At 68.5% G+C, this 57,671-nt stretch carries 47 protein-coding genes (1 of these 47 running past the window's edge); 9 read left to right on the top strand and 38 right to left on the bottom strand.

Going from position 1 to position 57,671, the window contains the following annotated elements; translation table 11 throughout:
• The 6 genes from AruCF_RS10210 to AruCF_RS10185 all read right to left on the bottom strand — a co-directional run.
• On the bottom strand, positions 1-176 hold the start of the coding sequence (locus AruCF_RS10210; protein WP_049073136.1) for a Bug family tripartite tricarboxylate transporter substrate binding protein. Its footprint begins 814 nt before the window's first position; 176 of the gene's 990 nt are visible here — the first part of the coding sequence; its start codon is at positions 174-176; its stop codon lies off the left edge, out of view.
• Positions 177-189: 13 nt separating this feature from the next.
• On the bottom strand, positions 190-879 hold the full coding sequence (locus tag AruCF_RS10205) for an AroM family protein (RefSeq protein ID WP_049073135.1): 690 nt from the start codon (positions 877-879) through the stop codon (positions 190-192).
• Entirely contained in the window at positions 876-1,805 is a 930-nt protein-coding gene (locus AruCF_RS10200; RefSeq protein ID WP_049073134.1) for a DUF1177 domain-containing protein, read from the bottom strand. The genes AruCF_RS10205 and AruCF_RS10200 overlap by 4 nt, the downstream gene beginning before the upstream one ends.
• Complete coding sequence (gene pepE, locus AruCF_RS10195; RefSeq protein WP_049073133.1) at positions 1,802-2,506, bottom strand: dipeptidase PepE; 705 nt, start codon at positions 2,504-2,506, stop codon at positions 1,802-1,804. The genes AruCF_RS10200 and pepE overlap by 4 nt, the downstream gene beginning before the upstream one ends.
• A gap of 90 nt (positions 2,507-2,596) precedes the next feature.
• Positions 2,597-3,364, bottom strand: coding sequence for an IclR family transcriptional regulator (locus AruCF_RS10190; RefSeq protein ID WP_049073132.1), 768 nt, complete (start codon positions 3,362-3,364; stop codon positions 2,597-2,599).
• A gap of 192 nt (positions 3,365-3,556) precedes the next feature.
• Positions 3,557-4,597 (bottom strand): metal-dependent hydrolase, encoded by a 1,041-nt coding sequence (locus AruCF_RS10185; protein WP_049073131.1) that lies wholly within the window; start codon positions 4,595-4,597, stop codon positions 3,557-3,559.
• Between the two features lie 104 nt (positions 4,598-4,701).
• Between AruCF_RS10185 and AruCF_RS10180 the strand changes: the two genes are divergently transcribed.
• The 3 genes from AruCF_RS10180 (at position 4,702) to AruCF_RS10170 (ending at position 6,645) form a co-directional block, all read left to right on the top strand.
• A complete protein-coding gene (locus tag AruCF_RS10180) occupies positions 4,702-5,340 on the top strand; it encodes a DedA family protein (protein ID WP_049073130.1) in 639 nt (212 codons plus the stop codon).
• Positions 5,341-5,351: 11 nt separating this feature from the next.
• Positions 5,352-5,900, top strand: a complete 549-nt coding sequence (locus AruCF_RS10175) for a hypothetical protein (RefSeq protein WP_049073129.1) — start codon at positions 5,352-5,354, stop codon at positions 5,898-5,900.
• A 118-nt stretch (positions 5,901-6,018) separates the two neighbouring features.
• Positions 6,019-6,645, top strand: coding sequence for a dUTPase (locus AruCF_RS10170; protein ID WP_174655167.1), 627 nt, complete (start codon positions 6,019-6,021; stop codon positions 6,643-6,645).
• 68 nt (positions 6,646-6,713) lie between these two features.
• Here the strand turns inward: AruCF_RS10170 and AruCF_RS10165 are convergent, their stop codons facing one another.
• The 7 genes from AruCF_RS10165 to lhpI form a co-directional block, all read right to left on the bottom strand.
• Entirely contained in the window at positions 6,714-7,826 is a 1,113-nt protein-coding gene (locus tag AruCF_RS10165) for an NADH:flavin oxidoreductase/NADH oxidase (protein ID WP_049073127.1), read from the bottom strand.
• Positions 7,827-7,975: 149 nt separating this feature from the next.
• Positions 7,976-8,746 carry an ectoine/hydroxyectoine ABC transporter ATP-binding protein EhuA gene (ehuA, locus tag AruCF_RS10160; RefSeq protein WP_049073126.1) on the bottom strand — a complete coding sequence of 257 codons (771 nt, stop codon included), beginning with the start codon at positions 8,744-8,746 and terminating at the stop codon, positions 7,976-7,978.
• Positions 8,743-9,414, bottom strand: coding sequence for an ectoine/hydroxyectoine ABC transporter permease subunit EhuD (ehuD, locus tag AruCF_RS10155; RefSeq protein WP_006383962.1), 672 nt, complete (start codon positions 9,412-9,414; stop codon positions 8,743-8,745). Before ehuD ends, ehuA begins: the two co-directional genes overlap by 4 nt.
• Positions 9,411-10,064 (bottom strand): ectoine/hydroxyectoine ABC transporter permease subunit EhuC, encoded by a 654-nt coding sequence (gene ehuC / locus AruCF_RS10150; protein WP_006383963.1) that lies wholly within the window; start codon positions 10,062-10,064, stop codon positions 9,411-9,413. The genes ehuD and ehuC overlap by 4 nt, the downstream gene beginning before the upstream one ends.
• Positions 10,065-10,073: 9 nt before the next feature.
• Positions 10,074-10,985, bottom strand: a complete 912-nt coding sequence (ehuB, locus tag AruCF_RS10145; protein ID WP_049073125.1) for an ectoine/hydroxyectoine ABC transporter substrate-binding protein EhuB — start codon at positions 10,983-10,985, stop codon at positions 10,074-10,076.
• Positions 10,986-11,162: 177 nt separating this feature from the next.
• On the bottom strand, positions 11,163-12,329 hold the full coding sequence (locus AruCF_RS10140; RefSeq protein WP_049073124.1) for an ABC transporter substrate-binding protein: 1,167 nt from the start codon (positions 12,327-12,329) through the stop codon (positions 11,163-11,165).
• Positions 12,330-12,366: 37 nt separating this feature from the next.
• Positions 12,367-13,311 (bottom strand): bifunctional Delta(1)-pyrroline-2-carboxylate/Delta(1)-piperideine-2-carboxylate reductase, encoded by a 945-nt coding sequence (gene lhpI, locus AruCF_RS10135; protein ID WP_049073123.1) that lies wholly within the window; start codon positions 13,309-13,311, stop codon positions 12,367-12,369.
• A 249-nt stretch (positions 13,312-13,560) separates the two neighbouring features.
• Here lhpI and AruCF_RS10130 point away from each other — a divergent pair, with 249 nt between their 5' ends.
• Positions 13,561-13,986, top strand: a complete 426-nt coding sequence (locus AruCF_RS10130; RefSeq protein WP_049073122.1) for an OsmC family protein — start codon at positions 13,561-13,563, stop codon at positions 13,984-13,986.
• Positions 13,987-14,113: 127 nt separating this feature from the next.
• Positions 14,114-15,403: an Nramp family divalent metal transporter gene (locus AruCF_RS10125; protein WP_049073121.1), complete on the top strand. Its 1,290-nt coding sequence runs from the start codon at positions 14,114-14,116 to the stop codon at positions 15,401-15,403.
• On the opposite strand, the gene AruCF_RS10120 is transcribed toward AruCF_RS10125, so the two are convergent.
• From AruCF_RS10120 to AruCF_RS10090, 7 genes are all read right to left on the bottom strand, one after another.
• Positions 15,376-16,854 (bottom strand): efflux transporter outer membrane subunit, encoded by a 1,479-nt coding sequence (locus tag AruCF_RS10120; protein WP_049073120.1) that lies wholly within the window; start codon positions 16,852-16,854, stop codon positions 15,376-15,378. The genes AruCF_RS10125 and AruCF_RS10120 overlap by 28 nt on opposite strands.
• 9 nt (positions 16,855-16,863) lie before the next feature.
• Positions 16,864-17,808, bottom strand: coding sequence for an HlyD family secretion protein (locus tag AruCF_RS10115; RefSeq protein ID WP_083036692.1), 945 nt, complete (start codon positions 17,806-17,808; stop codon positions 16,864-16,866).
• Positions 17,801-17,995, bottom strand: coding sequence for a DUF1656 domain-containing protein (locus tag AruCF_RS10110; RefSeq protein ID WP_049073118.1), 195 nt, complete (start codon positions 17,993-17,995; stop codon positions 17,801-17,803). Before AruCF_RS10110 ends, AruCF_RS10115 begins: the two co-directional genes overlap by 8 nt.
• The gene (locus AruCF_RS10105) at positions 17,985-20,180 is read right to left on the bottom strand and encodes an FUSC family protein (protein WP_235432763.1); all 2,196 of its coding nucleotides are present in this window, start codon (positions 20,178-20,180) and stop codon (positions 17,985-17,987) included. The genes AruCF_RS10110 and AruCF_RS10105 overlap by 11 nt, the downstream gene beginning before the upstream one ends.
• Before the next feature lie 81 nt (positions 20,181-20,261).
• Positions 20,262-21,179, bottom strand: a complete 918-nt coding sequence (locus tag AruCF_RS10100) for a LysR family transcriptional regulator (protein ID WP_049073116.1) — start codon at positions 21,177-21,179, stop codon at positions 20,262-20,264.
• A 112-nt stretch (positions 21,180-21,291) separates the two neighbouring features.
• On the bottom strand, positions 21,292-21,513 hold the full coding sequence (locus AruCF_RS10095; protein ID WP_049073115.1) for a hypothetical protein: 222 nt from the start codon (positions 21,511-21,513) through the stop codon (positions 21,292-21,294).
• A gap of 178 nt (positions 21,514-21,691) precedes the next feature.
• Complete coding sequence (locus AruCF_RS10090) at positions 21,692-22,315, bottom strand: TetR/AcrR family transcriptional regulator (RefSeq protein ID WP_049073114.1); 624 nt, start codon at positions 22,313-22,315, stop codon at positions 21,692-21,694.
• 132 nt (positions 22,316-22,447) lie between these two features.
• On the opposite strand from AruCF_RS10090, the gene AruCF_RS10085 reads away from it, so the two are divergent.
• Together AruCF_RS10085 and AruCF_RS10080 are read left to right on the top strand one after the other, a co-directional pair.
• On the top strand, positions 22,448-23,731 hold the full coding sequence (locus AruCF_RS10085; RefSeq protein WP_049073113.1) for an MFS transporter: 1,284 nt from the start codon (positions 22,448-22,450) through the stop codon (positions 23,729-23,731).
• Between the two features lie 149 nt (positions 23,732-23,880).
• Positions 23,881-24,678 (top strand): alpha/beta fold hydrolase, encoded by a 798-nt coding sequence (locus AruCF_RS10080; protein ID WP_049073112.1) that lies wholly within the window; start codon positions 23,881-23,883, stop codon positions 24,676-24,678.
• Between the two features lie 61 nt (positions 24,679-24,739).
• Here the strand turns inward: AruCF_RS10080 and AruCF_RS10075 are convergent, their stop codons facing one another.
• From AruCF_RS10075 to clpS, 13 genes are all read right to left on the bottom strand, one after another.
• Positions 24,740-25,477 (bottom strand): ABC transporter ATP-binding protein, encoded by a 738-nt coding sequence (locus AruCF_RS10075; protein ID WP_006383976.1) that lies wholly within the window; start codon positions 25,475-25,477, stop codon positions 24,740-24,742.
• Complete coding sequence (locus AruCF_RS10070; RefSeq protein ID WP_006383977.1) at positions 25,474-26,274, bottom strand: ABC transporter ATP-binding protein; 801 nt, start codon at positions 26,272-26,274, stop codon at positions 25,474-25,476. Before AruCF_RS10070 ends, AruCF_RS10075 begins: the two co-directional genes overlap by 4 nt.
• Positions 26,271-27,359 carry an ABC transporter permease subunit gene (locus tag AruCF_RS10065; protein ID WP_049073111.1) on the bottom strand — a complete coding sequence of 363 codons (1,089 nt, stop codon included), beginning with the start codon at positions 27,357-27,359 and terminating at the stop codon, positions 26,271-26,273. Before AruCF_RS10065 ends, AruCF_RS10070 begins: the two co-directional genes overlap by 4 nt.
• Entirely contained in the window at positions 27,356-28,207 is an 852-nt protein-coding gene (locus AruCF_RS10060) for a branched-chain amino acid ABC transporter permease (RefSeq protein ID WP_374700484.1), read from the bottom strand. The genes AruCF_RS10065 and AruCF_RS10060 overlap by 4 nt, the downstream gene beginning before the upstream one ends.
• A 239-nt stretch (positions 28,208-28,446) precedes the next feature.
• Positions 28,447-29,592, bottom strand: a complete 1,146-nt coding sequence (locus AruCF_RS10055; protein ID WP_049073109.1) for a branched-chain amino acid ABC transporter substrate-binding protein — start codon at positions 29,590-29,592, stop codon at positions 28,447-28,449.
• Positions 29,593-29,779: 187 nt separating this feature from the next.
• Positions 29,780-33,601: a trifunctional transcriptional regulator/proline dehydrogenase/L-glutamate gamma-semialdehyde dehydrogenase gene (putA, locus tag AruCF_RS10050; RefSeq protein ID WP_049073108.1), complete on the bottom strand. Its 3,822-nt coding sequence runs from the start codon at positions 33,599-33,601 to the stop codon at positions 29,780-29,782.
• A gap of 167 nt (positions 33,602-33,768) precedes the next feature.
• Positions 33,769-34,461 carry a PqiC family protein gene (locus tag AruCF_RS10045; RefSeq protein WP_083036691.1) on the bottom strand — a complete coding sequence of 231 codons (693 nt, stop codon included), beginning with the start codon at positions 34,459-34,461 and terminating at the stop codon, positions 33,769-33,771.
• Positions 34,462-34,465: 4 nt separating this feature from the next.
• Positions 34,466-36,130 (bottom strand): PqiB family protein, encoded by a 1,665-nt coding sequence (locus tag AruCF_RS10040; RefSeq protein ID WP_049073107.1) that lies wholly within the window; start codon positions 36,128-36,130, stop codon positions 34,466-34,468.
• Between the two features lie 56 nt (positions 36,131-36,186).
• Positions 36,187-37,503: a paraquat-inducible protein A gene (locus AruCF_RS10035; protein WP_049073106.1), complete on the bottom strand. Its 1,317-nt coding sequence runs from the start codon at positions 37,501-37,503 to the stop codon at positions 36,187-36,189.
• Positions 37,504-37,507: 4 nt separating this feature from the next.
• On the bottom strand, positions 37,508-39,817 hold the full coding sequence (clpA, locus tag AruCF_RS10030) for an ATP-dependent Clp protease ATP-binding subunit ClpA (protein WP_049077686.1): 2,310 nt from the start codon (positions 39,815-39,817) through the stop codon (positions 37,508-37,510).
• 55 nt (positions 39,818-39,872) lie between these two features.
• A complete protein-coding gene (gene pbpC, locus AruCF_RS10025; protein WP_144419115.1) occupies positions 39,873-42,095 on the bottom strand; it encodes a penicillin-binding protein 1C in 2,223 nt (740 codons plus the stop codon).
• Positions 42,092-47,320 (bottom strand): alpha-2-macroglobulin family protein, encoded by a 5,229-nt coding sequence (locus AruCF_RS10020; protein ID WP_080977387.1) that lies wholly within the window; start codon positions 47,318-47,320, stop codon positions 42,092-42,094. Before AruCF_RS10020 ends, pbpC begins: the two co-directional genes overlap by 4 nt.
• Positions 47,321-47,469: 149 nt before the next feature.
• On the bottom strand, positions 47,470-47,784 hold the full coding sequence (gene clpS / locus AruCF_RS10015; protein ID WP_049073105.1) for an ATP-dependent Clp protease adapter ClpS: 315 nt from the start codon (positions 47,782-47,784) through the stop codon (positions 47,470-47,472).
• Positions 47,785-48,010: 226 nt separating this feature from the next.
• On the opposite strand from clpS, the gene AruCF_RS10010 reads away from it, so the two are divergent.
• Positions 48,011-48,256, top strand: coding sequence for a cold-shock protein (locus AruCF_RS10010; RefSeq protein ID WP_006220277.1), 246 nt, complete (start codon positions 48,011-48,013; stop codon positions 48,254-48,256).
• 101 nt (positions 48,257-48,357) lie between these two features.
• A complete protein-coding gene (locus tag AruCF_RS10005; RefSeq protein ID WP_100504365.1) occupies positions 48,358-48,870 on the top strand; it encodes a DUF192 domain-containing protein in 513 nt (170 codons plus the stop codon).
• Between the two features lie 103 nt (positions 48,871-48,973).
• Here the strand turns inward: AruCF_RS10005 and pcaF are convergent, their stop codons facing one another.
• From pcaF to AruCF_RS09980, 5 genes are all read right to left on the bottom strand, one after another.
• On the bottom strand, positions 48,974-50,179 hold the full coding sequence (gene pcaF, locus AruCF_RS10000) for a 3-oxoadipyl-CoA thiolase (protein ID WP_049073104.1): 1,206 nt from the start codon (positions 50,177-50,179) through the stop codon (positions 48,974-48,976).
• A 120-nt stretch (positions 50,180-50,299) separates the two neighbouring features.
• A complete protein-coding gene (locus AruCF_RS09995) occupies positions 50,300-51,721 on the bottom strand; it encodes a chloride channel protein (protein ID WP_049073103.1) in 1,422 nt (473 codons plus the stop codon).
• A 93-nt stretch (positions 51,722-51,814) separates the two neighbouring features.
• On the bottom strand, positions 51,815-53,542 hold the full coding sequence (locus AruCF_RS09990; RefSeq protein WP_049073102.1) for a methyl-accepting chemotaxis protein: 1,728 nt from the start codon (positions 53,540-53,542) through the stop codon (positions 51,815-51,817).
• Between the two features lie 284 nt (positions 53,543-53,826).
• Entirely contained in the window at positions 53,827-54,405 is a 579-nt protein-coding gene (sodB, locus tag AruCF_RS09985; RefSeq protein ID WP_049073101.1) for a superoxide dismutase [Fe], read from the bottom strand.
• Positions 54,406-54,535: 130 nt separating this feature from the next.
• Positions 54,536-57,671 (bottom strand): ankyrin repeat domain-containing protein (locus tag AruCF_RS09980; RefSeq protein ID WP_254431186.1); only part of this gene is annotated, 3,136 nt, incomplete at its 5' end.

The following is a 57,671-nucleotide window of genomic DNA, read 5'->3' as shown; positions in this document are numbered from 1 at the left end:
AGCGGCTCGGCCAGCAGGCGCGCCAGCGTGTCGGCGGAGCCGCCGGGCGCGAAGCCCACCAGCAGGCGCACCGGCTTGGTCGGTTTCCAGGCGTCGGCGGCCAGGGCCGGCGCGGCCGCCAGGGCGCTGGCGGCGAACAGTGCGCCCACGGCGCGTTGCAAAGTACGGCTGAACATGAAGTCGATTCCCTTATTCCAATATTTGCGCGAGCGCCTGCGCGACCAGGCGGTTGGACAGCAGGACCGGGCGACCCGATGCCTGTGCCACCGCCTGCCGCATGCGTTCGGCGTAACCCATGCAGTGCATGACGACGAAATCACAGTCGGCCAGATCCTGGCCGGCCTGCGTGAAACGTTCGGCCGCGCGCCCGGCGTCGGCCTCGTAGGGGGAGGCGTGCACCACCGAGGTCGCGCATTCCAGCGGCACGGCCATGTGGAAGGCGTCGACCTGGGCTTCCAGCGGCACCACCAGGCCGACCTTGCGGCAGTGCTGCGCCAGGCCGGCGACCAGGTGGTCGACGACCTGCTGCGGCTCGACCACCAGCGTGCGCATCGGCGCGATCGCAGTGCCCGTGCACAACGGCACCAGCACGTCGTAGCCGGCCGCATCGGCCTCGCGCATCACCTGCGCCAGCCGGGCCTCGGCGGCAGCGGCGTCCAGTTCGATCTGGGCGCCGTCGCGCATGCGCGTGGCGAAGCGATATTCGCCCGGGCGCGGCGCCAGCGCGGCCAGCCCGGCGGCATCCAGGCCGTCGAGCGCGCCGAACTCGTCGATGCGCACGTGTTCACCCAGCAGCGGCGCCATTTCCGGCACCACATCGCTGCGCGGCGACTGGCCAATAGTGAAGAACGCCACGCGGCGCGGGCGAAGCGCGCTCATTGCGCCGCCCCCGGCTCGCGGCCGGTGGTCTGCAGGTGCGCCATGGAGCCATAGCGGCCTTGCAGCGCCGCCCATTCGGCGGCGTCGAAGAATGTCATGGCGCCCTGCCCGAAGAGCTTGGCGATCTCGATGCAGAAACGCATCGCCACGTCGGCGTCGACGGCATTGGTCACGCCCGTGGCGCAACCGGGCACGGTGGTCTGCGCGGTCAGCGCCACGCCCACCACCGGCGCATCGGTGACGATGGCCGGCTGCATCAGCGAATTGACGTGCCACAAGCCATTTTCATAGGGCGTGATGTCCTGCGTGGTCAGCGGCAGCGTCGATGGCAGCTCGCCGCTGACCCAGCCCATCACGTCCAGCATGGTTTCGGGAATGCGCAACAGATAACCCTGTTTGGCAACGGGCGTCAGCGCCACGCCGCGCCGGTTCACCAGGCGGTTGCCCCGGGTCGTATCCACCGACAGGATCGCATCCATGCGCGGGTCGACTTCGTGCGACATCATTTCGCGCATCGGGAACGGCGACCGCATCATCGGCACCGGATGGTGCGGACGGGTGCCGGCGCGCGGGCAGATGTGGGTGCGGATGCGCACGGTGCCGGGCAGCACATCGCCCTGGCGCGCCATGGCCATGATCTTGAGCGCCGAGGCGATGGCGACCACCGCGCCATCGCTGTCGGACACCAGGCCAGTGACGGCCGGGCGCGCGCCGATGCCACCCAGGCGGCCGACGATGCCCAGTTGAGGCGCGGCCGGATCGGCGCCGGGAATGACGATGGACAGGAACTCCGTCGCCGCGCCGTCTCGCGCCAGCGGCGTGACTTCGACCTCGCAATCGCCGGCCGCGCGCAGTACCTGCGCCACCGCTTCGCCCGTGATATGCGCGGAGGACAGCAGTTCGATGGCGTCGATAACCTGCTTCATGCCGGGATCTCCAGCGGGCCGGGCGCGAACACGCGCGGCTCGGCGCTGCCGACGAACAGCGGCGCATCATGCGGGCCGACCAGCGTGATGGCGGCATCACGCACGCGCAGCGCGCTGCCTTCGGGCAGGCCGAGCACCGGGCTGGTCGGATTCAACGTGCAGAACTCGGCCAGGCGTTGTGCGCGGGTTTCGCCGCGATGGCCGGGCGGGTGGGCATTGGTGTAGTGCGGATTGATCTGGAAGGACAGCAGACCGAGCGCGTCGAAGCCGCCGGGATCGGTGATCGGCATGTCGTTGGTGGTGCAGATGCTGGGACACGCCAGGTTCGAGCCCGCGCTCCAGCCCAGGTAGGCCGCGCCCTCGCGCACGCGGCGCGCCATCACGCTCAGCAGCCCCTGACGGCGCAGTTGACCGAGCAGGTTGAAGGTATTGCCGCCGCCGACAATGATGACGGCGGCCTTCTCCAGCGCGGCCGCCGGGTCGGCGGCGCGGTGCAGCGGCTGGATGTCCAGGCCGGTGTCGGCCAGCGCCGTGGTGACCAGCGTGGTGTAGTCATCCCAGTTGCGGGTGACACCCGCGTACGGCACGAACACCGCCGGCGCGCCGGCGGGCAGCGCGGCGATCAGTTCGCGGATATCGGGCAGGGCATGGACCAGGTAGCCGGCGTCGCTGCTGGAATTGCTGAGAAGCAGGAGATTCATGAGTGGGGTTCCGTGAAATCGGGAAAGTCGGAGCGCCGCGCGCAGGCGGCCGGATGGGGCAATAGGGTCAATCGGTGGGAAGCCGGGCCATCAGGCCAGCCAATAGGGATCGTTCAATTCGCGCCCCAGCGCCGCGACCTGTCGCATGAGCGAATCACGCAGCGCGGCCACACGGGCGGCGTCGACCTGGAAGGAAACGAAAGACAGGCACAAGCCGCGCAATTCGCCGCTGTCCGGATCGCGCACCGCCGCCGCCACGGCGCCGATGCCGGGCATGGCCTGGTCGATGGCGACGCCGTAGTGGTCGGCGCGGGTCTGGGCCACGCGCTGCGCCAGTTCGCCCACGGTGGCCGGGCAGTCCTTGCCCTCCACCGGCAGCGGCTGGGCCGGATCGGCGCCGTACAGCGCGTCGAACTCATCCTGGGTCAGGCGCGACAGCAGGGCGCGGCCCATTGCCGTGCCCGAGGCGGCACGGCGCGAACCCGGCGGCGACAGCACCTGCACCGGATGCGAACCGTTCAAGCGCTGCAGCACCACCGTTTCACGCTGATTCAGGGTGGACAGGTACGCAGTCAGCCCGCTGTCGTCGGACAGGCGCGCAAGCACCTTGCGGCAGGCTTCGTCCAGCGGCGTGGCGGCCTGGCTCGCGCGCACCGCTTGTGACAACAAGGCGCCGGCGCGATAACGGCGCGTGGCCGCGTCCTGGTCAAGCAGTCCGTAATGCTGCATCTGGTTCAGCAGGCGCGACGCGGTGCTCTTGGGCATCGCCAGGCGCTGCGCCACGTCGGTGAAGCTCAGTTCCACGGCGCCTTCCGCGTAAAGCGCCAGCACGCGCTGCACGCCATCGAGAATACTCATTTTTGTTCCAATAAACGGAACTACTGTTCCTTAATATCGAACAAGAATAATGCAACGGCGGATTTACGGTCAATACGGGACGGCCCCAGGTCACGCCCCGGCGACGACCGCGCCGCCCCTCGCCCCCCGTGGCTGGACGAAAAAAAGCCCGCCGAAGCGGGCGGGCCTGCCAGACAGCGCCACGCGCCGCGGTCAGCGCGTCGCGGTCTGCGCCCATTGCGCCAGCGGCAGCGGCGGTTGCGCATGCAGGATGCGCGCCAGCACCAGCTTGAATTCGGCCCAGCCGCCCCGGGCGCCCGGCCAGCCCGACGGGGTCACGGGCCGCCAACCGCCGTCGGCGTCGCGCTCGGCCATCTTGAAGCGAAAGTTGTAATGTCCCGCCACGCCCATTCGCAGGTCGGTCACCACCAGCGCGTCGCCCACGGCGTCATAGCGCAGCCAATCATCGGTGAACCAGCGCAGGCGCTGCAGCAGCGGCATGTCCGCCAACGCATGGCCCAGTTGCGGATTGAGCGGCAGGCGCAGCCATTCCGGCGGGTCACGGTCGAACCAGCTGCTGACGGCCTCGTAGTAATGGCCATCGGGCGTCTTGGCGATGACACGCCACAACAGCGTGTTCAGCGGCATGGGCACGGCGCGCAATTCGGTAACGGCGATGCCCTGCGCCTGCATGGCCTCGCGCACCCGATCCTCCGCGGCGATGCGGCCGGCCAGTCCGAAGCCAAGGTAGGTCGTGCTGAAGACCAGCGCGGCGGCCAGCAGGCGGCGAGCGCCCGGCGTCAAACCCGCGATCAGCGCGTAGACCGCCGCCAGTAGCAGCGGCACGGTATACACGGGATCGATGATGAAGATCGCCGACCAGCTTTCCGGAATCGACGGCAATGGCCAGAACAACTGCGTCCCGTAGACCGTGAACGCGTCCAGCACGGGATGCGTCACCAGTACCAGCCACAACGTCAGGAAGAGGCGTCCCGCGCTGTACTGCGCCTGCGGCCAGTACTTGCGGATCAGCCAGGTCAGCAGCGCCGCCAGACCGGTCAGCACGAAGATCGAATGCGAGAAACCGCGGTGGTACGTCATCAGTGAGACGGGGTCGGGGTAGCGCATCAACACATCCAGGTCCGGCACCGTCGCCAGCGCCGCGCCGTAGATCAGCGCCCGCCGGCCCTGCACGCGCCCCAGCAGCGCCCCCTGTATGCCCGCGCCCAGCACGGCTTGTGTAACCGAATCCATAGAACTCCGACGATAGCCTTCGATAGAGCGCATGTTTCACGCGGCTCCACCATGCAGGCGTTAAGATACCCGATTACGTTCAGCTAATTTTCAACTTCCGCCTCATGGACCAATACATCGACAAGATCGGCGTGCTGATCGAAACCAACCAGGCGTGGGCCGGCCCCATCACTTTCCTGCTCACCCTGGGGGAATCGATGGTGTTGCTGGGCCTGTTCATCCCCGCGACCGCGCTGATGCTGCTGACTGGCGGCCTGATCGGCGCGGGCACGCTCGATCCGTGGAGCATCCTGGCCTGGGGCATCGCCGGCGCCATCGTCGGTGACGCCCTGTCGTACGCGCTGGGCCGCTGGGCCGGCCCCAGCGTGCTGCGCCGCTGGCCGCTCAAGCAGCAGCGCACCGCCGTCGCCCGCGCCCGGCTGTTCTTCTACCGCTATGGCTTCGCCTCGGTGCTGATCGGCCGCTTCCTGGGCCCGATCCGCTCGACCATTCCGACCGTGGCGGGCGTCATGGGCATGGCCCATGGCCGCTTCCAGATGGCCAACGTGCTGTCGGCCGTGTTGTGGATGCCACTGATGCTGGCGCCGGGCTACATCACCGCGCGCAGCCTGGGCGCCGCCGAGAACGCGCAGCAGATCGCCATGATGATCGGCGCGGGCTTCTCAGTGCTGCTAGGATGCGGACTTCTGGTCGCGATGATGCGCAAGCGCCGGCAGCCGGCGCGCATCCGTCGCGGCAACTAGCGGAGAACGGCATGGCCATCGACCTGGAGCCCAAAGACGGCGACTTCGCGCGCTACATCGAGAATCTGTCACGCGCGGGCGGGGCCACGCCCGGCCGGGTGCCGGGCAAGGCCGAGGCCAAGCGCCAGGGCGCCGCGCCGGTCGCCACGCCCGCGTCGACGCCCGCGCCCGTGCCGAGCCAGGGCTCCCTGAACGACCTGACCTGGGGCAAGACGGCCCCGCCGCCGCTGCAATCGCGCCGCGCCGACAGCGTGGCGGCCACCGTCGCCCCCGGCCAGACCGACGCCGAGGCGGTCTCGCTGGCCAAGCGCGCGCGCCAGCGCAAGCAAGGCATCTTCCTGACCATCGCCGGCGCGGTGGCCGGCTGGGCCGCGGTCAACATCGCTTTCAAGGCGCTGCACGCGCCGCGCTTCGACCTGGACGACTTCATGCCGGCGGTATTCCTGGGCTTCTTCGCGCTGATGCTGTTCAAGGCGGCCAGCGGCGCCCGCGACCCGCGCAAGCGGCCGCTGGAAAAGCTGCCGCCGCTCAAGACCTCGTCGTACCGCAAGGATGCGTGAGCCGACGCGGCAGCGGCGGCAATGGTGCTAACATTTCCGCCGCTGTCGAACAGACCCCACGAATACCGGAGTGAAAGTGAATAACGTTGTCGGATTGAACCAGGCCCAGGCGGCCACGATGCTGAAGCTGCAAGGCGATCTGAACAGCATGATCAATCCGGACTGGATCAACGGCGGCGCCCGCTTCCTGCGCGCCGCCTTCGTCGAATCGGCCGAGGCCCTGGAGCACTACGGCTGGAAGTGGTGGAAGAAGCAGACCATCGACCTGCCGCAGGTGCAGATGGAACTGGTCGACATCCTGCATTTCTACCTGTCGCACACCATCGTGCAGGCCAAGGGCGACGTCAACGCCGCCGCCGCCGCGCTGGTGGCCGACCTGGCCGGCCCCGCCTCGATCACGCTGGACGGCAAGAGCTACGCGCTGGCCAGCCTGAACGTGCCCGAACTGCTGGAACTGATCGGTGGCCTGGCGGTGTGCGGCCGCGCCAGCTTCAAGCTGCTCGAGCAGAGCATGACCGCCTGCGAGATGAGCTGGAACGATGCCTACACCCAGTACGTTTCCAAGAACGTGCTGAACATCTTCCGCCAGCAGCATGGCTACAAGGAAGGCACCTACATCAAGATCTGGAACGGCGAAGAGGACAACGTGGTGCTGGCGCGCCTGCTGTCGCAGCACGACGCCGCCCGCGCCGACTTCGCGGAGATCCTGCATCGCGAACTGGAAGCGGCGTATTCGCGCCTGTAAGCGCGCACCGTCCGCCCATGAAAAACGCCGCGTCACGCGGCGTTTTTTGCTTGGACGACGGTCGCGCGCTAGCGCTGGCCGAAGCGCGTCTCGCCGAACAGTTCCTTCAGCTCGCGCGGCTGCGACCGCCAGTACTGGCGCGGCGCGGCGACCTGCCCGCCCAGTTGCGCGGCGGCATGCCAGGGCCAGCGCGGGTCGTACAGCATGCCACGCGCCAGCGCCACCATGTCGGCCTGGCCTTGCGCCAGGATGTCCTCGGCCTGTTGCGCCTCGGTGATCAGGCCCACCGTGATGGTGGGCAGGCCGACCGCGCGCTTGAGGGCGTCGGCGAACGGCACCTGGTAGTTCGGCCCCACCGGGATCTTCTGCAGCGGCGACACGCCGCCGCTGGAGACGTCGATGAACTCACAGCCCAATTCCTTGAGCCGCAGCGCGAACGCCTCCGTCTGCGCCGGGTCCCAGCCGCCCTCGACCCAGTCGGTGGCCGACACCCGCACGCCCAGCGCCACCGAGGACGGCGTCACTTCGCGCACCGCGCGGAACACTTCCAGCGGAAAGCGCATGCGGTTCTCCAGCGAACCGCCGTATTCGTCGTCGCGCTGGTTGGCCAGCGGCGACAGGAACTGATGCAGCAGGTAGCCGTGGGCCGCGTGCAGTTCGATGGCATCGAAGCCCAGGCGGATGGCGCGGCGGGCGCTGTCGACGAAGGCGTCGCGCACCCGCGCCAGGCCGGCGGCGTCAAGCGCACGCGGCGCCGGCTCGGAGGCATTGTGCGGCAGCGCCGACGGCGCCCAGCCCTGCCAGCCGCCCTGCTCCGGTGGCACCAGTTGGCCGCCCTCCCAGGGCGCATGGCTGGACGCCTTGCGGCCGGCGTGGCCCAGCTGGATGCCGAGCTTGATGGGCGAATAACGGCGCACTGCCTGCACCACGCGGCCCAGCGCGGCCTCGGTCTCGTCGGACCAGAGGCCCAGGTCACCCGGGGAGATGCGGCCGTCGGCCTCGACCGCGGTGGCTTCGGTGAACAGCAGCGCCGCGCCCGACAGCGCCAGGTGGCCCAGGTGGATCATGTGCCAGTCGGTGGCGCGGCCCTCGTCGGCCGAGTACTCGCACATGGGCGCGATGACGATGCGGTTGGCCAGTTCGACATTGCCGACTGACGTGGGACTGAAAAGATGACTCATGCGTAAGGCTCCGGGCGATGGACGCGGATGCACAGCATAGCGCCGGCATCCGCCCGCGCGGCCAATCCCGACGCCCGCGTGGGGATTTAGGGCGGGACGAGGCCCGCCCTTTAGGCCCGTCCTTTAGGCCCGCCCCTTATTACCGCGGCTTATTGCCCCTCGATCACGCTGTCCAGGAATTGCCGGGTGCGCGCCTCCTTCGGATCGCTGAACAGCGTCTGCGATTCGGCATCCTCGACGATGTTGCCCTGGTCGAAGAACAGCGTGCGGTCCGAGCTGCGCTCGGCGAACTTCATCTGGTGGGTGACGATGATCATGGTCATGCTCTTGCGCGCCGACAGGTCGCGCAGGATCTGCAGGATGCCGCCCACCAGTTCCGGGTCGAGCGCCGAGGTGACCTCGTCGAACAGCATGATCTCCGGGCACATCGCCAGCGCGCGGGCGATGCCGACGCGCTGCTTCTGGCCGCCCGACAGCTGCGCCGGATAGACGTCGAGCTTGTCGCCCAGGCCGACCATTTCCAGGTATTCCACCGCGCGCTCGCGGGCCTGGTCGCGCGACAGCCCCAGCACGTGCACCGGCGCCTCCATGGCGTTGCCCAGCGCGGTCATGTGCGGGAACAGGTTGAAGTGCTGGAACACCATGCCGATCTTGCCGCGCACCTTGCGCAGGTGCTCGGAATTGGGGCCGGCCGGGCGGCCCTGGGCGTCGGTCCACATCGGCTCGCCGTCGATCTCGATCTCGCCGCTGCTGGGCTGGTCCAGCGTCATCAGTACGCGCAGCAGGGTCGATTTGCCGGAGCCGGACGGCCCGATCACGGCCACCGTCTGGCCCGCCGGGATCTCCAGGTTGATGCCTTTGAGCACCTCCAGCTCGCCATAGCGCTTGTGCAGGTTCTTGATGGTGATGCTGGAACTCATCGCTTTCCTCCATATCGTTGCAGGCGGGCCTCCAGGCCGCGCACGCCCCAGGCCGCGATCAGGCTCAACGCCAGGAACAGCACGCCGACCAGCGTCAGGGGCTCGGTGTAGCGGAAGGTGGTGGAGCCGATCATCTTGCTCTGCTGCAGCAACTCGACCACCGTGATCGCCGACAGCAGCGGCGTGTCCTTGAACATAGCCACCAGGTAGTTGCCCAGTGCCGGCACCACCGGCGGGATCGCCTGCGGCAGCACCACGCCCACGGCCGTGCGCCACGGCGACATGTTCAGCGCCCGCGCCGCTTCCAGCTGGCCGCGCGGCACCGCCTCGATGCCGGCGCGGTAGACCTCGGCGCAATAGGTGGCGTAGTGCAGCCCGAGCGCCACGATGCCGGTCGCCAGGGGCGACATCTGCACCCCGGTCAGGGGCAGCACGTAGAACAGAAAATACATCTGCACCAGCAGCGGCGTGCTGCGCACGAACTCGATCACGAACGCCGTGGGCAAGGACAGCAGCGCCAGGCGCGAGCGCCGCAGCAGCGCCAGCGCCAGGCCAAGCGTCACGGCCACCAGCATGCCCAGCACCGTGGCCTGGATGGTGATGACCAGCGCCGAGCCCAGCGTGGGCAGGATCTCCAGCGCGAAGGACCAGTCGAATATCGGTTTCATCGGACGCGGACCCTCCGTTCAAGCAGCCGCACGCCGGCGGTGATCAGCAGCGCCACCGCGAAATACAGCAACAGCATGAGCGTGAAGATCTCGGTGGTGCGCAGGGTTTCGCTGCGCAGCAGTTGGCCGCGGAAGGTCAGGTCGGTGATGGTGATGAGCGACACCAGCGCCGTGTTCTTGAGCAGTTCGATCAGCAGGTTGCCGGCCGGCGGCAGCATGGCCGGAATGGCCTGCGGCACCACGATGCGGCGCATGATCTGGCCGCGCGTCAGGTTCAGGGCCACGCCAGCCTCGCGCTGGCCCGGCGGCACCGCGCGGATCGCGCCGCGCACCACCTCGGCGCCATAGGCGCCGGCATTGAGCGCCAGCACCACGATGCCCACCAGCATGGCCGGCAGTTGCACGCCGAACAGCGGCAGCACGAAATAGAACCAGAACAGTTGCACCAGCGCCGACGTGCCGCGGAACACCTCGACGTAGATGGACGCCAGCCAGCGCACGGGGCGCACGGTCGACAGGCGCCCCACCCCGGCCACTAGCGCCAGCGGCACCGCCAGCACCACGGCGCCCGCCATGATTTCCAGCGTCACCGCCAGGCCTTCCAGCAGTGGCGGCACCAGCTCGGCGATATGTTCGGATATGAGCTGCATCGGCGCCCCCTATTGCCCGGCGCAGAGCTTGGCGGCCGTGACGTCCTTGGGCAGTTCCTCGGGCGTGAAGCCGAACGGCGCCACCAGTTTCTTGTGCTCCTCGGTGCCGATGAACTTGGCCAGTTCGGCATTGAAGGCGTCGGCAAAGGCCTTGTCGTCCGTGCGGAAGGCATAGGCGCCGTAGCCGCGCACGCCCTTGCCGTCGATCACCGGATCGGTGAACGGTTCGGCTTTTTCCAGACCGCTGCCGTCGTTGGTCTTGCCCATCAGGTCGTTGACCGTCAACGCGGTGGCCGCGTAGGCGTCGGCGCGGCCGGCCTGCACGCCGGACAGCGCGCTCACGGCATCCGGGAACACCACGATCTGGCCGGCCGGCACTTTCACCTTGGACGCGTATTCGGCTTCGATGGCGCCCACCACCACGCCCAGCCTGGCGTCCGGGTTCTTGACCACGTCCTCGTAGCTGTGCAGGTTCTTCGGGTTGCCCTGCTTGACCAGGAACGCCTGGCCCACGCCATAGGTCGGGTTCGAGAACGCCACCTGGCCGCAGCGCTCGGGCGTCACGTACATGCCCGCCGCGATGATGTCGAATCGCTTGGCCTGCAGGCCCGGGATCAGCGAGCCGAACTCGGTCAGCACCCCCTCGACCTCGTTGATGCCCATGCGCTTGAGCACCACCCGCGCGATTTCGACCGATTCACCGGTGACCTTGGCTTCCTTGCTGTCCATGAAGGCGAACGGCGCCTCGTTGGCGTAGCCGATGCGGATCTTGCCGGCGGCCTTGGCGGCGGCCAGCGTGTCGCCGCCAGCGGCGGGCGCGCTGGCCCCCTGCGCGGGCTTGTCCGAGCCGGAGTCGGAGCAGGCGGCCAGCAGGCCCAGGCTCAGGGCCAGCAGGACGCGGCGGGTGCGTTGGACGATCATGGTCTTATTTCTCCCGAATTTATTTCTAGGTACATGGCTTCGCTAAAAATGATACGACATTAAATCATTTCACCTCTAATGATATGGACGAAAAAAAGCAGGCCGAAGCCTGCTTTTCCCCGTCCCGCCCTATGGCGGGTGAGCACTCGTTACGAACCGTACGGGACTATGTCGTCCCTATTTTTTCTCCGCCGCGTCCGCATAGGAGAACTTGCCATTGCGCACCACGCCCATCACGCGGGCGCGCTCGTCGAAGCCCTGGTGGTTGTCCTTGGAGATGTTGAGCACGCCGTTGGGCACGATCAGGTCGCGGGTGTTCTCCAGCGCGTCGCGCAGGGCGATGCGGAATTCGGGGGTGCCTGGCTTGGCGCCGGTCTTGAGGGCGCGCGCCACCGCCGAATCCAGCAGCATCCAGGCGCCATAGGCGTCGCCGGCGAACTGCGTCAGGGTGTTGGCGCCATACTGGCGCTCGTACTTGTCGGCGAATTCCACCGCGACCTTCTTGACCGGATTCGAATCCGGCAGCTCGCGCGCCACCACGCCGGGGCCGGTGGGGAACAACGTGCCTTCGACGTCGCGCCCGCCGACCTGCAGGAATTCCAGCGTGCCGATGCCGTGGGTCTGGTAGATGGCGCCGGTGTAGCCGCGCTCGAGCAGCGTCTTCTGCGGCAGCGCCGACGGCGTGCCGGCGCCGGCCACCAGCACCGCGTCCGGCTTGGCGGCGATCACCTTGAGCACTTGGCCCACCACCGACGCGTCGGTGCGCTGGAAGCGTTCCTGCGCCACGATCTTGATGTCATTGCCGGCGGCCGCGGAGAACTCCTTCCACCAACTGTCGCCGTAGGAATCGGCGAAACCGATGAAGGCGACATTCTTGAAGCCCTTCTTCATGTCCTCGACCAGCACGGTCGCCATCAGCGAATCGTTCTGCGGCATCTTGAAGGCCCAGGCGCGCTTGGGATCGGACAGCGGTTCGACGATCACGCTGGAAGCCGCCAGCGCGATCATCGGCGTGCCGGTCTCGGCCAGCACATCCAGCCCGGCCAGGGCGGCGGCGGTGGTGTTGGGGCCGACGATGGCGTCGACCTTGTCTTCCGAGGTCAGCTTGCGCAGGTTCTTGACCGCGCGGCTGACGTCCGTGCCGTCATCCAGCACCACGTAGCGCGCCGGCTCGCCGCCCAGCGTATTGGGCCACAGGCGAATGGCGTTGTTGGTCTGGATACCGATCGCCGCGGCCGGGCCGGTGGTGGAGACATCCACCCCGATCACGATCTCGGCATGGACGGACAGGGCGGGAACGGCCAGCGCGAGCGCGCAGGCGTAGCGGACGAAGAAGCGGGACATGACGACAGCTCGCAAGAAAGAAAAACAGCGGATGGCGTTATTTTGCCTGACCGCCGCAGGCCTCGTAGACCAGCGCGGCCAGCGTCAGGTCCTCCAGCGCGCTGCCGACCGCCTTGAACACGGTCACTTCATCCGCACGGGTGCGGCCCGGCGCCTGGCCGCGCACCAGGTCGGTGAGGTTGCCGCGGATGTCCTCGCGCGCCAGCACGCCGGCCTCGAACGCGGCCAGCAGGTCGCCGGCCTTGGTCGGCGCCTCGTCGGTATCGACGTAGACCGTGGTGCCGTCGAAGCAGGCCGTGTCGGTCTCGATCATGTCGGGCTTGAAGCTGCCGATCAGGTCCAGGTGGGCGCCCGGGCGCAGCCAGTCGCCCCGCACCAGCGGCACCGTCGACAGCGTCGCGCAGCTGACGATGTCGGCCTGGCGCACGGCCCGCTCCAGATCGAGGGTGCTGCTGGCGTCCAAGCCCTGCTCGCGCAGCGCCGCCGCCAGCGCCTCGGCGCCGGCCGGCCGCACGTTCCAGACCCACACCTTGTCGATCGGCCGCACCGTGCGCATGGCCTGCGCGACCAGTCCGGCAATGCGGCCCGACCCCACGATGACCAGCACCCGCGCATCCTCGCGCGCCAGGTAGGACGCGCCCAGCGCCGCCGCGCCGGCGGTGCGGAACACCGTCACCAGGTCGCCGTCCACCTGCGCCAGCGGCACGCCGGTGCGAGCGCTGTACAGGTTGTAGGTGGCGTGCAGGCCCGGCAGCGACTGGCGCGTGTTCTCGGGAAAGATGTTGATGACCTTGACGCCGAAGTAACCCTGCTCGTTCCAGGCCGGCATGATCAGCGTGGTCCCGTGCGCGCCGCCCGATTCGATCGCGTGGACATGGCGCGCGGGCACCTGGGCGCCCTGGCGGAACGCCTCGCGCAAGGCCGGGATCGCCGCGTCGAACGACAATGCGCGGCGGGTTTGTTCGGTGTCGATCACTACCATCTGTATCCAATGCCTGTTCGGATTGAGCCAGGGGCGAAGTGTGACGGCGCCGCGCGGCGCTGGCAAGGCGCCGCAAGCGGCGGTTACATCGGCTTGCCGGATGCGGACGGCCGACAGGCGACGCCCCGCCGCGCCCGCCGTATCATGGTCCATGCCCCTTCCGGCAACGCGCGCCGCCATCGGGCCGGCCGCGCGCTCCCCCAACCGGACGCGTCCGTTTCGGGCGCGTTCCCTCAACAGGAGTCACGCATGAAGAAAACCGCAACCGCCGCCTGGTCGGGCGATCTGAAGACGGGCAAGGGTACGATTTCCACGCAGAGCGGCGCGCTCAAGAACCAGCCCTACGGCTTCAACACGCGCTTCGGCGACACCCCCGGCACCAATCCCGAGGAGCTGCTCGGCGCCGCGCATGCCGGCTGCTTCACCATGGCGCTGTCCAACATCCTGGGCGAAGCCGGACTGACGGCGCAGAGCCTGGACACCAAGGCCGAGGTCACGCTCGACAAGGTCGAGGGCGGCTTCGCCATCACCGCCGTCCACCTGACCGTGGAAGCGGTGATTCCCGGCGCCAGCGCCCAGGCCTTCGAAGACGCCGCGCGCAAGGCCGAAAAGGGCTGCCCGGTCTCCAAGGTGCTGAACGCCAAGATCACCATGGACGCCAAGCTCAAGTCCTGATCCGGCGCGGCAAGCCCGGGCGAGACGGGGCGGCGCCATTGGCCCGCCCTATCCGGGCCTTGCCGAAAATCAATTTGACGGTCGCGCCGGAGCCATGGAAAATGAGAACCATTCTCATGGAGTTGACATGACCCGGTTCATCTACGCGATTTCAGGCGGCAAGGCGGCGTACCCTCAGGACGCCCAGGTCTCGGCCAACCTGCGCCGGGTGGTCGGCTCCGGCATCCTGGTGGCGGTGGGCTATATCGACCCGGGCAACTGGGCCACGGACATCGCCGGGGGCAGCGGCTTCGGCTACGGCCTGTTGCTGGTGGTGATCGCCTCGGCCATCCTGGCGCTGGGCTTCCAGGTGCTGGTGTCGCGCCTGGCACTGGCCACCGGCGAAGACCTGGCCACCCTCACCGCCCGTCACCTGTCGCCGCGCACCGCCAAAGCCGCCTGGCTCGCCGGCGAGGCCGCCATCCTGGCCACCGCGCTGGCCGAACTCATCGGCGGCGCCATCGCGCTGCGCCTGCTGTTCAACCTGCCGCTGCTGGGCGGCGTAGCCGTCACCGGCGTCGGCACCTTCGCCGTGCTGGCCCTGACGCGCGGCAACGCCGACCGCCACGAGCGCGTCATCGCCGTGCTGCTGTCGGTGGTGGCGGCGTCCTTCGTGTTCCTGCTGTTCAAGGCCAACCCCGCCTGGACCGACGTGGCCCATGGCATGACCCAGACCGGCCACGCGCTGCGCGACCCGCAAGGCTTCCTGATCGCGCTGGGCATCCTGGGCGCGACGTTGATGCCGCACAACCTCTACCTGCATTCCGGCTCGCTGGCGCAGCGCGCCCGCGTGCTGCCGGCCGACGCCCGCGACCTGGCCATGCGCGTGGCGCGCAACGACACGGTGGTGTCGCTGGGCGTGGCCATGTTGATCAATTCGGCCATCATGATCGTCGCCGCGGCCTCGTTGTCCGGCTCCGGCATCATCGTCTCCAGCCTGGACGACGCCCATGCCGTGATCGGCCAGACCTTCGGCATCGGCGCGGCCATCGTGTTCGCGGTGGCGCTGTACGCGGCCGGGCAAAGCTCCACCATCACCGGCGTGCTGGCCGGCCGCATGCTGTCGCAAGGCTTCCAGATCAACAGCGGCTGGTCCGATCGCCGCCGCGCGCTGGCCACGCGGCTGATCGCCGGCACCGTGGCCGCCGCGCTGCTAGCCTTCACCGGCGGCCAGGACCCCGACCAGCTGCTGGTGCTGAGCCAGGTCATCCTGAGCCTGGCCCTGCCCTTCGCGCTGGGGCCGCTGGTGGTGCTGGCCTGCCGCAAACCCCTGATGGGCCGCCATGCGCTGCGCGGCGCCTGGGCCTGGGCCGCGGTCATCGCCACCGTCGGCATCATCCTGCTGGACGGCTATCTGCTGGTCGACATGGTGGTGTGATCCGCGGCTTGCGCGGATGGCTCGTCCGGCCAGCCCGCGCCCAGGGACTTGTAGAGCGCGATCACCCCGCGCATTTCCTCCCATTGGCTCAGGGCCAGCGCGTCTCGCGCCTGGTTGACCGTGCGTTGCGCCACGAGGACCGGCAGATAGGCGCTCAGCCCGCGCGCATAGAGCCGGGTGGACTGGTCCAGCGCCTTGCCGCTGTCGGCAACGGCCTCCCGCAGCGAGGCCTGCCGCTGGCGCTCGCTGGTCAACGCCGTCAGGGCGTCTTCCACCTCGCGCAGCGCCACCCGCACGTCGCGCTCATAGACCAGACGCGCCGCGTCGGCATTCGCCTGTGCCGCCGTCACGCCGGCGCGGGCCCGGCCGCCATCGTACAGGCGCTGGCTGGCCTGCGCCCCCACCGCCCAGGCCAGGCTGGCGCTCGAGAACAGGCTGTGAATGAGGCTGGCCGTGGTGTCGATGCCCAAGGGGATGCGGAACGTGGGCAGGCGTTCGGCCTCGGCCACGCCGATGCGCGCAGTCGCGGCCGCCAGGCGCCGTTCGTCCGCCCGCAGATCGGGCCGCTGGCGCAGCACCTCGGATGGCAGTGACAACGGCAGGCGGACCGGCGCGGGCAGGACGGCCGCGGGGTCTGCCAGGGCGGCATGCCAATCGCCGGGAAAGCCCCCCGCCAGGACGCCGATGGCGTGGCTGAATCGGGCAACGTCGGCCTCCAGCAAGGGCGGCTGCGCCTCGGCTGTCTCGCGTTCGGCGCGCGCCTGCATCACCTCCGCCTGGCTGCCCAGGCCCCTGCGCCAAGACTGCTCCGCCAGTCGTTCCGCCTCGCGCAAGGTGCGCAGGTTGTCATGGGCGATGGCCAGGCGCATCTGCGTGGCGCGCAACCCCGCGTAGCGGGACACCAACTCGGCGACCAGGCTCACCCGCAACGCCCGGTGGTCATCGGCCAGCGCCTGGATATCTGCGTCGGCCGCTTCGACCGCCCTGCGCGTGCCGCCAAACAGATCCAGCTCCCAGCTCGCATCGAAGCCGACCTGCCAGGTGCGCGACTCACCGCCGGGCAGCGGACCGAGCGCCTTGCTGCCGCGCCGGGCCTCGCCCGCCGCGCCCACCCCGAGTGCCGGCAAGGACGCGGAGGCGATCTGGATGCGTTCGGCGCGCGCCTGCCGCAGGCGCGCCAGCGCGATATCGAGATCCTGGTTCCGGTCCAGCGCCTGGTCGACCAGGCGGTCGAGCATCGGATCGTCGAACGCGCGCCACCAGGCGCGCAGCCCCTCTGGATCGCGCGGGCTCAGGGCGCCCCCGGCCTCGACCCACTTGGCGGGCACCTCGACGGCGGGCGGGTGATAGTCGGGACCCACGGTCGTGCAGCCGGACGCCGCCATCACCAGCGAGGCCATCAGGGCCGCGCGGCGCAGGCCGGTTCGCGGACGCTTCGATTCTTGCTGCATCGTCGCCCCTCACATCCAGTGGTGCAGCAGCGACAGGAGGCGGCCCTGGGCAGGCGCGTCGCCTCCCCCCGTCGCCACCTCGACACTGGCTGTCATGCCGGCGGCCAGCACCAGGTCCGGCGGCAGCTGCTCGAACGCGACGCGCACCGGAATGCGTTGCGCCAGGCGGACCCAGCTGAAGGTCGGGGCCACGCTGGGCAGGCCCTGGGCATCGGCCTGCTGGTTGGCATCGGCGATGCCGCGCCCGATGCTCACCACCCGGCCGGCAATGATGTCATCGGATCCCATCAGGCGGATGCGCGCCGCCGCGCCGGGCCGGATGCCGCGCAGCTTGGTCTCCTCGAAATAGCCGATGATCCAGAAGCTGTGGGCGTCCACCAGCGCGATATTGGGCTGGCCCGCCACCGCGTAGTCGCCCTGGTTCAGTTTCAGCCGTGTCACATAGCCGTCCACCGGGGCGCGCAGGACGGTGCGCGCCACATCCAGTCTTGCCATGTCCACGGCGACCCGCGCGCCGCGCTGCTCGGCCTCGGCGATGGCCACCGCCTGGATCGCACGCTGGATGTCTTCGGCGGGCACCAGGTTCTCCATGCCCCGCCGGCGTCGCGCGTCCTCGGTTTTCTGCCGCAACGACGCATCAGCCGCCGCCAGCCGCGCCTCGGCCTGCGCCAGCGCCAGCTCGAAGCGGGCCGGATCGATGCGATAGAGCACCTCGCCCCGCTTCACGTACTGGTCATCCGTCACCGGCACTTCCAGGACCGTGCCGGAGACCTCTGGGGCGATGCGGACGCTCTGCGCGCTGACGCGGCCATCGCGCGTCCAGGGCGCCACGACGTAGGCGCGCCAAAGCGCGCCGACCAGCATGACGGCGGCGGCCACGGCGCACAGCGTGAGGCCGACGCGCGCCAGCAGCCTCAAGGACCATAAACGATCGGACAAGGAACGATCAGACATAGAGAATCAACACCGAAACAAGGCAAAGGGAAATGGCGAACTCGAACAGGCCGGGGTGCCAGACCCGGCGCAGCACGCCGCTGCGCGCGAGCGCCAGGCGAACGCCGAGATAGAGCGGCAGCGCCGCGCACGCGTAGACGAAAAATGGCGGCAGGTAGATGCCTGCCACCGCGAACTCACTGAGCATGGGGGGGACTCCCGGGGCGTCGAGAAAAATAATCCGCGTGCGCGTCGAGCAGCGCCGCGATATCCAGCAGCATGGCGCGCGATCGCCCGATGTCGGCGGACGGGAGGCAATCCGCCGTCGGCAACCGCGACAGGGACTGCGCCGCCCGGCGGGCATGCCTGGCGGCCAGCCGGGGATCGCCGGCCCGTCGCCGCATGTGGCGCAACGCCACCGCGAGCAGGCGGCGCGGCCTGGCGTCCGCGGGCATCCGCCGCCATCCCTCGCGCAGGCGCAGCAGCTCCCGGCCGAGATGGATACTGGCCAGGGCATCGGCGATGGCCCGGTCCATCGCGTCGGGCCGCGCCCTGAGCAGCGCGCCGAGTTGCGCTGTGCGATGCTGCTGCCGCCATTGCCACGCGCGCGCGTCGGCGCGGCCGCCCTGCAAGAGGGCCAGCGCGTCGTCGCGAATGGCCAGGCGCAGGCGCGCCATGTCGCGTGACGGATTGCGCGGCAGCACGATCCGGAACCCGAGCAGCGTGAAAAAGGCCACCAGTATCCAGGCCACCGCGCCATTCAGGAACGAGGCGACGTCATAGCGCATGGGGTTGTCCGTCGCCACCAGCGTCGTGAAGGCGACGAGATAGGCGACGCCGGCCAATCCGTAGCGGGGCATGGCGCTGGCATAGACCCCGGGCAACCAGAACAGCGCCAGGGCCGCCAGCAGCAGCGGCAGCCCCGAGACCTCGGGCAAGACCAGAAAGGCGCACAGGAACGCCATCACGACGGCGGCGACGGTGCCCTGGATCAAGGCCACGGCGCCGAGCGCCGGATTCGGCGCGGTGGACAGCAGCCCGCAGGCCGCCGCCAGTCCCGCCAGCATCAGGTTGCCCTGCGACCAGCCGGTCGCGATCCAGAAGGCGCCGCCCAGCGTCACGGTCAACAAGGCGCGCAGGCCGTTCTGCAACGCGGCCCCCGTGTCGCGGTGGAACGGCACCGGGACCGGCGCCGCCGCCGGCAGCCCAGGCTGATGCAGAATCGCGATGCCATCGAGGACCTCGAGGTAATCGTCGAGCTGCTCGATCAGCCGGTCGCCCGCGATCATCAGGATGGCTTGCGCCCGGGGATCGTCAGGCGTTGTCGCCGACAGGGTTTGCGCCAGCTGCGTACGCATTGCGGACAAGGACCGCGCCGCCAGCATCAATCCACCGGGCCCCGGATCGCGCGTCAGCGTCTGGCTGGCTTGCCGCCACGCCTGCTCCCAGGCCGGCTGCAACGCCGCCAGGGCCTGCAGGCTGGCATCGCCCAGCCGCATCGACGCCACGCCGCCGACCAGCGCGGAAAACAAGGACACCATGGCGCGCCGCACCGCGGCGGCGCGTCGCGCCAGGTCGGCGGACTCGGCCTTGCCCAGCGCCAGCAGGTCATCCACGGCGTAAATGTCGACGATGAGGCCGCGCCTGTCCACATCCAGCGCCTTGCCGCCTTGCCGGCCCGCGCCTTGATGCGCCTGGATATCCCGCGCCAGGACACTGGCGGCGGACGCCGCCAACCGGTGCAATTGGGCCATCAGGCGGCCGCGTGCGCCGCGACGGCTGAACAGCGCCGACACCACGCCCAGGCTCGCCACGCCGATCAACACGGACGCGCCCCGCCCCATCACCTGATCGAAGGTCAGCTGCGGATTCTGCATGGCGCCATAGGCCGCCAGCCCCACGGTGTATCCCGCCAGCGTCGCGCCATAGGCCCGGAAATGGCGCAGCAACGTCATGGCGGCCACGCAGGCCCCGAGCCACAGGCCGAACCCCAACAGGAACAACCAGGGCATCTGGCCAAAGGCGCTCATCAGGACGAAGGCGGCCAGCATGCCGACCAGCGTGCCGATCACCCGCCATATGCCTTTGCCGATCACCGCCCCCTGCACCGGATTGATGACGAGAAGCACGCTGGAGGCCGCCGCGTAAGGCGCGTGCAGATCCAGCAGAAAGGCCAGGACGAGCGCCAGCCAGGCCGCCAGGATCGAGCGCATCACGTAGGCGGCTCGGGGCGTGATCAGGTCGAGGTATCGCAGCCCGCGCACCGCCCCTGCCCGGAGCGACTGGAGGCTGGGGTACGGCCGGGCTGACGCCGCGGCGGATACGTTCGTTGAACGCACGATGACACTCTTCAATGGTGATTCGGACGCACCACTGTAGAGACCGCCATGCATGCGGAAAAGTGAATTTATCGCACGGCCACGATTGCGTTCGGCGCACTTATCGACGCGCGCCGCCCGTCACGCAGCGAGACGTCAGCGCCCCTGCCGCGCCTCGCCGCTGCACAGGGCGTGGATCGTCTGCCGCAACCACTGATGCGCGGGGTCGCCTTCCACGCGCGGGTGCCAGGCCTGCGTCAACAACGCGGTTTCCAGGGGCATCGGCAGGTCGAACAGGCGGATGCGCAGGCCCGCGGCGAGCGCGCCCCTGGCAAGGTGGCGGGGCAAGGGCAGCAGCAGATCTGAATCCTGCAGCGCGAACAGCGCCGTGTAGGGGCTCGACACGACCAGGGCCACATGACGGCGCAGGCCGTGCGCCTCCAGGGCGGTGTCGATCGGAGCCGCGGACTTGCCGCGCCGCGACACGTTGATGTGCTCCCAACGGGTCAGGCGCTCGGGCGTGATCTCATCGTCGAAAATCGGGTGATGCTCGCGGGCGACGCCAACAAAAGTGGTGGTGAACAGCGACTGCACGCGGATCTCCGGGCCAAGCTTGCGCGACCCGCTGATGAACAGATCGATGCGGCCGCTGCGCAGCGCCTCGTCATCGACGTCGTCCTCTTCCGGCGAAAAGCGCAGCGTGGCGCGCGGCATCTCGGTCGCCATGGCGTCCAGCAGCTGCCCCAGATGAACGCTGACGAACTCGTCGGTGGCGCGGACGTTGAAACGCCGGTCGAGGGATTTGAGGTCGATCGCGGCGCCGGCCGCGAACACCTGTGTGGCCTGATCGAGCGCCGCGCGCACCTGCTCGCGCAACGCGAGCGCCTTGGGCGTTGGCATGAGCTTTCGGCCCACCTGCACGAACACCGGATCGCCCAGGGCTTCGCGGATGCGGCCCAACGTGCGGCTCATCGCCGGCGGGCTCAGGTTCATGCGGCGCGCCGCGCCAATGACACTGCCCTCATCCAGCAACGCATCCAACGCCAACAGCAGGTTGAGATCCGGACGCGCCATGACGGCTCCCGATGAATGATCAAGACGCAATCATAGGGCAGGATCCCATGATGCCCGCATCAATGAAAAACGCCAGCAATCGCTGGCGTTTTTTCTAGCGCATGGCCCGGGTTCAGCGGCGGGCGGAGATCACCGGATGCTGGCGGCGGCCGGCGTCCATGTCGTGCAGCACCTCGCCGACAGCGCCGCCGAACCGGCGCAGGCGCAGCTTCAGCCGACGCCAGCCCATGCGCGAGAACGGACCGGACAGGGTTTCCGCCTTGATGGCCTCGCGGATCAGGGACCGCTCCAGCGCATCCGACATGCGGGCATTTTTCAACGCGGTATCGCTCATGATTCTCTCCTTGAGAAAGCGCGATGGGGGAACAGCACGAGTCCATCTTAGACCCGCGCATGCTGCGTTGCAATAAAAATGCCTAGCATTATTTTTGGCGTTGCGAAATAAGTACAAACACCACCACAACGGTGCATCCGGCACCACATCTGGCACCAGTATTGTGCAGTGCAAAAACCTATCGCCGCCCCAGATGTGCGTCAATCAGCAGGTCGGCCATGTCGGCCACCCGGGCGGCCGGACCGCCCTCGCCGAACAACTGGCTGGAGACGAAGGCGCCCTCGATCAGCAGCAACAACCCATCCCCCAGCTTGGCGGGATCGGGCGCGCCCATCTCGGCGGCCATGGCGGCCAGGCGCCGGCGCAGCTCCACCTTGTGCTCGACCGCGACCACGCGGGCCGGATGGCCGGCCTCGGGATATTCCACCGCGGCATTGGTCAGGCCGCAGCCGCGATAGCCGTTCTGCACCGCCCGCACGCTCAGGCCCGACAGATAGGCCCGCAACCCCGCCTGGGGATCGCCCGGATGCGCGTCGCAGGCGGCGTTGAAGCGCCCCCAGAACTCGGCGTCGTAGTCGCGCAGGTAGACCGCGGCCAGTTCGTCCTTGGACGAAAAGCTGCGGTACAGGCTGGGCTTGGTGACCCCGGCCTGGTTGACGATGGCGTCCACGCCCACCGCCCGGATGCCGTCGCGGTAGAACATCTCGCGCGCCGTCTTGCGGATGCGATCGGCCGCCAGGAGCGGCTTCGCGGGCGTATCGACGGCGGCGGTCTTGCCACCCGCCGGGGATTTGCTGGCCATGACTGGAACTCCTCACTGAGACCGGCCGGCAAGGCCGGCCGCCCTGAAAACAGGGACGTCAAAAATACCTCTTGACGGTGTTACTAACCGGTACGTACCATTCGCAAACCAATTTACGTACCGGTCAGTAACATGAGTATAGCCCAACCCCCCATCCCCTTCCGCCGCGCCGGCCAGAAGTACGCGTTCGTCGTGGTCGCGGTCGTGTTCCTGGCCCTGCTGGTATCGGCCGGCCTGCGCTCCTCGCCCAGCGTGCTGCTGGTGCCGCTGGAGGAAAGCTTCGGCTGGAACCGCGGCACCACCTCGTTCGCCGCCGCCGTCGGCATCTTCCTGTATGGCCTGGTCGGGCCGTTCGCCGCGGCCGCCATGGAACGCTTCGGCCTGCGCCGCGTGCTGATCGCCGCCCTGTCGCTGATGGCCGCCTCCAGCGCCATCAGCGCCTACATGACCCAGCCGTGGCACCTGCTGATGACCTGGGGCGTGTTTTCGGGCATCGGCTCGGGCGCGGTCGCCGTGGTCATGGGCGCGACCGTGGTCAACCGCTGGTTCAGCAAGCATCGCGGCCTGATGATGGGCCTGCTGACGGCCAGCACCGCCACCGGCACGCTGATCTTCCTGCCGCTGCTGGCGGCGCTGGCGTCGTCGGGCGACTGGACCCGGGTGGTGTGGACCGTGGCCGGCGCCGCCGCCGCGCTGGTGCCGCTGGCCTGGTGGCTGGTGCCCGACCGCCCCGCCAGCGTCGGCCTGGTGCCGTTCGGCAGCGATCCGCATGCGCCGCCCGCGCCCGTCGCGCCGCGCACCGGCATGATCGCCGCCACCTTCGGCGCCCTGGGCCGCGCCGCCAAGACCCGCACCTTCTGGTTCCTGTTCGCCACCTTCTTCATCTGCGGTTTCACCACCAACGGCCTGGTCGGCACGCACCTGATCGCGCTCTGCGGCGACCATGGCATGCCCGAAGTGCAGGCGGCCGGCCTGCTGGCGATCATGGGCATCTTCGACCTGTTCGGCACCACCGCCTCCGGCTGGCTGACCGACCGCTACGATCCGCGCAAGCTGCTGTTCGTCTATTACGGACTGCGCGGCCTGGCGCTGATCTACCTGCCCTACTCCGACTTCTCGTTCTACAGCCTGGCGATCTTCGCGGTATTCTTCGGCCTGGACTGGATCGCCACCGTGCCGCCCACGCTGCGCCTGGCCACCGAAGCCTTTGGCGACCGCGAGGCGCCCATCGTGTTCGGCTGGATCGTCGCCGGCCACCAGCTGGGCGCGGCCAGCGCGGCCTGGATGGCGGGCGTGGTGCGCCAGTCGCAAGGCAGCTACCTGATGGCCTTCGTCGCGGCCGGCGCCACCGGCCTGATCGCCGCCGTCATCGCGCTGCTGATCGGCCGCGAGCGGGCCATACCGCAGCCGGCCTGAGCCGGCCTTCCCGCCAGCGCGCCGGCGGCGACGCCGCCCCGTTGACGCCCGCGCCGCCGATTTGATAGGATGGCGGCACTTTGAAAACGCCCTCCCGGTCCGCCGGGAGGGCGTTTCGTTTTCGTTCCCCTCTCACAAGGAAACCTGGAATGAAGACGTCCCTTGAAATCCATCCCGGCTCGCCGGCCGGTCTCGGCTACGCGCGCCTGGGCCACGGCCCGATCCCCGTGCTGGTCCTGCACGACTGGCTCGGCGACCACGGCAGCTACGATGCCGTCATGCCCTGGCTCGACGGCCAGGCCTTCACCTACGTGTTCGCCGACCTGCGCGGCTACGGCCAATCCATCGCGCTGACCGGCGCCTGCACGGTCGAGGAAATCGCCGCCGACTGCCTCGCGCTCGCCGACCGGCTCGGCTGGCAGCGGTTCCACATCGTCGGCCATTCGATGACCGGCATGATCACGCAACGCCTGGCGGCGGACGCGCCGTCACGCATCGCCAGCGCCATCGCGGTGTGCCCCGTCTCCGCCGCCGGCAACCGCCTGGGGCCGGAGGCCCTGGCGTTCTTCGCCAGCACCACCGAGGACGACGAGGCCTTGCGGCGGCTGTTCCGGCATGTCTCCAGCGGCCTGTCCGACGGCTGGGCCGACGCCAAGGTCCGCCACAACCGCGCGACCGTGGCGCCCGCCTGCCGGCGCAAGTACCTCGACATGCTGGTGACGGCGGACTTCGTCGACGCCGTGCGTGGAATCGAGACACCGTTCCTGGTCGTGGTCGGCGATCGAGACCCGGGAATCGACGCGCAAGCGATGCAAGGCAGCTTCCTGGCCTGGCATCCCAACGCGACGCTGCACGTCATTGCGCATTGCGGCCATTACCCGATGCAGGAATGCCCGCCCGCCTTCGCCGCCCTGATCGAGGGCTTCCTCAAGCGCCAGGCCGGCTGAGTCCGACGCGCATAAAAAGGCCCGGCATGGCCGGGCTTTTTTATGCTGCAGAGGGACAGACCTACGCCTCCTCCACTTCCCCCAGGTACGCGGCGCGCACCTTGGGATCGTGCAGCATGTCGGCGGCGGGACCCGACAGGGTGATCTCGCCGGACTCCATCACGTAGCCGCGATGGCTGTTCTCCAGCGCCAGGCGCGCGTTCTGCTCGATCAAGAGGATCGTCACGCCTTCGCTGGCGATGGTGCGCACCACTTCGAAGACCTTCTCGACCATCAGCGGCGCCAGTCCCATCGAAGGTTCGTCCAGCAACAGCAGCTTCGGACGCGCGATCATCGCGCGGCCCATCGCCACCATCTGCTGCTCGCCGCCCGACAGCGTGCCGGCCGCTTGCTTGCGGCGCTCGGCCAGGCGCGGGAACAGCGTGAACACGCGGTCGGTGTCCTGCCGCACCTGCGCGGCGTCGCGCCGGATGTAGGCGCCCATCGCCAGGTTTTCCTCGATGGTGAGCTGGCCGAAGATGCCGCGGCCCTCGGGCACCATCACCAGGCCCTGGCGCACCAGCTCGTGCGACTTCTGGCCGCCGATGGACTGGCCGCCGTAGACCACTTCGCCGCCGGCCAGCGGCACCAGGCCGCAGATGGCGCGCAGGGTCGTGCTCTTGCCGGCGCCGTTGGCGCCGATCAGGCACACCAGTTCGCCTTCGTCCACGCGCAGGTCGATGCCGCGCACCGCGCGAATGCCGCCGTAGGCGACCTGCAGGCCGCGCAGTTCCAGTAGGGGTTTGCTTGCCGTCGTCATGCCGGGCGCTCCTGATGAATCAGCGGATCCTGGGCGGCGCCCGCGCCCAGATACGCTTCAATGACCTTGGGGTCGCGCTGCACCTGGGCGGGTTTGCCCATGGCCAGCACCTTGCCGTATTCCAGCACCAGCACGCGATCGCACAGGCCCATGACCAGCTTCATGTCATGCTCGATCAGCAGCACCGTGACGCCGTCGTCGCGGATCTTCTCGATCAGCTTGCGCAGCACCACGGTTTCCGAGGCGTTCATGCCGGCGGCCGGCTCGTCCAGCGCCAGCAGCTTGGGATCGGTGGCCAAGGCGCGCGCGATTTCCAGGCGGCGCTGGTCGCCGTAGGGCAGCGAACGCGCCACGTCGTTGGCGCGGTGGCCGATGCCGACGTAGTCCAGCAGTTCCTGGGCGCGGGCCTCGATGGCGGCTTCCTCGGCGCGCGTGCCGCGGGTGCGGAACACGGCGCCCAGCACGCCGGCGCGGGTGCGCATGTGGCGGCCGATCATGACGTTCTCGATCGCGCTCAGGTTGGCGAACAGGCGGATGTTCTGGAAGGTGCGCGCCAGGCCGGCGTGCGCCACCTCGTGCGGCTTCTTGCCCGACATCGAGGCGCCGTTGAAGGTGCAGCTGCCGTCTTCCGGGATGTAGAGGCCCGTGAGCACGTTGAACAGCGTAGTCTTGCCGGCGCCGTTGGGGCCGATCAGGCCGTAGATCTCGCCCTGTTCGATGTCGAAGCTGACGTCCGACAAGGCCTGCAGGCCGCCGAAGCGTTTGCCCAGTCCCTGGGCTTGCAGCAACTTGCTCATGCCGCGCCTCCCTGGGTCTTGGTGGCCAGCTCGCGCTTGCGCACGGCGGACGGCCACAGGCCGGCGGGACGGAACAGCATCACGCACACCATCGCCAGGCCGAACAGCAGCATGCGGATGCCCTCGGGATCCAGCACCACGGCGCCGAACAGCATGTGCTGCACCGGCTCGACCACGGCGCGCAGGAACTCAGGCAGCGCGGCCAGGATCAGCGCGCCCAGGATCACGCCCGGGATGTGGCCCATGCCGCCCAGCACCACCATGCACAGGATCGAGATCGATTCCATCAGCGAGAAGCTCTCGGGACTGACGAAGCCCTGCATCGACGCGAACAGCGCGCCCGCCACGCCGCCGAACGAGGCGCCCATGGCGAAGGCCAGCAGCTTGATGTTGCGGGTGTTGATGCCCATGGCTTTGGCGGCGATCTCGTCTTCACGGATGGCTTCCCAGGCGCGGCCGATGCGCGAGTTCTGCAGCCGCACGCACACCAGGATGATGATCAGCGTCAGCGCCAGCAGCAGGTAGTAGTACTTCTCCGGCCCGGTCACGCGGAGGCCCAGCAGGCTCTCGGTGCGGCCAAAGGCGAACTCGCCCACCTTGAAGGTGTCGATGCGGTTGATGCCCTGCGGGCCGTTGGTGATGTTGACCGGCGCGTTCAGGTTGTTCAGGAAGATGCGGATGATCTCGCCGAAGCCCAGTGTCACGATGGCCAGGTAGTCGCCGCGCAACTTGAGCGTCGGCGCCCCCAGCAGCACCCCGAACAGGCACGCCACCGCCAGCGCGATCGGCAGAATCGCCCAGAACGGCAGATGCAGCCCGAAGTGCGGCGAGGCCAGCAGCGCCCAGGTGTAGGCGCCCACCGCGTAGAACGCGATGTAGCCCAGGTCCAGCAGGCCGGCAAAGCCCACCACGATGTTCAGGCCCAGCGACAGCATCACGTACAGCAGCGCGAAATTCAGGATGCGGACCCAGCTCTGGCCGGCCATGCCGATCACGAACGGCAGCACCGCCAGCACGATGCCGATCAGCGCGATGCCGATCAGGTTGCGGGTCGACAGCCCGCTGTGTTTCAGGGTGGTGCTCATGCGCGGTCCCCCACACGCTCGCCCAGCAGGCCGGACGGACGGAAAATCAGCACCAGCACCAGCACGAAGAACGCGAACACATCCTGGTAGTGGCTGCCCAGGAAGCCGCCGGTCAGGTCGCCGATGTAGCCGGCGCCCAGCGATTCGATGATGCCCAGCAGCAGGCCGCCCGCCATGGCGCCGACCAGGTTGCCGATACCGCCCAGCACCGCGGCCGTGAAGGCCTTCAGGCCCAGCATGAAGCCCATGGTGTACTGCGACACGCCGTAGTAGGTAGCGACCATCATGCCGGCCACGGCGGCCAGCGCCGAGCCGATCAGGAACGCCGCCGAGATCACGGTGTTGATGTTCACGCCCATCAGCCCGGCCACCTCGCGGTTCTGCGCGGTGGCGCGCATGGCGGTGCCCAGGCGCGTCTTGTGCACCACGGCCAGCAGCCCGCCCATGATCAGCGCGGCGATCGCGACGATGGCGATCTGCAGCGTGCTCATGCGCGCGCCGAAGATCTCGAACACCCGCGGCGACAGCACCTGCGGGAAGTTCAGGTAGTTGCGGCCCCAGCCCATCATCGCCACGTTCTGCAGGATGATCGACACGCCGATGGCGGTGATCAGGGCGGCCAGGCGCGGCGCGCGGCGCAGCGGCCGGTAGGCCACGCGCTCGGCGGTCCAGCCCACGGCCATGCACAGCGGCACGGACACCAGCAGGCCCAGGCCCAGCACCATGAAGGCGGAAGCGGACGGGTCGCCGCCGACCAGCGAGATGGCGATCGTGGTGGCCGCCATCGCGCCGATCATGACGACGTCGCCATGCGCGAAGTTGATCAGCCCGATGATGCCGTACACCATGGTGTAGCCAAGGGCGACCAGGGCGTACACGCTGCCGAGCGTGACGCCGTTAATCAGTTGTTGAATGAAGATATCCATAGGGGCCGTGGAAATAAGCCTGGAAAAATCGCGCGAGGATCGGATGCGGCGCGGCCCGGGGGCCGCCTTCGCGCAAATCGCCGCCGCGCCGGGCGGCGCGCGCGGGGTCAATCAAGTTGGCCAGGCGCGGCGGCGCCGCGTCCTGGCCGGGTCAGGCGGCCTTAGTTGGCCTGACTGACCATCGTTTCAACCATCTCCCACTTGCCATTCTTGACTTCGTAGATGGTGACGGAGATTTCCTTCAGGTCGCCGTTCTTGTCGTAGGCGATGTGCTCGCTGGTCGCGCCCTTGCGGTTCAGCTTGGCCAGTTCCGGCAGGTACTTCTCGGGCTTGGCCGAGCCGGCCGCTTCGATCGCCGCGATCATGTTCCAGGCGCCGTCATAGGCGTAAGGCGCATAGACGCCGGGGGCCTTCTTGAAGCGCTCTTGGTAGCGCTTTTCGAAGTCCTTGCCCGCGGCCATCTTGTCCAGCGGTACGCCGGCCAGCGAGGCAAAGGTGCCGTCGGCGGCGTCGCCGGCCAGCTTGATGAAGGTGTCGCTGCGGGTCATTTCGCCCGAAACCAGCGGCGACTTCAGGCCCAACGTGGCCAGCTGGCGCTTCATCGGGCCGGACTGGGCGTCCAGGCCGCCGTAGAAAATGGCGTCGGGCGCCGAACCCTTGATGTTGGTCAGGATGGCCGTGAAGTCGTTGGCCTTGTCGGTCGTGTACTCGCGGCGCACCACCTGGCCGCCAGCGGCCTTGACGGCCTTCTCGACCTCGTCGGCCAGGCCCTGGCCGTAGGCGGTGCGGTCATCGATGATGGCGACCTTCTTGGCCTTCAGGCTCTGCACCATGAACTTGCCGACCGCGGCGCCCTGCTGGGTGTCGCTGGTCATCATGCGGAAGGTGGTTTCGTAGCCCTGCTTGGTGTACTCGGGCGACGTGGCCATGGCGATCTGCGGCAGGCCGGCTTCGTGGTAGACGCGCGAGGCGGGGATCGTGGTGCCGGAGTTGAAGTGGCCCAGGATGCCGACGACGTTCTCGTCGACCAGTTGCTGCGCCACCTGCACGCCGACGCGCGGATCGGCCTGGTCATCGCGCGACACCAGCACGAACTTGGCGGGCTGGCCGTCGACCTTGATGCCCTTCTTGTTGGCTTCTTCCAGGGCCAGGTTCAGGCCGTTCTGCATGTCCTCGCCGTAGTGCGACTGAGGACCGGTCAGGGGCGCGGCAAAGCCGAACTTGACGTCGGCGGCCTGCGCGGCGGCGGCCATGCCGACGGCGGCGATGCTGGCGGCGACAAGCTTCAAAGTGGTGCGAAACTTCATGGGAATCCTCCGGTATGTCGGATGTGGCTTTGTTATACCTGGGCTTTTGGGCCAGGTGATCTATTTGAGTGCGATTGCCGGGTTGCCACAATCGAACTTCAGGTGCGACCGGATTTTGCTTCCAGTGCAACCTCGCGAGATATTGGAGATAACCCTTGGTTTCCCAAGGGTTACCCCTCGGTCACGTTCAACCGATGGTCATGAGGCTGGCATTGCCGCCGGCCGCGGCCGTATTGACGCTGATGGAACGTTCGGTGAGCAGGCGTTCCGGCACATACGCGGCGCCGGCCGCCAAGGCGTCCGAGGTCAGCCCGTGCACCGCCAGGATCGCGCCCGGACGCTGCGCGATGCGCTGGTTCAGGGCGCGCAGCGTGTCGCCGTCGCCCTCGAACAGCACCGCGTGATAGTCGGCCTGGTCGACCTCGGCATCCGCCAGGATGCCCGCCTGGCCCTGCTGCTCGGCATCCAGCGTGGCCAGCAGCGCGTGCGCCGCCGGCGTGTCGGCGAACCAGGCGTGGTTGCCGGTCAGCCGCGCCGCCGACCACTGCGCGCGCGCGCCGGCCTCGGTGGCGGCCACGCAGTAGACCGCGCCGCGCGGCTCGACCATATAAGTGTTGGTCTCACCCGTGGGGCCCGGCAATGCAATGCGCTGCGGCAGCGGCGCGGCCGCGTCCAGCGCCGGCGGCAGGCCCTCTGGGCGCGTGCCCAGCAGGCGGTACATATATAGCGGGCCGCCAGCCTTGGGACCGGTGCCCGACAGGCACTCGCCGCCGAACGGCTGCACGCCGACCACCGCGCCGACGATGTTGCGGTTGACGTAGACATTGCCGGCATGGACCTGTCCCGTCACGTGGGCGATGGTCTCGTCGATGCGGGTATGCACGCCGAAGGTCAGGCCATAGCCGGTGCCGTTGATGGCGTCCAGCAGCCCGTCCAGTTCGTCGCGGGCGTAGCGCACCACGTGCAGCACCGGACCGAACACCTCGCGCGTCAGCTCGCTGATGTGGTCGATCTCGATGATGGTGGGCGCCACGAAGGTGCCGTGGCGGCATTCGCCATTCAGTTCGACCTGGTCCACGCGGTGGCCGGCCGTGCGCATCGCATCGATGTGGCGCTGGATATTGTTGCGCGCCTCCGTATCGATGACCGGGCCGACGTCGACCGACAGGCGGTCGGGATTGCCCACGCTGAGCTCGCGCATGGCGCCGCGCAGCATGGTCAGGACGTGATCGGCATTGTCTTCCTGCACGCACAGCACGCGCAGCGCGGAACAGCGCTGGCCGGCCGAATCGAAGGCCGAGCTGAGCACGTCGAACACCACTTGCTCGGCCAACGCGGACGAGTCGACCACCATGGCGTTCTGGCCGCCAGTCTCGGCGATCAGCGGAATGGTGTGGCCGTCGTCGTCCAGGCGGTCGGCCAGCGTGCGCGCGATGATGCGCGCCACGTCGGTCGAGCCGGTGAACATCACGCCGCGCACGCCAGGGCTGGCCACCAGTTGCGCGCCCACGGTTTCGCCGCGGCCGGGCAGCAGTTGGACGGCGCCAGCCGGCACGCCGGCGGCGCGCAAGATCGCCACCGCCTGCGCCGCGATCAGCGGCGTCTGCTCGGCGGGCTTGGCCAGCACGGTATTGCCGGCCGCCAGCGCGGCCGCGACCTGGCCGGTGAAAATGGCCAGCGGGAAATTCCAGGGGCTGATGCACAGCACCGTCCCGAGCGGACGATGGGTGTCGTTGCTGAATTCGCGGTCGGCCTGGTCGGCGTAGTAGCGCAGGAAGTCCACCGCCTCGCGCACTTCGGCGATGGCGTTGGGCAGCGACTTGCCGGCCTCGCGCACGATCAGGCCCAGCAGGGTCTGCATCTGCTCCTCCAGCAATTGCGCGGCGCGGCGCAGGCATTGCGCGCGCTCGGCCACCGGGGTCGATTGCCAGATGGGCGCGGCATTGGCGGCGGCGCGCAGGGCGGCCTCGGCTTCCTCGCCATTGGCTTCGATGACATGGCCGACCACGTCGCGCAGGTTGGCGGGATTGCGCACCTCGATGGCGCGCGCCGCGTCCCAGGCGCCGTCGCCTTCGCCCAGCATCGGGCCGGCGCGCCAGGGCGTGGCGGCGCTGGTCAGCAGCGCGGCCGACAACGAGCCCAGGCGATGTTCGTTGCTCAGGTCCAGGCCGGCGGAGTTGGCGCGCGCGCCCTGCTGCTCGCTGCCGTACAACTCGCGCGGCAGCGGGATCTTCTCGTGCGGCGCGCCCAGCGGCACGATGCGCGAGGCGGCCTCGACCGGATCGGCCACCAGCGTCTCGACCGGGATGCTCTCGTCGCCGATCAGGTTGACGAACGAGGTGTTGGCGCCGTTTTCCAGCAGGCGGCGCACCAGGTAGGCCAGCAGCGTTTCGTGCGTGCCGACCGGCGCGTAGATGCGGCAGGGGCGGTTCAGCTTGCCCTGCGCCAGCGGTCCGACCACTTCGTCGTACAGCGGCTCGCCCATGCCATGCAGGCACTGGAATTCATACTGGCCCGGGTAGTAGTTCTGGCCGGCCAGTTGGTAAATCGCCGACAGCGTGTAGGCGTTGTGGGTGGCGAACTGCGGGTACACGGCTTCCGGCGCGCCCAGCAGCTTGCGGGCGCAGGCCAGGTAGGCCACGTCGGTGTAGACCTTGCGGGTGTAGACCGGATAGCCCTCCAGGCCGTCGACCTGGGCGCGCTTGATCTCGCTGTCCCAGTAGGCGCCCTTGACCAGGCGCACCATCACGCGGTGGCGGCTGCGGCGGGCCAGGTCGATCACGTAGTCGATCACGAACGGCGCGCGCTTCTGGTAGGCCTGGATGACAAAGCCGATGCCGTTCCAGCCCTCCAGCTCGGGCGTGAAGCACAGCGCCTCCAGCAGATCCAGCGAGATCTCCAGGCGGTCGGCTTCCTCGGCATCGATATTCAGGCCGATGTCGTAGCTGCGCGCCAGGATGGTCAGCGCCTTCACGCGCGGCAGCAGCTCGGCCATGACGCGTTCGCGCTGGGCGCGCGAATAGCGCGGATGCAGCGCCGACAGCTTGATGGAGATGCCGGGGCCTTCATAGATGCCGCGGCCGGCGGCGGCCTTGCCGATGGCGTGGATGGCCTGTTCGTACGAGGCGTAATAGCGGTCGGCGTCCTCGGCCGTGGTAGCCGCTTCGCCCAGCATGTCGTACGAATAGCGGAAGCCGCGGCTTTCCATCTTGCGGTTGTTGGCCAGCGCCTCGGAAATGGTCTGGCCCGACACGAACTGCTCGCCCATCATGCGCATGGCGATGTTCACGCCCTTGCGCACCAGCGGTTCGCCGCCCTTGCCAATCAGGCGCGTCAGCGCCTTGGACAGCGACTGCTCGCTGCTCACGGCCACCAGCTTGCCGGTGATCATCAGGCCCCAGGTGGCGGCGTTGACGAACAACGATTGCGAGCCGCCCATGTGCGACTTCCAGTCGCCGCGCGCGACCTTGTCGCGGATCAGCGCGTCGCGCGTGGCGCGGTCGGGAATACGCAGCAGCGCCTCGGCCAGGCACATCAGCGCCACGCCTTCCTGGCTCGACAACGAGAATTCCTGGATCAGCCCTTCCACCCCGCCGCCGGTGCGCTTGCCGCGCAGCTTCTTGACCAGGTCGGTGGCCATCGCATGCACTTTTTCCAGGTTGGGCATGCGCGCCTGGCCCAGCAGCAGCGGCACGCATTCCGGCTCAGGGCGGCGGTAGGCGGCGGTAATGGCGGCGCGCAGCACCGATTGCGGTTGCACGTCCTGGCCGAATTCGTAGAACGGCGGCGTGGCGGCAGCTTGCTGCTCGCCGCTCTCCTCGTCGCCCCCCTCTTCCCCGCCCAGGTGGGACATTTCGGCGGGCAGGTGGCCGCGCTCGATCTTGTCCAGGTAGGCAAGGATCGCCTGCTTGTGCAGCCAGTGCGGCGTGCAATTGAGTTTTTGCGCGGCGGCCTTCAGGCGGTCGCGTAGCGCGTCATCGACCTTGACGCCGAGGGTGGTGCTGGCCATAAGAGATTGCTTCCTGTCGCATGGCAAAGGTCACACCGGGCCCGCAGGGGGGCCCGGCATCGGTAGGACCGTATGCTAGTCAGGTTGCAACCGGGTTTGTATTAAGGTTAACCCTAGAGTTAACCGATTGAGATCGCGGCAGGTTTTGGCGCCCTGCCCGTCCCTTTTTATGACTTGTCGGCGTCGGGCAGCGGCGAGCAGCCCAGCATCCGCACCGCGCCGCTGCTGTCGGGCGTCTGCCCGCGGATGGCGGACGCCATGGCGCCCGCCAGCGCCGCCACCGCGCGCTGCTGCGCGGCGACCAGCGCGGGGATGCCGGCCTCCGACACGGTTTCGGTGACAACGCTGCGGCACAGCAGGCCGTTGCCCTTGAGATTGACCGGCCGCACCCGCCAGGTGGCGTCCAGTTGCGCCATGCTGCCGGACACCAGGTCAAACCGCTGCACGTCGGTCTGCACCCGCCAGACCGGCGCGGTGGGCGCGGGCTTGACCACCTGCACGTCCAGCGCGCCCAGGTCGTGCTTGAGCGCGTCGGACAGCGCACCGCGGATCTCGTCCCCCAAGGGCGAACTCCAGCGCTCGGAATACATCGCCGCCACGCTGCCGTCGCCGGTGCGGACCATCAATTGCGGCTGGTCGGCCTGGGCCGCCACATTGACGCCCTGCACTTCCAGCAGGAACGGCGCGGCGGCGCGCGGCACGGCCGGGGGCTGGGGCGCCGGCCCTTGCAGCGTGTAGTAATGCACGGGCGGCGACGAGGCGCAAGCGGCCAGCAGCAGCGGCAGCGCCAACAGCGTCAGGCCGCGCGCAAACGGGCCGGGGCGGGAGGTCGGGAAGGGACGGAAATCGAGTCGGGTCATGGGTTCAGTTCCTGACGGGGCCGGCGCCCGGAATCGGGTCCTGGCCGCGGCCGCGCAACAGCGCTTCGGGGTTGGACTGCAGGAAGTCCGCCAACGCGCGCAGCGAGCGGGCGGCGCGGCTCAGTTCCTGCATGGCCTTCTCGGCATTGACCGGCAACGACGAATCCGACGCCACCAGCGCGTTGAGGCTGGCCATGGACTCGCGCGCCTGCTTGAGCACGCCTTGCGCCTCGGGCGCCACCTGCTTGTCCAGGCGGTTCATCAGCTTGGACGTGCTGGCCAGCGTGGTGCGCAGGTCCTCGCCGATCTTGTCGAACGGAATCTTGTCGATCTTGGCGACGATATTGCTGACCTGCTGCTGCAGCTGATCGAGCTGCCCCGGCACGGTCGGGATCATCGCCGGCGTGGTCATCTTGAATTCCACCGGCTTGACGTTGGGGAACTCGTCCAGCACCACGTACAACTGGCCGGTCAACAGGTTGGCGGTGCGCAACTGGGCGCGCAGGCCATGCTTGATCATGATGCCCAGCAGGCGCCCGCCGGCCTCGTCGCCGTCCTTGATGGCGTGTTCTCGCACTTCGTCGTAGACACGGCCCAGGCGTTCCGGATACAGCGTCGCGTCCACCAGCGCGAAGAAGCGCTTGCTGACGGGATCGAAGTCCATGTTGATCTGCGTGACGTTGCCCAGCGTGATGCCCGAGAAGTCGATCGCCGCGCCCACCGCCAGGCCGCGGATCGACTGGTCGAAGCGCATGCGGATAGGGAAGGCTTCGCCGTCGGGGTTGGCCTTGGCGGCCGCTTCGGTGGCATACAGCTCGAAATGCGAATCGGCCGCCGCCGGGGTGTTGGCGTCACGCGCGCTGTAGACCGGCTCGAACGCCACGCCGCCCACGGCCATCGACACCAGCGACTGGGTCCGCACCTTCAGGCCCTCGGCGTTGACGCTGAAATCGACGCCGCTGGCATTCCAGAAACGGGTGCCGTTGGTCACGAACTTGTCGTTGGGCGCGTCGACGAATACCTCGACGTTGACGGCATTGCCGGTCTTGTCCAGTGCGTAACCGATCACGCGGCCGACGTTGATGCGGCGGAAATACACCGGCGACCCGATATCCAGCGACCCCAGGTCCGTGGCCCTCAGCTTGAAGCGTTTTCCGGCGCGGTCGTGCGTCACGGCGGGCGGGGTTTCCAGGCCGACGAAATGCAGCTTGGTCGCCTTCTTGGACGAGTCCTTGCCCTCGACCGCGTCCACGCCGATGTAGGCGCCGGACAACAGGGTGCCCAGGCCGGACACGCCGCTGACGTCCAGGCGCGGGCGCACCACCCAGAAATTGGTGCCCTCGCGTGCCAGATCCGCCACGTCCTTGGACAGCTCGGCCTGCACCACCACCTTGCTGCGGTCGGCGTTAAAGCCGATCGACCTGACCGTGCCAACGTTCACGTCCTTGTAGCGCAGCTGGGTCTTGCCGACCTCCAGCCCCTCGGCCGTGTTGAACTCGATCGACAAGTCAGGGCCGGCCTGCATCCAGGTGCGCACCACCAGCGACAGGCCCATCAGCGCCGCGACGACCGGCACCAGCCAGATCCATGAAATCCGGCTCTTGCGCTTGCGCGAGATCGTCGGTGACCCGTACTTCTCTTCACCAGATCCAGGTGCTTGGTCGGACATCGATTTTTCCTTTTCTTCTTGAACAACGCCTGGTGGCTGCCGCTGCGGCGCCGGACTCAGCCCGCTTCCACGCCGGCGGACGCCGGGCGCCGGCGCCGCGGCGGTTCCGGTTCGTCCAATTCACTTTCCGTTTCCAGGTCCCAGCTGCGACGCAGGTCGAAGCTCATGGCCGACAGCATGGTCAGGATGACGACCACGCCGAACGCCGCCGCGCCCGCGCCGGCGCTGATTTCCATCAGGCCCTTGAAATCGGCCAGGGCGGCCAGCAGGATCACCACGAACACATCCAGCATCGACCACTGGCCGATGAACTCGACCATCTGGTACAGCCGGGTACGCGGGCGCAGGTTGGTGGTGCTGCGCCACTGTTCGGTCAACAATAACAGGATCAGCGCCAGCAATTTGGTCAGCGGCACCGCCACGCTGGCAATGAAGACGATCAGCGCGATGTCCCAGGACCCCATGTCCCACAGCTCCACCACGCCGCCCAGGATGGTGTGGGCGCTGTCGCCCAGCACCGAATTGACTTTCATCACCGGCAGCACGTTGGCGGGAATATAGAACACCACGGCGGCCAGCAACAGCGCCCAGGTGCGGTTCAGGTGATCGGGCTTGCGGTAATGGACCACCGCGTGGCAACGCACGCAATGGTGATCTTCCTCGGGATCGGCGGCGCGCGACACCGCCTGCACCTGGCCGCAGACATGGCACCCCGTCAACACCTCGTCGGGACCGGCCTCGGGCACGTGCACCGGCACCACGCCGTCGCTTTCGGCATAGCGCCACAGCACGTGCGGCGTCAGGCGGCCGAGCATGGTCAGGAAAATCGTGAGGACGCCAAAGGCGAACAGGCCGATGCCGGGCGATACCGCCGCCATGCCGGCCAGCTTGACCACCGCCACCAGCACGCCCAGCAGGAACACCGGCACCATGCACCACGGGCGCAACAGGCCCAGCAGTCGCATCGCGCCGCGAAAACCCGCGGGCTCGGCGCCGCGCGACAGGGGCCCCAGCACCCACAACAGCACCGCCAGCTGGAACAGCGGCAGCACGAAACCCGCCAGCCCGGTCATGACGGCGACGGTGTAATGCCCCTGGCGCCAGGTGATGCCGATGGCATCCAGCAGCGAAGCCTGCTGCACCATGCCCTGCACCGACATCGAGGCGACCGGATAGGCGTTGGCCACGCCGAAGATGATCAGGGCGGAAATGGCGAGCGCCAGCCAATTGGACAAAGTAAGCCCGCTGTAGCGCCAGAGTATGGTGCCGCAGCGGGCGCAATTGGCGGTCTCGCCAGGTTCGAGCGGATGTCGGCGATAGATGCTTGCGCAGTGTTCGCACTCGATCAGCGGCTGGCTCTCCGCGCTACTCATGGGCCTATTCGACGAGCTCGACTTCCTGCTTGTCGGGCGCGGCCGACGGCGGCTTGCCGTGGTCGTCGAAGTCCAGCGTGACCTTGCCGGCCTCGTCCAGGTCCACCGTGACGGTGCCGCCATCGACCAGCTTGCCGAACAGCAGCTCGTCGGCCAGCGCGCGCCGGATGGTGTCCTGGATCAGGCGCTGCATCGGCCGCGCGCCCATCAGCGGATCGAAGCCTTCCTTGGCCAGGTGCTCGCGCAGGGCCGTGGTGAACACGGCTTCGACGCGGCGCTCGTGCAACTGGTCTTCGAGCTGCATCAGGAACTTGTCGACCACGCGCAGGATGATCTCGCGGTCCAGCGGCGCGAACGGGATGATCGCGTCCAGCCGGTTGCGGAACTCGGGCGTGAACATGCGGCGGATTTCCGCCATTTCGTCGCCCACCACGCGCGAATTGGCAAAACCGATGGACGGACGGTTCAAGGTTTCGGCGCCCGCGTTGGTCGTCATGATGAGGATGACGTTGCGGAAGTCCGCCTTGCGGCCGTTGTTGTCCGTCAGCGTGCCGTGGTCCATGACCTGCAGCAGGATGTTGAAGACGTCCGGGTGGGCCTTTTCGATTTCATCGAGCAGCAGCACGCAGTGCGGCTGCTTGGTGATGGCCTCGGTCAGCAGGCCGCCCTGGTCGAAGCCGACGTATCCCGGCGGCGCGCCGATCAGGCGCGAAACGGCGTGGCGTTCCATGTACTCGGACATGTCGAAGCGCAGCAGCTCCACGCCCAGCGTGAAGGCCAGCTGGCGCGCGACTTCGGTCTTGCCGACGCCGGTGGGGCCGGAGAACAGGAAGGCGCCGATCGGCTTTTCCGGCTTGCCCAGGCCCGAGCGCGCCATCTTGATGGCGGCGGACAAGGCCTCGATGGCGTTGTCCTGGCCGAACACCACGGTCTTGAGGTCGCGGTCCAGCGTGGCGAGCTTGCTGCGGTCGTCGTTGGAGACGGACTGCGGCGGAATGCGCGCGATCTTGGAAACGATGTTCTCGATGTCGACCTTGCCGATCACCTTCTTCTGGCGCGAACGCGGCAGCAGACGCTGGGCGGCGCCGGCCTCGTCGATCACGTCGATGGCCTTGTCCGGCAGGTGACGGTCGTTGATGAAGCGCGCCGACAGTTCCGCGGCGGCCGACAGCGCGGCGGCGGAGTAACGGACGTTGTGGTGTTCCTCGAAGCGGCTCTTCAGGCCGCGCAGGATCTGCACGGTCTGCTCGACGCTGGGTTCGGGCACGTCGATCTTCTGGAAGCGGCGCGACAGCGCGTGGTCTTTCTCGAAGACGCCACGGTATTCCGTATACGTGGTCGCGCCGATGCACTTGAGCTGGCCCGAGGACAGGGCCGGCTTGAGCAGGTTGGACGCGTCCAGCGTGCCGCCCGAGGCCGAACCGGCGCCGATCAGCGTGTGGATTTCGTCGATGAACAGGATCGCGTCGGAATTGCCGCGGATCTGCTTGAGCACGCCCTTCAGGCGCTGCTCGAAATCGCCACGGTATTTGGTGCCCGCCAGCAGCGCGCCCATGTCCAGCGCGAACACTTGCGCGGCCTGCAGGATCTCGGGCACTTCGCCGCGCGTGATGCGCCAGGCCAGGCCCTCGGCGATGGCGGTCTTGCCCACGCCGGCCTCGCCGACCAGCAGCGGGTTGTTCTTGCGGCGGCGGCACAGCACCTGGATCACGCGTTCGACTTCGTGCTCGCGGCCGATCAGCGGATCGATGCGGCCGGCCAACGCCGCGGCGTTCAGGTCGGTCGCATACTGGTCCAGCGGCGACTGGCGCGATTCGCCCTGTTCTTCACCATTGGTTTGCTGCTCTTTCTGCACGGCGGCGGACTCCACCTGTGGCTGTTTGGTAATGCCATGCGACAGGAAATTCACCACGTCCAGCCGCGTGACGCCCTGCTGTTGCAGGTAGTACACGGCGTGCGAATCCTTTTCGCCGAAAATGGCCACGAGCACGTTCGCGCCGGTGACCGGCTTCTTGCCGGTGCCGCCCGCGGACACGTGCATGATCGCGCGCTGGATGACGCGCTGGAAACCCAGCGTGGGCTGGGTGTCCACTTCCGCGCCGCTGGGGATCACCGGCGTGTTTTCCGAAACGAACTGACGCAGGTTGCGGCGCAGGTCATCCAGATTGGCGGCGCAGGCGCGCAACACTTCAACCGCGGAAGCGTTATCGAGCAGCGCGAGCAGCAGGTGCTCGACGGTAATAAATTCGTGCCGGGCCGAACGGGCCTCGACAAAAGCCATATGCAGGCTGACTTCAAGCTCTTGGGAAATCACGCTTCCTCCGTAACGCATCGAAGCGGGCAAATACACGATTCATATTCTATGCCGATCAGGGCGTAACGCCAGCGATTTCAAAAACCACGCTGTCATGACGGCCTTGCGCGTCCATGACGGTAAGCGTATACCGTCCGTCCCGCGTCAGCACCAGATTAAACGGACGACCCGACGCGGCATGACCCACCACGCGACCATCGAGCATCCACCAAACTTCGCCTTCGGCGCCCTGCACATCCACATCCACCGCCACCTGCGCACTGCCAGGCACGGGCCGCAATACCGATCCGGTGGCCACACCCCCCAGGCGCAACGGCCCCTGTCTGGCATCGGCATAACCGGCAAACGACGGCGGCACCGTGTCATTCAGGGCCCAGGCCGCGCGCTGCTCGGGACACTCTCCCGACGGCACGCTGCCCAGGCGGTAGCCCAGCGGCCAGCAGGTCACGACCGGCTGCACCGTGGCGGGCCGCACGCGCACGTGCTGGGCGCCTTCCGGCAGGGCCGCGACGATATCCTGCAGTAGCGGCGCCGCCACATTCGCCCCGAAAAACCCGGGGTTGGGCGTGCCGTCCGGCCGGCCCACCCACACGCCGATCGTCCAGCTGTCGGTCACCCCCACCGCCCAGGCGTCCCGGAACCCGAAACTCGTCCCGGTTTTCCAGGCCAGTTGCCTGGCCGGGCTGCCCGACTGGTAAAAGGGCCGATCCGGGTGGCCGCCGCCCTCCAGGATGTCGCGGACAATCCAGGCCGCGCCAGCACTCATCATACGGGACTCGACCCGGGGCTGCTCCGGCCGCAGGCGCGGACGCCCGGAAATCCCCCCACGGGCCAGGGCTCGATATGCCCCCACCAGTTCTTCCAATGTGGTGCCGCCCCCGCCCAAAATCAAGCTCAGATTCGGCTCGGCGCCGGCGGGCATGCGCAACCAGACCCCGCCCGTCAGCATAACCGAGGCGAAACGGCTGGGTCCGACCCGGTCCAGCAGGTCCACCGCCGGCACGTTGAGCGAGCGCTGCAGCGCCTGCGCCACACTGACCGGCCCCGAGAACGACGCCTGGAAATTGCCCGGGGCGTAGCCGCCGAACGACAGCGGCGCGTCGATCAGCAGGCTTTCCGAGTGGATCAGGCCATCGTCCAGCGCCTGGGCGTACAGGAACGGCTTCAGCGTCGAGCCCGGCGAACGCACGCCCCGCACCATATCCACGTGGGCGTAGCGGGAATCATCGGAGAAATCGGCGGAACCGGCGTAGGCCTTGACCTCCAGCGTATCGTTGTCCATCACCAGCACCGCCATCGAGACCTTGGGCGGCAGGTTGTCGACCCGGTCCAGCAGCATGCGCTCGACCGCCGCCTGCATGTCGGCGTCCAGGGTCGAGGTCAACAGGGGGGGACGGCTGCCGGGGCGGCGCGTCCCCGCCTGCGGCCGGCCCGCCTCCTGCAGCAGCCGCTGCGCGGCCAGCGGCGCCAGCCAGCGGGCTCGCAACGGCGGCGCCACCACCTGCTCGATCTTGGCGTCGGCCACCTCGGCGGGGGTCCAGCGGCCCAGTTCCACCATGCGGTCCAGCACCTTGTCGCGCGCGGCCTGCGCGGCCTCGGGATGGCGGTCCGGCCGCAGGCGCGACGGGGCCTGCGGCAAGGCGGTCAGCATGGCGGACTCGGCCGGACTGAGATCGCGCGCCGGCTTGCCCAGCCACAGGCGCGAGCCCATTTCAACCCCCTCGACGATGCCGCCCATGGGCGCGTGGGTCAGGTACAGCGACAGGATCTCGTCCTTGCTGTAATGCATTTCCAGCTGCACCGCGCGCCAGGCCTGGCGCAGCTTGGCGCTCATCGAGCGCGACGGCTTGCCGGCCAGCTGCGGGTCGATCAGGCGGGCCACCTGCATGGTCAGGGTCGAACCGCCCGAGACAATGCGACGGTTGGTGGCCCATTGCCAGCCGGCGCGCGCCAGCGACACCGGATTGACGCCAGGGTGCCAATAGAACCAGCGGTCCTCGTAGGTCAGCAGCGTATCGAGATAGTGCGGCGAGACCTGGTCGGGCTTGACCGGGTAGCGCCAGATGCCGTCGCGGCTGGGATAGTTGCGCAGCGGCGTGCCGTCCGCGGCGACCACCACGGCCGCGCCGCCGGAATCGATGGGAGGCAGGGGATAGAGGCGGTCGAACACGAATAACAACGCGGCCAGCGCGAGTAGCACGCTGGCCGCGAAGAGTCCGCGCCGCCGCCAGCGGCGGGCGCGCAAGGCGCCCGCCGGCGGGGTGGCGGCGGTGTTCAAGGACGCTGCTTGGCGCTGCGATCGCGGATTTCGACCGTGCTCCATTGCTCGCCTACGCCACGGATCTCGGGCCGGTACATGTCTTCGGCCACCGTCGACGGCACCGAATAACGGCCCGGCGTCACGACCCGCACCAGGTAGAACACGTCCACCTTGCCGCGACCCAGCGAAACCGCCGCAACATACCGGTCATCGCGGAATTCGCGGTGCTTGATGTTGGGGTCGGCCATCGCGTCGGCCACGCGGCGCCCGCCAATGCTCCAGTCCTGCATTTCGGGGCTTTGCGACAGGTTCAGGTTCTCCACCTCGAAACCGGCCGGGACGCGGTCCACCAGCAGGCCATCCGGAATGTTCTGGTTGGCGCTGGCCTGGACCCACACCACCAGCATGTCGCCGGTCTGCAACGAACCGCCGTCCCAGGGCCGGCCGTCCGGACGATACCAGCCGCGCTTGAGCTGGATCACATCGTTGCGCGGCGCGGGCACCGTGGTCGGGCTGCCCTGGATGTCGTACTCGAGGAACAGCGACTGGCTGCCGGTGTTGGTCAGCTGGGTGCCGGCCAGTTCGGCCGCGCTCAGCGACACGGTACGGTCGGACCTGCCGCCTTCCAGTTCCTTGCGCACGCCATTGACGGTCAGCGCGGCCTGCCACGGGGTCGACTTGTCGCCGCCGGCGGCGCGCGCGGCCATCAGCAGGGCCATCTGTTCCTGGGTCGACAGGTACGAACGGTTGCCCATGCGCGCGGCCAGTTGCGTCATCAGATTCTCGACGCGGTCGTGGCGCAGCTCGTACTGGTTGGCCAGCGCATAGGACAACGCATAGTCGCGCACCGCGCTGCCGTAGTCGCCGAGCCAGTCGTCGTAGTAGCTGTTGGCGCGGCGGGTAATGCCGTATTCGCGCGTCATGGCCAGGTCGAGCGCGCTCTTCATGCGCCCTTCATCGCCCATCAGCTTGAACGCGGCGGCCAGCTGGATCAGGGGCAGCGGCGAACGCGCGCGGTCCTGATAGTTGTCGAACAGCTGGCGCACCGTGGACAGCGGCGCCTTCTTGTCGCGCGCCAGCGCCAGGGCGGCCGTGGCCAGGCCGGCAAAGCGGCGGTGGTCCTCGCGCAGCACGTTCAGCCCGCTGCTGTCCAGGCGGCCCGACTCGAAGTCGCGCTTCAGGTTGGCCGACCACGTGCCGAACGAGCCGCTGCTCTGCTGCACCTGCTCCAGCAGCCACTGGCGCGAACGGTCCAGCGAGGCCTCGGGGATCGTGAAGCCCTTGTCGCGCGCATCCTGCAGGAAGCCCACGGCATAGGCCGTCAGCCACACGTCGCGCGCCGACGAGCTGCTCCACAGGTTGTAGGAGCCGACCGCGTTGCGCATGCCGGACAGGCGGCCGATGGCGCCCGCGACCTTGGCTTCACGCTCGGCCTGGGTGCGCGGCTTGAGGCCGAACTGCTTGGCCGCTTCTTCGTCGATCAGCACCCACGGCAGGGTCGCGCTGATGGTCTGCTCGGTGCAACCATAGGGGTAGTTGAGCAGGCCTTCGACCACGCGGTTGACGTTGATCGGCGGACGGTTCGAGATCGTCATGCTGACCGTGGTCGAATCCGGGTAATACGAGGCCACCCACGATGCCTGCGGCGTGTTGGACTCGCCCGGATTCAGGCGCAGGCGGCGCACCTGGCGCTCGGCCGCGTAGGCGGGCTGCACCTGCAGCACCGATTCGCGCACGATATGGATCGGCTTGGGACCGCCCTGCCCGTCCACGGTCAGGCGCATCAGGCCCAGGCCATACGAACCGGTGGTGCCGGCGGTGAAGCGCAGCGTGGTGCGTTGCTTGTCCTTGAGCGTCACCGTGCGGGTGCCGTCGACGATGCCGACCGGATCCAGCGCTTCCAGCTTGACCGTCACCTTCTGGTCGGAACCGCTCAGGTTGGTCACGTCCAGCGCGATGGCGGCCTGGTCGCCCGGGGTGATGAAGCGCGGCGTGTTCAGCTCGGCCACGATCGGCGCCGCCACCACCATTTCGGCGTCGGTGCTGCCGAAGTTGTCGGCGGTGAACGCGACGGCCATCAGGCGCAGCGTGCCATTGAAGTCGGGCAGGTCCAGGGAAATGTCGGCCTCGCCCTTGTCGTTGAGCTTGACCGGACCCGAGAACAGGTCGACCAGCTTGACCTTCTTGGGCAGGCTCTTGCTGTCGCCGCGCATGGCGGCGTCGCCGCCCCACTTCAGCTTGCCCTTGGTGCCGTCCATCTTCTCGATCAGCTTGCCGTACATGTCCAGCAGTTCGGGCGCGTAGCGGTGCTTGCCGAAGAAGAAGTCGAGCGGATCGGGCGTGCGGTACTGGTTGATGTTGAGGATGCCGACGTCGACCGCCGACAGCGTCACCATGGCCTGCTTGCCCTGGGCGCCGTCGACCTTGACGCGGACCGTGGTCTTGGTCTCGGGTTCGGTCTTGGCGGCGGCCGTCAGCTTGACGTCGAGCTTGCGGTCGGCGCTGGCGATCGGCAGGAACGTCAGGCCCAGCGCGCGCGCCGGCGTCACGCGGTCGCCTTCGCTGCCGGGGCGGAACACCGCCGCGGCTACGTACAGGTCATGGCGCTTCCAGCTCTTGTCGATCGGGATTTCCACCTGCGTGCCGGTCGCCTTCACGGCCACCCAGGTCGACCACAGCATGCGGTCGCCTTCGACGGTGATCAGCGCCTGGCCGTCGTGCGGCGGCGTCAGGGTCAGCTTGACGCTGTCGCCCGGCTTGGCCGGCACGCCTTCCAGCTTCATCTGCACACGGTCGGGGCGGTTGCCCATGGCGTCGGCGTCCTGGGCGTCCCAGCCCGCATAGAAGCGGTAGCGCAGGGTTTCGCCGGTCTCGGGATCGGCGATTTCCAGGCGGTAGCGGCCCCACTTGACCGGCACCGTGAACTGGCTGCGGTCCGTCAGCGCGATCGCGCGCGAGTCGAGCAGTTCCTCGGTTTCGGTGTAGCCACTGTTCCAGCCGCGCTGGTCGTCAAAGCGCCAGTAGTACTGGCGTTCCTCGCGGTACAGGCGCATCTGCGCCTGCGCCAGCGGCGCGATCTTGCCCTGCGCGTCCACGCGCAGCACTTCGAACGATGCCGGCGCGCCTTCGCGGGCGACATCATTGTCGAACTGCGGACGCACGGCGATCAGCTTGTCGGCGGGCCAGACGCTGCGCTCGATCGAACGCACCACCGGGCGGCCGCCCGATTCCAGCAGGCTGGCCGAGACCCGCACCTTCATCGGCGAATGGGTGCCTTCGGTGCGCGGTTCGACTTCCAGTTGCGCGGCGCCGGTCGAATCCAGCGCGGCCTCCGGCAATTCCTCGAAATGGCGGCGCGAATCGTCGTCCACGTCGCCGAAGATGAAGCCGGGCCATTGCTGCGGCAGCGCATAGCGGTCGCGCTTGACCTGGAAGCTGGACAGCAGGCGGTTGCCGGCGGCGGGCGCGCCATACAGATAGTCGCCCTGCACGTCCACGGTCAGGGTGTCGTCCGGCGACAACACATCCTGGTCGGAGGTCAGCGCCATCTTCATGCGTTCGGGCAGGAATTCCTCGACCTGGAACTTCCAGGATGCGTCCGGCGCGCGCGAAGCGGGATCGACGCGCAGCTCCAGCATCCAGGCGCCGGTCTGGGCATCGGGCGGCAGATCGATGGCGCGCTCGACGTAGCCCTGCAGGTCCTTGGCGGGCTGCCACAGGTTGGTCGAGACCACGCGGCCGTCGGGGCGCTTGAGCGTGGCGGTCAGCGGCGCAGGCGGCATGACACGGCCGTCGAGGTCGCGCGGCAGCACCGACACGTGGAAGGTTTCGCCGGGGCGGTAGAGGTTGCGGCCGGCGTACACGAACAGGTTGTTGGGGCGGGAGATATGGCCGCCGGTATCGAATTCGGACAGGTCCAGCGCCGGCTCGGCCAGCGCCAGCACGGTCATTTCCTTGTCGCGCGAGGCCCGGATCACGCGGGCGTTGGTGAAGCTGCCATCAAAACGCACGTGGCCCTGGCCGTCAGCCTGGGCCTTGGCCAGCACCTTGCCGGCGCCGTCCACCAGTTCGAACAGCGCGCCGGAGATCGCCTGGCCGCTCTTGAGCGACACCGAATAGGCCTCGATGCGGTCGCTGTAGCGGCGCGCATGCAGGCCGATGTCGCTGACGTAGAAATAGGTGACCTGGTATTCATAGCGGAAACGGCCGGGCTGGCTCATCACCGCGACATAGATGCCGGGCTCCTGCAGTTCCTTGATGCCTTCGACCGGCAGGAAGGTGACGTGGCGACGATTCGGCTTGTCATCCGTCAGGAAACGGCCCTGGTAGACGCTGGTGGTCAGCGTGTTCAGGCGGTCCAGGTCCCAGTTGCTGACCGAACCCTTCAGGCTGCGGTTGCCCGAGTAGCGCCAGCCGTCTTCGTCGTCGTAGCCGCCGGATTCGTCATCGTCCGACGCGGTGGTGTTGCGGCCGATGCCCAGCACCGATTCGAACAGTTCCGGCACGCGCTCGGGCGCGACGCGCAGGAATTGCACGTCGACCTCGGGCATGTTGACGGTCGCCACCGGGAGGCCGCCATTCTGGCCGGCGGGCAGCACCACGCCGCGGCTGGCGAAATAGAACGAAGGCGGCATGGCGTCGGTCACCACGTCGCAGTGCGAGGCGCTGGCCAGGGCGACCTTGTCGCCCGCGCCCGGCAAGCCCGCGCGCACGCTCACGGAATACGAGCGTTGCGGCTGCACGTAGGGGAAATACACCATGCGCGGATTGGAGCCGACCACCCAGTTGCCCTGGACGATCTTGCCCTTGGGCGCGGCGTCGCCCGGCTGGACCGAAGCCGGCTGCTGGCCGTTGGCGCTGCGCTCGGTGTCCTGGTCGGCCTTGCCCGAAGCGGCGCCGGTGTCGGTGACCTGCAGGAATTTGGTCAGGTCGGCCTTGGCTTCGACCGGCTGCGTGAAGGTGACCGCCAGCGCCAGCGTATCGTTGTACTGGCGCGGCTGGCAATTGAGGACCGCGAACGGATCGGCGGTACCGATGGTGGCGGCGGCCGGCAAGGCCTCTGGCTTGGCGCCGCCGCCCGCCACAACGGGCGGCGGCGAGGACGTCGCCGGCGTGGCCGTCTGCGGCGTCGCGGGCGCTGACGGTTGTCCGCCCTTGCCCATCCACCAGCCCACGCCGATGGCGCCGGCCACCACGATCGCGCCGGCTACCGCCAGCCAGGTCTTGCTGTTCTTTCCACTCACGGCAAACCTCCCCGCCTACTCGAATGCGATGCTCCTTTGCGGCGGAGCTACCGACCTGATAGTGCCGCGCGCTTCTCGGTGCGCGGTTCCTGCTTTGCAACGCTGACAGTAGAACGCCGCCTGTCGCGGCGGCGCTTTTTCTTATGAGTTCAAACCGGTTCCATCACGCACTGCAACGGATGTTGTCGCGCCCGCGCGTACTGCGCCACCTGGGCAATCCGGGTGGCGGCGAGATCGCGCGGATAGACGCCGCAGACCCCGCGGCCCTCGTGATGCACCTGCAACATGATGCGCGTGGCCTCTTCGTGGTTCTTGTTGAAGAACTTCTGCAGCACCTTCACGACGAACTCCATCGGGGTGTAGTCGTCATTGAGCAACAGGACCTGGTACATCGGCGGCGGCGCAACGCGGGCCGGCGCCTTTTCGACGACCAAATCATGCTGGGTATCCAAGGTAGAACTCATAGGGCGGCTATTCTATTTAATCAGGGGACGGCTTGCATGTAACTTACGCAAAATTACACGTAGAAATGCGTAGTTTCCATACTTGACTCCGCAAAGAAAAGCGGCGCATTATCCACGCATTCTGGGGTTTTCAACTCATCGAAAACCTGCCAGGAGGCCGGAGGGGGGACAGGGGTCTAGGCCGCGATGCCCTTCTGTCAACATACGATTCAATGAGGCAGTCCGCATGTCTGATACGACCGCAACCGCCGTCCAAGGGGACAATCCCAAATCGACGGGTACCGTCAAATGGTTCAACGATGCAAAGGGTTTCGGCTTCATTACGCCCGATGACGGCGGTGAAGATCTGTTCGCCCACTTCTCGTCCATCCAGATGAATGGTTTTAAAACCCTGAAGGAAGGCCAGAAAGTGGCTTTCGAGATTATCCAGGGGCCCAAAGGCAAACAGGCGCTCAATATCACGGCTGCCTGAGTTACCCTTTACAGCGCAACGGTAAGGTTGCGCCATTATCAGGCGGGGCTTTCGGGCCCCGCCTTGTTATTTTCTTATTACTGCGATTATTGCGTCTGGTTATGCTGAAGAATGCTGCGTTGTTTCAGGTAGGTCGTACGTTGTTCAAGACAGCGTTCATTCAGGCGACAGCGCGCGCAACGGCAACCGCGCTGCTGGGCGCCGCCGCGCTGGCCCTGCCGCTGGCGGCCGGCGCGCAAAGCGGCCCGCAGGCGCCCCTGCCGACCACGCAACTGGCGGCCGGTATCCATATTATCCGCGCAGAAGTCGCCAATACGGAAGCCACCCGCCGCGACGGGCTCATGTTCCGCAAGGAACTGGCCGGCAACGACGGCATGCTGTTCGTCTTCGAACAACCCGACGTGCAGTGTTTCTGGATGCGCAATACGCTGCTGCCGCTGTCGATCGCCTTTATCGCCGACGACGGCACGATCGTCAACATCGAGGACATGGCGCCGCAGACCGACGACGCGCACTGCTCCAAGAAGCCCGTGCGCTACGCGCTGGAAATGGCGCAGGGGTGGTACGAAAGCCACGGCATGAAGGCCGGCCGCAAGATCGACGGCCTGCCCTGAGCCGACACCCGCCTGGCCGTGACGGCATGAGAAAGGGAGCCCGCGGGCTCCCTTTTGCGTGGCCGTCCGGCTTGGCGATGCGCGGCCCGGGCCGCGCATGAGATCAGACGCGCTCGATGATCAGGGCGATGCCCTGGCCCACGCCGATGCACATGGTGCACAGCGCGTAGCGGCCGCCGGTGCGGTGCAACTGGTTGATCGCGGTGGTGGCCAGGCGGGCGCCGCTGGCGCCCAGCGGGTGGCCCAGGGCGATGGCGCCGCCGTTGGGATTGACGCGCGGATCGTTGTCGGCGATGCCCAACTGGCGCAGCACGGCCAGGCCCTGGGCGGCGAACGCCTCGTTCAGTTCGATCACGTCCATCTGGTCCAGCGTCAGGCCGGTCTGGGCCAGCACCTTGCGGGTGGCCGGCGCCGGGCCGATACCCATGATGCGCGGCGCGACACCGGCGGTGGCCATGCCGACCACGCGGGCGCGCGGGGTCAGGCCGTGGCGGGCGGCGCCCTTTTCGTCAGCCAGCAACAGCGCGGCGGCGCCGTCGTTCACGCCCGAGGCGTTGCCGGCCGTGACCGTGCCGCCTTCGCGCACCACGCCCTTGAGCTTGGCCAGGGCCTCGATGCTGGTTTCACGCGGATGCTCGTCCTTGGCCACGATGATCGGGTCGCCCTTCTTCTGCGCGATCGAGACCGGCACGATCTCGGCGTCGAAGAAGCCTTCCTGTTGGGCGCGTGCCGTCTTCTGCTGGCTCGCCAGCGCGAACAGGTCCTGGTCTTCGCGGTTGATCTTGAAATCGTCGGCGACGTTCTCGGCGGTTTCGGGCATCGAGTCGACGCCGTACTGGGCCTTCATCAGCTTGTTGATGAAGCGCCAGCCGATGGTGGTGTCGTAGATGGCGGCGCTGCGCGAGAAGGCGCTGTCGGCCTTGCCCATGACGAACGGCGCGCGGCTCATGCTTTCGACGCCGCCAGCCAGCATCAGGCCGGCTTCGCCGGCGCGGATGGCGCGCGCGGCGCTGCCGATGGCGTCCAGGCCCGAGCCGCACAGGCGGTTGACGGTGGCGCCGGGCACTTCGACCGGCAGGCCCGCCAGCAGCGTGGCCATGCGCGCGACGTTGCGGTTGTCTTCGCCGGCCTGGTTGGCGCAACCCATGATGGCGTCGTCCAGTTCCTCCCAGCGCACGCCGGGGTTGCGCGCCACCAGCGCCTTGATGGCGACGGCCGCGAGGTCGTCGGGGCGCACGGAAGCCAGCGCGCCGCCATAGCGGCCGAAGGGGGTGCGGATCGCGTCACAGATAAAGGCATGCACGGTCATGGGATGCTCGGATTGAAGTGGTGAAATGGAATGCGGTCGATCTTAACGCAGCGGTTTTCGCGCCAAGTTGGTGCATTCCCGGGATGTCCGCTGCACGGACGGTGTCCAACAGCTGTTCACTCACCGTACGGCGGACGCGCCCGTTGACGCCCCGGACCGCGCCGCGCGCCCGGCCTCGACAATGGCCTGGCGCCGGAAGCGGCCGGCGGCCAGATGGTAGAACGGCTGCGGGCAGAACTGGCGCGACACGCCCGAAGCCAGCAGCGATCCGACCAGCAACCAGAACAGCATGGGCTGGCTGCCGGTCATTTCCATCACCACCACGCTGGCCGTGAGCGGCGCCTGGGTGGCCGCCGCCAGGAACGCGGCCATCGACACCAGCACCAGCACCCGCTGATCCACGCCCTCGCCCGCCAATGCCCAGATGTGATGGCCGATGCCGGCGCCGGTGGTGAGCGCGGGCGTGAAGATGCCGCCGGGGATGCCGGCCCAGTACGAGGCCACGGTGGCGGCCAGCTTGGCCAGGCCGAAGCCGGCCGGCAGCGCGTGCTGGGTTTCGCCCGACAGCAGGTCGGCCGCCGCGCCGTAGCCGGTGCCGTAGACGCTGCCGGCGGTGGCCAGGCCGATCAGCGCCAGCGCCACGCCCATGGCGAAGGCGGTCCAGATGGGGTGCGCCCGGATCCAGGCGCGCCACGAGGCCGGCGCCATCGCCGCCGGCCCCTTGCCCAGCAGGCGCGCGAAGATGCCGCCCAGCGCGCCGTTGAGCGCCGCGCAGATCAGCACCCACCACAACATGCCGTGGGCCAGCGGCGCGCCGGCGAAGGTGCCGAAGTATGGGTTGTTGCCCTGCACCGCGACCACCAGGAAGCCCGCCGCCAGCACGCCGATCAGCACCAGCCGCTGCCAGCGCAGCACGGTGCCGCGGCCGAGTTCCTCGATGGCGAAGATGACGCCGGCCAGCGGCGCGTTGAAGGCCGCGGCCAGGCCGCCCGCCGCGCCCGCGGCAAGCAGCTCGTTGGCATGGAAGCCGCGCAGTTGGAGGCCGCGGCGCTTCCAGAAATCGCCCCAGGCCAGCATGACGGCGGCGCCGACCTGCACCGACGGCCCTTCGCGTCCGATCGAGGCGCCGGCCAGCATGCCGAAGAAGGCCAGCGGGATCTTCCACAGCACTTGCGCCAGCGACACCAGGCTGCGCTGGCTGGGGCCCGGCGGCAGCGACAGGGCGCCGATGACCTGTGGAATGCCGCTACCCGCGGCGTTGGGCGCGAACCGCAGGGTGGCCCAGCGCAAGGCGGCCAGCGCGCAGGGCAGCACCAGCAGCGCCAGCCAGCCGGCGCGGCCGACCCATTCGCGGTTCCATTCCAGCGCCAGGTCCGCCAGATAGGCGAATCCCAGCGACACCAATGCCACCAGCGCCGCGCCGCCCAGCAGCAAGGCCATCGGCAGGCTCTTGCGCGACAGGCGATTGGTTTGGCGCAGCTTGCGGCGCAGCAGGTGGCGCGAGCGGGTGGCGACACCGCGCAATGGAGTAAGCAAGGGCATGAGCGAGGCCGCGCGACGAGGCGCGGGGGGAACCAGACGTGGCTACACCTTACCATCGCCGCCTGACGGCCAGCCCACAACGGGCCGCTTGCTTCAGAATGACGACCAGTCGTCCTCGTCAGCCGCGTGATTGAGAACCGGGCGGGCCACGGCGGGTTCCTGGCGCGGCGCCGCGATCGGCGGATGCGGCGTGGCGCGTCCGGCCTGGATCAGGCGCGCCTGCGGGCCGGCGCCCAGCGACACCGCGCCGGCATCGAGCTTGAAGCGGCGCACCTGCTGCGACAGGCGGCTGGCCTGGTCCTGCATGCTGCCCGCCGCGGCGGCGGCCTGTTCCACCAGCGCGGCGTTCTGCTGGGTCACCGTGTCCATCTGCGCCACGGCCTGGTTGACCTGGCCGATGCCGGTGGACTGCTCAGCCGAGGCGCTGGCGATTTCATGCACTAGGACCGCGGCCTGGCGCACGCTGTCGACCACCTCGCGCATGGTGCTGCCGGCTTCGTCCGCCTGGCGCGTGCCGCCTTCGACGCGATGGACGGATTCGTCGATCAGCGCCTTGATTTCCTTGGCCGCGACCGCCGAGCGTTGCGCCAGGGTGCGGACCTCGCCCGCCACCACGGCGAAGCCACGGCCCTGTTCGCCGGCGCGCGCGGCCTCGACCGCCGCGTTCAGCGCCAGGATGTTGGTCTGGAACGCAATGCCGTCGATCACGCTGGTGATATCGGCGATGCGACGCGAGCTTTCGGAGATCGCGCTCATGGTCTGCACCACGACATTGACGACCTCGCCGCCGCGGGCCGCCACGGCCGAGGCCTGGGTGACGAGCTTTTCGGCTTCGCCGGCATTGCTGGCGTTCTGCTGCACCGTGCTGGTGAGCTGCTCCATCGACGCCGCGGTCTGTTCCAGCGACGCGGCCTGCTCTTCGGTGCGCTGCGACAGGTCGGCGTTGCCCTGCGCGATCTGCGACGAGGCCGAGGCGATGCTTTCGCAGCCATCGCGCACGTCGCGCACGATGCGCGACAGGTTCTCGTTCATGGCCTTGAGCGCGGCCATCAGGTCGCCGGTTTCGTCGCGCGAGGTGACCTGGATGTTGCCGCTGAGGTCGCCGTTGGCGACGCGGCGCGCAGCCTCCACCGCTTGCCCGAGGGGCCGCACGATGCCGCGCGTCACCCACCAGCCCAGCAGCAGGCCGATGACCACGCCGGCCACCGACAGCAGGATCACCAGCAGGCGAGTGCTGCGGTAAAGCTCGGTGACTTCCCGCACCGCCTCGTCGGCGGCCTGCTCCTTGACCTGCGCCAGTTCGGACATCAGGTGTTCGGCTTTGTCCGAGGTATCGGCGGCGCGCTTGTTGATGCCGGCGATGGCGGGATCGAGCTGCGCCAGCGGCTGGCGCGCCGCTTCGTCGAAGAAGGCGGCGGCCTCCCGTTTCCAGGCCGTTTCGGCCTCGCCGAAGGCCGCCAGCAGGCGCTGGCCATTATCACGCGTGAAGTTCTGCGCGGCCTGGGCCCGCAGGCGTTCGAGGTTCTGGACATCCCGGTCGAATTCGCGCCGCAGCGCCGCGCGCTCTTCGTCGGTAGCGGCCAGCAGGAAGCTCTTGCGCGCCCTGCCCGCGGCGATCAGGCTGATGTTGGCTTCCTTGATGTCGGACAGCCCGCGAAACTCGATCTGGGCGATCTGGTCGTTCATGTCGTTGATGCGGGCCAGTCCCCACACCCCGAACGCGCCGATGGTGCCACCCAGCAGCGCCACCAACAGGAACGCGCCCGACAGGCGCACGCCAATGCGCGCACCGATATGCAACCTCGAAAAAAACCGCAACATGCTTCCCTTCCCGTCAGACACCACGGTACCGGGCGGCCATGCCGCGGTCGTTGGCCCCGTGGCTCAGCCGCAGACTGCGTCAACAATAGCGGCAGCCCTGCCCCGGGTTAGCCCGGAGGAAGGGGAGAATCATTCTCATTTTCGACAAAATGGATTCGACAATATACAAAATTTGACCATGCAATACAGCATTGCATGACGCTCGACCGCACCGCGCAAAACAAAAGGCCCCTCGCGACGCGAGGGGCCTCTGGCTTGCGTTGCGCGCCGGGCGCGCCGCGGAATCAGGCGAAATTCTTGGCCGCGAAGTCCCAGTTCACCAGGGCCCAGAAGTTTTCCAGGTACTTGGGACGGGCATTGCGGTAGTCGATGTAGTACGCGTGTTCCCAGACATCACAGGTCAGCAGCGGCTTGTCGGCCGTGGTCAGCGGGGTCGCGGCGTTGCTGGTGTTGACGATGTCGACGGAACCGTCGGCCTTCTTGACCAGCCAGGTCCAGCCCGAACCGAAGTTGCCGGCGGCCGACTTGTTGAAGGCTTCCTTGAAGGCGTCGAAGCTACCCCACTTGGCGTTGATGGCGTCGGCCAGCTTGCCGCTCGGCGCGCCGCCGGCCTTGGGAGCCAGGCTGTTCCAGTAGAAGGTGTGGTTCCAGATCTGCGCGGCGTTGTTGAAGATGCCACCCGAGGACTTCTTGACGATGTCTTCCAGCGACAGGTTCTCGAACTCGGTGCCGGGGATCAGGTTGTTCAGGTTCGTGACGTAGGTCTGGTGGTGCTTGCCGTAGTGGTACTCCAGCGTCTCTTTCGAGATGTGCGGAGCCAGCGCGTCCAGTTCGTAAGGCAGGGGGGGAAGAGTATGTGCCATGTGTCGGTTCCTTCTGTTGAGTGCACGATCAAGCCGTTCAATTGTATCGGCAACTCTGCGAGGATACCGCGTTAACCCCGCGGCGGCGCGGGGTTAACGGGCATGTGTTTATGCCCTGCGCGCGTAAACGCTACTCTTTCTCATAGCGCAGCTCGCGCCCGCCCTGCGTGGCCACCAGCGCGCCGTCCGCTTGCAATGCCAATGTCATATGCAACGGTGTGCGACCGGCGGATTCCGGCAGCTCCAGATCAATGCGCAGGGCGCGCGCCGTAATATCGGACTTGCTCACATCCACGCTGTGCCAGCGCGCGCCGGAAGGCAGCGGCACGAACACGGCCAGCGCCTTGAGCTCACCCGGCGCGATCGGCGCGCTGACGCCATCCGCCCCTTCCGATTGCTTCGGCGTGCCGGCGTAATCGGCGCTGGCCGACGACATGGCCACGTCGACCTTCACCGGCCGGCCCTGGTAATACACACGCACCGTCAGCAGGTCGCCCTCGGCCGCGCGCGTATCCGCGCCGACCTTGCCGATGGCCGAGAACGGCTGGATCGGCGGCGTGTCCAGGATCACCTGCTTGCCATCGCTGCGCCATGCGCCGCTGGCCTGGATGTCCGTGGCGCCGTAGCTCATCAGATAATCGAAGCGGCCATCGGCCGACAGCAGCAGCTCGCTGCCCACTTCGCGCACGCCGCGCAGGTAGTAATGGCCGGCGAGGCGCGTGGCCGCCTTGGCGGCCGTCTTGCCGGCGGCCGGCGCGCGCGGGCAGGCCTGCTTGAGCGTGACACCGGCCGCCTGCAATGCGGCCGCGAAATCCGGCGACGCCTGGCAGGCCAGCGTCTGGCCGAAGGACTGGCCCGACGGCGCGGCCGCGCCGTCAAAGCGCGCCTGGTGCCGCGCCAGCAGCGCCAGCATGTCGGGCTGGCCGCTGGCCAGCGCCACCCAGGCGGGGCTGCGGCCCTGGGCATCGGCCGCGTCCGGCTTGGCGCCGGCGGCCAGCATGGCATCGGCCAGGTCGGCGCGGCCAAGCTCGATGGCCGTGCCCAGCGGCGTGGCGCCGCTTTCGCCCTGCGGCGCGTCCAGGTCGGCGCCCATGTCCTTCACCCGCCGCAGCACATCGACCACGGTGTCGCGACGCGCGACCGCCAGTTGCCGGTCGCGCAGCAATGCCGACAGCAGGCGCCGCGGCAAGGCCTCTTCCTGGCGCGCGCAATCGGCGTGCGCGCCGCGATAGCCGGCCGCCTGCAATTGCGCGAAATAACCCGGCTTGTCGAGCAGGACGTACTCGCCGCCCGGCGGCAGGCAGGCGGCCTCAGGCGTTTGCCCGCTGCCCTGCGCCACGCGGGCGACCCGCGCCATGTCGCCCGAGGCCAGCGCCGCGTTCAACAATGCATAGGGGGCCGGCGCGCGCGGCAGGCGCGGGTCGTCCAGCCTGGCGCCGGCGCGCAACAGGCGCTCCAGCATGGCATCATCGCCGGCGCCGATGGCCCAATACAAGGTACTGCGGCCGTCCGGCGCCAGGCCGAGCGGGTCGGCGCCCCTGGCCAGCAAAGCGTCGACCATCGCGGCCTGCTCCGAGGTCACCGCCACCAGCAGCGGCGGCACGCCCTTGCGGTCGAACGCGTCGTCCGACGCGGCGGCGGGCGCCGGATTGACCGGCACGCCCGCGTCGATCAGATACGTAGCCATCGCCGTGTCGCGGTTGTCCAGCGCCTGGCGGATGGCATCGGCATCGAGGGTCTTCAAGTCCAGGCCGGCATCGGCCAATTGCCGCAGCATGGCCGCGCCCTGCTTGCCGGGCTGGCGCAGGGCCAGCGCCAGCGGCGAATGCGCGGGATCGGCCAGCAGCGCCTGCAGGGCCGTGGGCGCAGTGGCGGCGAGCAACTCGCGCAGCAGCGCCGCGTCATCCGCCTCCACCGCGCGCTCGATCGCCGACTTGCGGTCGTACCCCTGGCGCACCGCGGCCGGGTTGGCGCCCCCGGCGATCAACGCGCGCGCGGCGTCGGCCTGGCGCGCCCGTACCGCGTCCGCCAGCGGCGTGTCGCCATATTGGTCGTTGGCATCGCCGTCCACGGGCGCGCCCAACGCCAGCAGGCGCCGCAGCGTTGCCGTGTCGCCCTTGGCGGCGGCCAGGTTCAGGATGGGCCGTTCCTCGGCCTCCATCCGGACGAACACCGCGGGATCGGTGCCGGTGCGCGGGCCGCGCTGGTTGAACGGCATGCCGGCCCGCAGCAGCGGCGCGGCGATGTCACCGTGTCCGGCCACCACCGCGGCCTGGGCCGCGTCCAGCCACAGATCGAGGTCGCCGGCGGCGCCGTAGGCCTTGTCCGGCGTGGTGCGCGGTCCCAGTTCGGCCAGCGCCGACGCCGCGCCGGCGTTGCCGGTGTAGGCGGCCAGCGCCAGCGGACTGGCGCCGTCGTCGTAGGCGGGCCGGGTGCCGGTGGCGGCCAGGGCGCGCACGACCTCGGCCCCTTCGGTCAGCTCGACCAGCGGCCCCCAGGCAAGATAGTCCGCGGCCTTGCGCGGCTGGCCCTGGGCGTCCTTGAAGGCCTGGCGCGTGGCATCGTCGGCATGCTCGTCGATATAGGCGAAGGGCCGCGCGGCGCCGGCCTTGAGCAGCGCCAGCACCATGCGGGTGGTTTCCTGGCGGTCGGGCAGCCGGGGCAGATAGGTCATGCGCACCGCGAATTCGAAATCGCGGTTGAGCAGGAATTCCAACGGGGTCTTGTTCTCGTCGCCGCGCTGGTCGGGCCGTGCGCCCGCGGCCAGCAGCATATCCATCATCTCGGGCGAGCCATACAGCAGCGCCAGCTGCAACGAGGGGCGGCGCGACTCGTAGGTGATGTCATCGAGCGCCGGCTTGGTGGCCAGCAGGGACGCCAGCATGCGGGTGCGCGCCGGCAACGCGGCGCGATACGCCTGGCGCAAGCGCGCGGCCTCGTCCGCCGGCATGTCCCAATACACGTGCTTGCCGCGTTGCCCGGCCGGCATCAGCAGCGCATGCAGCAGCGGCACGCCTTCAAGCGCGTAGTCACCCGGCCGCGACACTTTGGCCAGGGCCGCGCTGAACGCGGCTTCGTCGCCGGCCTCCACCGCGCTGAACAGCGCGCGGGTGTCGGGCGTGTCGGCCGCCAGGTAATCGCGATAGGGCGAGGCGCAATCGCAATCGGCATTGGCGCCGGGCTTGGCGGCGGGCGGCGCCGGCGGCTCGGCCGGCGTATCGGCCGGCGCCGCCTGCGCGGCGGCGGGCGCCTCGGCCCGGCTCTTG

Source organism: Achromobacter ruhlandii (assembly GCF_002082135.1).
Classification (GTDB): Bacteria; Pseudomonadota; Gammaproteobacteria; order Burkholderiales; family Burkholderiaceae_B; genus Achromobacter; species Achromobacter ruhlandii.
The sequence above is the reverse complement of the archived record's forward strand: the minus strand, read 5'-3'. Positions and strand labels throughout refer to the sequence as shown.

Bases quoted from the DNA above. Each gene is read 5' to 3' on its own strand.
- AruCF_RS10045 (WP_083036691.1), bottom strand. From the start codon at position 34,461: ATGACCCGACTCGATTTCCGTCCCTTCCCGACCTCCCGCCCCGGCCCG.
- ehuA (WP_049073126.1), bottom strand. From the start codon at position 8,746: ATGAGTTCCAGCATCACCATCAAGAACCTGCACAAGCGCTATGGCGAG.
- AruCF_RS10080 (WP_049073112.1), top strand. From the start codon at position 23,881: ATGAAGACGTCCCTTGAAATCCATCCCGGCTCGCCGGCCGGTCTCGGC.
- AruCF_RS10185 (WP_049073131.1), bottom strand. From the start codon at position 4,597: ATGGATTCGGTTACACAAGCCGTGCTGGGCGCGGGCATACAGGGGGCG.
- AruCF_RS09990 (WP_049073102.1), bottom strand. From the start codon at position 53,542: ATGTTGCGGTTTTTTTCGAGGTTGCATATCGGTGCGCGCATTGGCGTG.
- pcaF (WP_049073104.1), bottom strand. From the start codon at position 50,179: ATGACCGTGCATGCCTTTATCTGTGACGCGATCCGCACCCCCTTCGGC.
- AruCF_RS10055 (WP_049073109.1), bottom strand. From the start codon at position 29,592: ATGAAGTTTCGCACCACTTTGAAGCTTGTCGCCGCCAGCATCGCCGCC.
- AruCF_RS10125 (WP_049073121.1), top strand. From the start codon at position 14,114: ATGACCCGGTTCATCTACGCGATTTCAGGCGGCAAGGCGGCGTACCCT.
- AruCF_RS10200 (WP_049073134.1), bottom strand. From the start codon at position 1,805: ATGAAGCAGGTTATCGACGCCATCGAACTGCTGTCCTCCGCGCATATC.
- lhpI (WP_049073123.1), bottom strand. From the start codon at position 13,311: ATGGTAGTGATCGACACCGAACAAACCCGCCGCGCATTGTCGTTCGAC.
- AruCF_RS10105 (WP_235432763.1), bottom strand. From the start codon at position 20,180: ATGCATGGCGGTCTCTACAGTGGTGCGTCCGAATCACCATTGAAGAGT.
- putA (WP_049073108.1), bottom strand. From the start codon at position 33,601: ATGGCCAGCACCACCCTCGGCGTCAAGGTCGATGACGCGCTACGCGAC.
- AruCF_RS10070 (WP_006383977.1), bottom strand. From the start codon at position 26,274: ATGAGCAAGTTGCTGCAAGCCCAGGGACTGGGCAAACGCTTCGGCGGC.
- AruCF_RS10090 (WP_049073114.1), bottom strand. From the start codon at position 22,315: ATGGCCAGCAAATCCCCGGCGGGTGGCAAGACCGCCGCCGTCGATACG.
- AruCF_RS10085 (WP_049073113.1), top strand. From the start codon at position 22,448: ATGAGTATAGCCCAACCCCCCATCCCCTTCCGCCGCGCCGGCCAGAAG.
- AruCF_RS10075 (WP_006383976.1), bottom strand. From the start codon at position 25,477: ATGACGACGGCAAGCAAACCCCTACTGGAACTGCGCGGCCTGCAGGTC.
- AruCF_RS10205 (WP_049073135.1), bottom strand. From the start codon at position 879: ATGAGCGCGCTTCGCCCGCGCCGCGTGGCGTTCTTCACTATTGGCCAG.
- AruCF_RS10115 (WP_083036692.1), bottom strand. From the start codon at position 17,808: ATGTCTGATCGTTCCTTGTCCGATCGTTTATGGTCCTTGAGGCTGCTG.
- AruCF_RS10100 (WP_049073116.1), bottom strand. From the start codon at position 21,179: ATGGCGCGTCCGGATCTCAACCTGCTGTTGGCGTTGGATGCGTTGCTG.
- AruCF_RS10190 (WP_049073132.1), bottom strand. From the start codon at position 3,364: ATGAGTATTCTCGATGGCGTGCAGCGCGTGCTGGCGCTTTACGCGGAA.
- AruCF_RS10180 (WP_049073130.1), top strand. From the start codon at position 4,702: ATGGACCAATACATCGACAAGATCGGCGTGCTGATCGAAACCAACCAG.
- AruCF_RS10170 (WP_174655167.1), top strand. From the start codon at position 6,019: ATGCTGAAGCTGCAAGGCGATCTGAACAGCATGATCAATCCGGACTGG.
- AruCF_RS10165 (WP_049073127.1), bottom strand. From the start codon at position 7,826: ATGAGTCATCTTTTCAGTCCCACGTCAGTCGGCAATGTCGAACTGGCC.
- AruCF_RS10095 (WP_049073115.1), bottom strand. From the start codon at position 21,513: ATGAGCGATACCGCGTTGAAAAATGCCCGCATGTCGGATGCGCTGGAG.
- AruCF_RS10010 (WP_006220277.1), top strand. From the start codon at position 48,011: ATGTCTGATACGACCGCAACCGCCGTCCAAGGGGACAATCCCAAATCG.
- sodB (WP_049073101.1), bottom strand. From the start codon at position 54,405: ATGGCACATACTCTTCCCCCCCTGCCTTACGAACTGGACGCGCTGGCT.
- AruCF_RS10060 (WP_374700484.1), bottom strand. From the start codon at position 28,207: ATGGTGTACGGCATCATCGGGCTGATCAACTTCGCGCATGGCGACGTC.
- AruCF_RS10065 (WP_049073111.1), bottom strand. From the start codon at position 27,359: ATGAGCACCACCCTGAAACACAGCGGGCTGTCGACCCGCAACCTGATC.
- AruCF_RS10035 (WP_049073106.1), bottom strand. From the start codon at position 37,503: ATGAGTAGCGCGGAGAGCCAGCCGCTGATCGAGTGCGAACACTGCGCA.
- AruCF_RS10140 (WP_049073124.1), bottom strand. From the start codon at position 12,329: ATGTCCCGCTTCTTCGTCCGCTACGCCTGCGCGCTCGCGCTGGCCGTT.
- AruCF_RS10175 (WP_049073129.1), top strand. From the start codon at position 5,352: ATGGCCATCGACCTGGAGCCCAAAGACGGCGACTTCGCGCGCTACATC.
- AruCF_RS09995 (WP_049073103.1), bottom strand. From the start codon at position 51,721: ATGCCCTTGCTTACTCCATTGCGCGGTGTCGCCACCCGCTCGCGCCAC.
- AruCF_RS10040 (WP_049073107.1), bottom strand. From the start codon at position 36,130: ATGTCCGACCAAGCACCTGGATCTGGTGAAGAGAAGTACGGGTCACCG.
- AruCF_RS10130 (WP_049073122.1), top strand. From the start codon at position 13,561: ATGAAGAAAACCGCAACCGCCGCCTGGTCGGGCGATCTGAAGACGGGC.
- AruCF_RS10005 (WP_100504365.1), top strand. From the start codon at position 48,358: ATGCTGAAGAATGCTGCGTTGTTTCAGGTAGGTCGTACGTTGTTCAAG.
- AruCF_RS10110 (WP_049073118.1), bottom strand. From the start codon at position 17,995: ATGCTCAGTGAGTTCGCGGTGGCAGGCATCTACCTGCCGCCATTTTTC.
- clpS (WP_049073105.1), bottom strand. From the start codon at position 47,784: ATGAGTTCTACCTTGGATACCCAGCATGATTTGGTCGTCGAAAAGGCG.
- AruCF_RS10120 (WP_049073120.1), bottom strand. From the start codon at position 16,854: ATGCAGCAAGAATCGAAGCGTCCGCGAACCGGCCTGCGCCGCGCGGCC.
- pepE (WP_049073133.1), bottom strand. From the start codon at position 2,506: ATGAATCTCCTGCTTCTCAGCAATTCCAGCAGCGACGCCGGCTACCTG.
- ehuB (WP_049073125.1), bottom strand. From the start codon at position 10,985: ATGATCGTCCAACGCACCCGCCGCGTCCTGCTGGCCCTGAGCCTGGGC.
- ehuD (WP_006383962.1), bottom strand. From the start codon at position 9,414: ATGAAACCGATATTCGACTGGTCCTTCGCGCTGGAGATCCTGCCCACG.
- ehuC (WP_006383963.1), bottom strand. From the start codon at position 10,064: ATGCAGCTCATATCCGAACATATCGCCGAGCTGGTGCCGCCACTGCTG.